54 protein-coding genes and 1 tRNA gene (2 of these 55 cut by a window edge) are annotated in these 57,671 nt (G+C 54.4%); 27 read left to right on the forward strand and 28 right to left on the reverse strand.

Annotation, left to right across the window (positions count from 1 at the left end; all coding sequences use genetic code 11):
- Positions 1 to 49 (forward strand) — tRNA-Ala (locus OU421_RS04465); it begins 23 nt to the left of the window's first position.
- Between the two features lie 173 nt (positions 50 to 222).
- Positions 223 to 1,032, forward strand: coding sequence for a bile acid:sodium symporter family protein (locus OU421_RS04470; RefSeq protein ID WP_268187407.1), 810 nt, complete (start codon positions 223 to 225; stop codon positions 1,030 to 1,032).
- An 82-nt stretch (positions 1,033 to 1,114) separates the two neighbouring features.
- On the opposite strand, the gene OU421_RS04475 is transcribed toward OU421_RS04470, so the two are convergent.
- Together OU421_RS04475 and OU421_RS04480 are read right to left on the reverse strand one after the other, a co-directional pair.
- Positions 1,115 to 2,584 carry an MFS transporter gene (locus OU421_RS04475; protein ID WP_268187408.1) on the reverse strand — a complete coding sequence of 490 codons (1,470 nt, stop codon included), beginning with the start codon at positions 2,582 to 2,584 and terminating at the stop codon, positions 1,115 to 1,117.
- Positions 2,585 to 2,992: 408 nt separating this feature from the next.
- Entirely contained in the window at positions 2,993 to 3,445 is a 453-nt protein-coding gene (locus tag OU421_RS04480) for a hypothetical protein (RefSeq protein ID WP_268187409.1), read from the reverse strand.
- Between the two features lie 132 nt (positions 3,446 to 3,577).
- On the opposite strand from OU421_RS04480, the gene OU421_RS04485 reads away from it, so the two are divergent.
- On the forward strand, positions 3,578 to 3,961 hold the full coding sequence (locus OU421_RS04485) for a hypothetical protein (protein ID WP_268187410.1): 384 nt from the start codon (positions 3,578 to 3,580) through the stop codon (positions 3,959 to 3,961).
- 117 nt (positions 3,962 to 4,078) lie between these two features.
- On the opposite strand, the gene thiL is transcribed toward OU421_RS04485, so the two are convergent.
- The 3 genes from thiL to OU421_RS04500 are packed head-to-tail and all read right to left on the reverse strand — an operon-like array spanning position 4,079 to position 7,720.
- Positions 4,079 to 4,942, reverse strand: coding sequence for a thiamine-phosphate kinase (gene thiL / locus OU421_RS04490; RefSeq protein WP_268187411.1), 864 nt, complete (start codon positions 4,940 to 4,942; stop codon positions 4,079 to 4,081).
- Positions 4,935 to 6,866: a DUF460 domain-containing protein gene (locus OU421_RS04495; RefSeq protein ID WP_268187412.1), complete on the reverse strand. Its 1,932-nt coding sequence runs from the start codon at positions 6,864 to 6,866 to the stop codon at positions 4,935 to 4,937. Before OU421_RS04495 ends, thiL begins: the two co-directional genes overlap by 8 nt.
- Positions 6,863 to 7,720, reverse strand: coding sequence for an RIO1 family regulatory kinase/ATPase domain-containing protein (locus OU421_RS04500; protein ID WP_268187413.1), 858 nt, complete (start codon positions 7,718 to 7,720; stop codon positions 6,863 to 6,865). Before OU421_RS04500 ends, OU421_RS04495 begins: the two co-directional genes overlap by 4 nt.
- A 20-nt stretch (positions 7,721 to 7,740) precedes the next feature.
- Here OU421_RS04500 and OU421_RS04505 point away from each other — a divergent pair, with 20 nt between their 5' ends.
- From OU421_RS04505 to OU421_RS04515, 3 genes are read left to right on the forward strand one after another with little or no spacing between them, the layout of a single operon-like run.
- Positions 7,741 to 8,676 carry an ATP-binding protein gene (locus tag OU421_RS04505; RefSeq protein WP_268187414.1) on the forward strand — a complete coding sequence of 312 codons (936 nt, stop codon included), beginning with the start codon at positions 7,741 to 7,743 and terminating at the stop codon, positions 8,674 to 8,676.
- Complete coding sequence (locus OU421_RS04510) at positions 8,673 to 10,403, forward strand: potassium channel family protein (protein ID WP_268187415.1); 1,731 nt, start codon at positions 8,673 to 8,675, stop codon at positions 10,401 to 10,403. The genes OU421_RS04505 and OU421_RS04510 overlap by 4 nt, the downstream gene beginning before the upstream one ends.
- Before the next feature lie 2 nt (positions 10,404 to 10,405).
- A complete protein-coding gene (locus OU421_RS04515) occupies positions 10,406 to 11,158 on the forward strand; it encodes an NAD+ synthase (RefSeq protein WP_268187416.1) in 753 nt (250 codons plus the stop codon).
- 26 nt (positions 11,159 to 11,184) lie between these two features.
- Here the strand turns inward: OU421_RS04515 and OU421_RS04520 are convergent, their stop codons facing one another.
- Positions 11,185 to 11,877, reverse strand: coding sequence for a glucose-6-phosphate isomerase family protein (locus OU421_RS04520; protein ID WP_268187417.1), 693 nt, complete (start codon positions 11,875 to 11,877; stop codon positions 11,185 to 11,187).
- Complete coding sequence (locus tag OU421_RS04525) at positions 11,877 to 13,172, reverse strand: COG1361 S-layer family protein (RefSeq protein ID WP_268187418.1); 1,296 nt, start codon at positions 13,170 to 13,172, stop codon at positions 11,877 to 11,879. The genes OU421_RS04520 and OU421_RS04525 overlap by 1 nt, the downstream gene beginning before the upstream one ends.
- 64 nt (positions 13,173 to 13,236) lie before the next feature.
- Between OU421_RS04525 and OU421_RS04530 the strand changes: the two genes are divergently transcribed.
- The 3 genes from OU421_RS04530 to OU421_RS04540 are packed head-to-tail and all read left to right on the forward strand — an operon-like array spanning position 13,237 to position 16,401.
- Entirely contained in the window at positions 13,237 to 14,028 is a 792-nt protein-coding gene (locus tag OU421_RS04530) for a TrmB family transcriptional regulator (RefSeq protein ID WP_268187419.1), read from the forward strand.
- A 59-nt stretch (positions 14,029 to 14,087) separates the two neighbouring features.
- Positions 14,088 to 15,041: a hypothetical protein gene (locus OU421_RS04535; RefSeq protein WP_268187420.1), complete on the forward strand. Its 954-nt coding sequence runs from the start codon at positions 14,088 to 14,090 to the stop codon at positions 15,039 to 15,041.
- Positions 15,042 to 15,072: 31 nt separating this feature from the next.
- Complete coding sequence (locus OU421_RS04540) at positions 15,073 to 16,401, forward strand: FAD-dependent oxidoreductase (RefSeq protein WP_268187421.1); 1,329 nt, start codon at positions 15,073 to 15,075, stop codon at positions 16,399 to 16,401.
- Between the two features lie 89 nt (positions 16,402 to 16,490).
- On the opposite strand, the gene OU421_RS04545 is transcribed toward OU421_RS04540, so the two are convergent.
- From OU421_RS04545 to OU421_RS04560, 4 genes are all read right to left on the reverse strand, one after another.
- Entirely contained in the window at positions 16,491 to 17,231 is a 741-nt protein-coding gene (locus OU421_RS04545; protein ID WP_268187422.1) for an MIP/aquaporin family protein, read from the reverse strand.
- Position 17,232: 1 nt separating this feature from the next.
- Positions 17,233 to 17,445, reverse strand: a complete 213-nt coding sequence (locus OU421_RS04550) for a DUF2180 family protein (RefSeq protein WP_268187423.1) — start codon at positions 17,443 to 17,445, stop codon at positions 17,233 to 17,235.
- A gap of 59 nt (positions 17,446 to 17,504) precedes the next feature.
- Positions 17,505 to 19,004: a DUF2193 domain-containing protein gene (locus tag OU421_RS04555; RefSeq protein ID WP_268187424.1), complete on the reverse strand. Its 1,500-nt coding sequence runs from the start codon at positions 19,002 to 19,004 to the stop codon at positions 17,505 to 17,507.
- 206 nt (positions 19,005 to 19,210) lie between these two features.
- A complete protein-coding gene (locus OU421_RS04560; RefSeq protein ID WP_268187425.1) occupies positions 19,211 to 19,477 on the reverse strand; it encodes a hypothetical protein in 267 nt (88 codons plus the stop codon).
- Positions 19,478 to 20,330: 853 nt separating this feature from the next.
- On the opposite strand from OU421_RS04560, the gene OU421_RS04565 reads away from it, so the two are divergent.
- On the forward strand, positions 20,331 to 23,522 hold the full coding sequence (locus OU421_RS04565) for a tetratricopeptide repeat protein (RefSeq protein ID WP_268187426.1): 3,192 nt from the start codon (positions 20,331 to 20,333) through the stop codon (positions 23,520 to 23,522).
- A gap of 4 nt (positions 23,523 to 23,526) precedes the next feature.
- Here the strand turns inward: OU421_RS04565 and OU421_RS04570 are convergent, their stop codons facing one another.
- Positions 23,527 to 24,678, reverse strand: a complete 1,152-nt coding sequence (locus tag OU421_RS04570; RefSeq protein ID WP_268187427.1) for a hybrid sensor histidine kinase/response regulator — start codon at positions 24,676 to 24,678, stop codon at positions 23,527 to 23,529.
- A 125-nt stretch (positions 24,679 to 24,803) separates the two neighbouring features.
- Between OU421_RS04570 and OU421_RS04575 the strand changes: the two genes are divergently transcribed.
- Complete coding sequence (locus tag OU421_RS04575; protein ID WP_268187428.1) at positions 24,804 to 25,127, forward strand: DUF4013 domain-containing protein; 324 nt, start codon at positions 24,804 to 24,806, stop codon at positions 25,125 to 25,127.
- 373 nt (positions 25,128 to 25,500) lie between these two features.
- Positions 25,501 to 26,157 carry a DUF4013 domain-containing protein gene (locus OU421_RS04580; RefSeq protein WP_268187429.1) on the forward strand — a complete coding sequence of 219 codons (657 nt, stop codon included), beginning with the start codon at positions 25,501 to 25,503 and terminating at the stop codon, positions 26,155 to 26,157.
- 238 nt (positions 26,158 to 26,395) lie between these two features.
- Here OU421_RS04580 and OU421_RS04585 read toward each other — a convergent pair whose 3' ends face one another.
- The 5 genes from OU421_RS04585 to OU421_RS04605 form a co-directional block, all read right to left on the reverse strand.
- The gene (locus OU421_RS04585) at positions 26,396 to 27,004 is read right to left on the reverse strand and encodes a hypothetical protein (RefSeq protein WP_268187430.1); all 609 of its coding nucleotides are present in this window, start codon (positions 27,002 to 27,004) and stop codon (positions 26,396 to 26,398) included.
- A 94-nt stretch (positions 27,005 to 27,098) separates the two neighbouring features.
- Positions 27,099 to 28,229: an adenosylcobinamide amidohydrolase gene (locus OU421_RS04590; protein WP_268187431.1), complete on the reverse strand. Its 1,131-nt coding sequence runs from the start codon at positions 28,227 to 28,229 to the stop codon at positions 27,099 to 27,101.
- Positions 28,230 to 28,436: 207 nt separating this feature from the next.
- Positions 28,437 to 29,648: a phosphoglycerate kinase gene (locus OU421_RS04595; RefSeq protein WP_268187432.1), complete on the reverse strand. Its 1,212-nt coding sequence runs from the start codon at positions 29,646 to 29,648 to the stop codon at positions 28,437 to 28,439.
- A 122-nt stretch (positions 29,649 to 29,770) separates the two neighbouring features.
- On the reverse strand, positions 29,771 to 30,574 hold the full coding sequence (locus OU421_RS04600) for a 4Fe-4S binding protein (RefSeq protein ID WP_268187433.1): 804 nt from the start codon (positions 30,572 to 30,574) through the stop codon (positions 29,771 to 29,773).
- A 212-nt stretch (positions 30,575 to 30,786) separates the two neighbouring features.
- Positions 30,787 to 30,987 carry a CxxC-x17-CxxC domain-containing protein gene (locus OU421_RS04605; protein WP_268187434.1) on the reverse strand — a complete coding sequence of 67 codons (201 nt, stop codon included), beginning with the start codon at positions 30,985 to 30,987 and terminating at the stop codon, positions 30,787 to 30,789.
- A gap of 418 nt (positions 30,988 to 31,405) precedes the next feature.
- Between OU421_RS04605 and OU421_RS04610 the strand changes: the two genes are divergently transcribed.
- From OU421_RS04610 to OU421_RS04650, 9 genes are all read left to right on the forward strand, one after another.
- On the forward strand, positions 31,406 to 31,945 hold the full coding sequence (locus tag OU421_RS04610; protein ID WP_268187435.1) for a YqhA family protein: 540 nt from the start codon (positions 31,406 to 31,408) through the stop codon (positions 31,943 to 31,945).
- A gap of 235 nt (positions 31,946 to 32,180) precedes the next feature.
- Entirely contained in the window at positions 32,181 to 33,440 is a 1,260-nt protein-coding gene (locus OU421_RS04615) for a 4Fe-4S binding protein (protein WP_268187436.1), read from the forward strand.
- An 87-nt stretch (positions 33,441 to 33,527) separates the two neighbouring features.
- Entirely contained in the window at positions 33,528 to 34,064 is a 537-nt protein-coding gene (locus OU421_RS04620; protein WP_268187437.1) for a hypothetical protein, read from the forward strand.
- 94 nt (positions 34,065 to 34,158) lie between these two features.
- Entirely contained in the window at positions 34,159 to 34,710 is a 552-nt protein-coding gene (locus OU421_RS04625) for a hypothetical protein (protein WP_268187438.1), read from the forward strand.
- Positions 34,711 to 35,166: 456 nt separating this feature from the next.
- Positions 35,167 to 35,829, forward strand: a complete 663-nt coding sequence (locus OU421_RS04630; protein WP_268187439.1) for a hypothetical protein — start codon at positions 35,167 to 35,169, stop codon at positions 35,827 to 35,829.
- A gap of 119 nt (positions 35,830 to 35,948) precedes the next feature.
- Positions 35,949 to 36,635 (forward strand): hypothetical protein, encoded by a 687-nt coding sequence (locus OU421_RS04635; RefSeq protein ID WP_268187440.1) that lies wholly within the window; start codon positions 35,949 to 35,951, stop codon positions 36,633 to 36,635.
- 305 nt (positions 36,636 to 36,940) lie between these two features.
- Positions 36,941 to 38,212 carry an acyl-CoA thioester hydrolase/BAAT C-terminal domain-containing protein gene (locus OU421_RS04640; RefSeq protein ID WP_268187441.1) on the forward strand — a complete coding sequence of 424 codons (1,272 nt, stop codon included), beginning with the start codon at positions 36,941 to 36,943 and terminating at the stop codon, positions 38,210 to 38,212.
- A gap of 202 nt (positions 38,213 to 38,414) precedes the next feature.
- Positions 38,415 to 39,089, forward strand: coding sequence for a flavodoxin family protein (locus OU421_RS04645; protein WP_268187442.1), 675 nt, complete (start codon positions 38,415 to 38,417; stop codon positions 39,087 to 39,089).
- 54 nt (positions 39,090 to 39,143) lie between these two features.
- On the forward strand, positions 39,144 to 40,364 hold the full coding sequence (locus tag OU421_RS04650; protein WP_268187443.1) for a hypothetical protein: 1,221 nt from the start codon (positions 39,144 to 39,146) through the stop codon (positions 40,362 to 40,364).
- Between the two features lie 321 nt (positions 40,365 to 40,685).
- Here the strand turns inward: OU421_RS04650 and eno are convergent, their stop codons facing one another.
- Positions 40,686 to 41,975, reverse strand: a complete 1,290-nt coding sequence (eno, locus tag OU421_RS04655) for a phosphopyruvate hydratase (protein WP_268187444.1) — start codon at positions 41,973 to 41,975, stop codon at positions 40,686 to 40,688.
- Positions 41,976 to 42,363: 388 nt separating this feature from the next.
- Here eno and OU421_RS04660 point away from each other — a divergent pair, with 388 nt between their 5' ends.
- Positions 42,364 to 43,476 (forward strand): 6-bladed beta-propeller, encoded by a 1,113-nt coding sequence (locus OU421_RS04660; protein ID WP_268187445.1) that lies wholly within the window; start codon positions 42,364 to 42,366, stop codon positions 43,474 to 43,476.
- 40 nt (positions 43,477 to 43,516) lie between these two features.
- Here the strand turns inward: OU421_RS04660 and OU421_RS04665 are convergent, their stop codons facing one another.
- Entirely contained in the window at positions 43,517 to 44,755 is a 1,239-nt protein-coding gene (locus OU421_RS04665; protein ID WP_268187446.1) for a tetratricopeptide repeat protein, read from the reverse strand.
- 450 nt (positions 44,756 to 45,205) lie between these two features.
- Between OU421_RS04665 and OU421_RS04670 the strand changes: the two genes are divergently transcribed.
- Positions 45,206 to 45,682 (forward strand): pyridoxamine 5'-phosphate oxidase family protein, encoded by a 477-nt coding sequence (locus tag OU421_RS04670; RefSeq protein ID WP_268187447.1) that lies wholly within the window; start codon positions 45,206 to 45,208, stop codon positions 45,680 to 45,682.
- A gap of 134 nt (positions 45,683 to 45,816) precedes the next feature.
- Here OU421_RS04670 and OU421_RS04675 read toward each other — a convergent pair whose 3' ends face one another.
- Together OU421_RS04675 and msrA are read right to left on the reverse strand one after the other, a co-directional pair.
- Positions 45,817 to 46,335, reverse strand: coding sequence for an SOUL family heme-binding protein (locus tag OU421_RS04675; RefSeq protein WP_268187448.1), 519 nt, complete (start codon positions 46,333 to 46,335; stop codon positions 45,817 to 45,819).
- A 39-nt stretch (positions 46,336 to 46,374) separates the two neighbouring features.
- Positions 46,375 to 47,205 carry a peptide-methionine (S)-S-oxide reductase MsrA gene (gene msrA, locus OU421_RS04680; protein WP_268187449.1) on the reverse strand — a complete coding sequence of 277 codons (831 nt, stop codon included), beginning with the start codon at positions 47,203 to 47,205 and terminating at the stop codon, positions 46,375 to 46,377.
- Between the two features lie 144 nt (positions 47,206 to 47,349).
- On the opposite strand from msrA, the gene OU421_RS04685 reads away from it, so the two are divergent.
- The 3 genes from OU421_RS04685 to OU421_RS04695 all read left to right on the forward strand — a co-directional run bounded on the left by OU421_RS04685 (position 47,350) and on the right by OU421_RS04695 (position 49,744).
- Complete coding sequence (locus OU421_RS04685) at positions 47,350 to 48,018, forward strand: MBL fold metallo-hydrolase (protein ID WP_268187450.1); 669 nt, start codon at positions 47,350 to 47,352, stop codon at positions 48,016 to 48,018.
- Positions 48,019 to 48,094: 76 nt separating this feature from the next.
- The gene (locus OU421_RS04690; RefSeq protein WP_268187451.1) at positions 48,095 to 48,367 is read left to right on the forward strand and encodes an ACT domain-containing protein; all 273 of its coding nucleotides are present in this window, start codon (positions 48,095 to 48,097) and stop codon (positions 48,365 to 48,367) included.
- 12 nt (positions 48,368 to 48,379) lie between these two features.
- Positions 48,380 to 49,744 carry a PFL family protein gene (locus OU421_RS04695; protein WP_268187452.1) on the forward strand — a complete coding sequence of 455 codons (1,365 nt, stop codon included), beginning with the start codon at positions 48,380 to 48,382 and terminating at the stop codon, positions 49,742 to 49,744.
- Positions 49,745 to 49,792: 48 nt separating this feature from the next.
- Here the strand turns inward: OU421_RS04695 and OU421_RS04700 are convergent, their stop codons facing one another.
- The 5 genes from OU421_RS04700 to OU421_RS04720 all read right to left on the reverse strand — a co-directional run bounded on the left by OU421_RS04700 (position 49,793) and on the right by OU421_RS04720 (position 55,736).
- Positions 49,793 to 51,049 (reverse strand): uroporphyrinogen decarboxylase family protein, encoded by a 1,257-nt coding sequence (locus tag OU421_RS04700; protein WP_268187453.1) that lies wholly within the window; start codon positions 51,047 to 51,049, stop codon positions 49,793 to 49,795.
- Position 51,050: 1 nt separating this feature from the next.
- Positions 51,051 to 51,689, reverse strand: coding sequence for a cobalamin B12-binding domain-containing protein (locus tag OU421_RS04705; protein ID WP_268187454.1), 639 nt, complete (start codon positions 51,687 to 51,689; stop codon positions 51,051 to 51,053).
- Between the two features lie 211 nt (positions 51,690 to 51,900).
- A complete protein-coding gene (locus OU421_RS04710; protein ID WP_268187455.1) occupies positions 51,901 to 53,718 on the reverse strand; it encodes an ASKHA domain-containing protein in 1,818 nt (605 codons plus the stop codon).
- 1 nt (position 53,719) lies between these two features.
- Positions 53,720 to 54,592 (reverse strand): tetrahydromethanopterin S-methyltransferase subunit H family protein, encoded by an 873-nt coding sequence (locus OU421_RS04715; protein WP_268187456.1) that lies wholly within the window; start codon positions 54,590 to 54,592, stop codon positions 53,720 to 53,722.
- Between the two features lie 418 nt (positions 54,593 to 55,010).
- Entirely contained in the window at positions 55,011 to 55,736 is a 726-nt protein-coding gene (locus OU421_RS04720; protein WP_268187457.1) for a tetratricopeptide repeat protein, read from the reverse strand.
- Between the two features lie 136 nt (positions 55,737 to 55,872).
- Here OU421_RS04720 and OU421_RS04725 point away from each other — a divergent pair, with 136 nt between their 5' ends.
- A complete protein-coding gene (locus OU421_RS04725) occupies positions 55,873 to 56,169 on the forward strand; it encodes a DUF7557 family protein (RefSeq protein ID WP_268187458.1) in 297 nt (98 codons plus the stop codon).
- A gap of 17 nt (positions 56,170 to 56,186) precedes the next feature.
- On the opposite strand, the gene OU421_RS04730 is transcribed toward OU421_RS04725, so the two are convergent.
- On the reverse strand, positions 56,187 to 57,017 hold the full coding sequence (locus OU421_RS04730) for a nitroreductase family protein (RefSeq protein WP_268187459.1): 831 nt from the start codon (positions 57,015 to 57,017) through the stop codon (positions 56,187 to 56,189).
- A gap of 280 nt (positions 57,018 to 57,297) precedes the next feature.
- Positions 57,298 to 57,671, reverse strand: partial view of a beta-ribofuranosylaminobenzene 5'-phosphate synthase gene (locus tag OU421_RS04735; RefSeq protein ID WP_268187460.1) — the final stretch only. Its footprint extends 1,162 nt past the window's final position; only the last 374 of its 1,536 coding nucleotides appear in the window; its start codon lies off the right edge, out of view — the gene reads right to left on this strand; its stop codon occupies positions 57,298 to 57,300.

The following is a 57,671-nucleotide window of genomic DNA, read 5'->3' on the forward strand; positions in this document are numbered from 1 at the left end:
CGCTACGTTCGCAACGTAGAGGCCGCGGGTTCAAATCCCGCCAGGTCCATCGCTTTTCTTTCACGGATTGCAGAAGAGATTTTTATCAGGCAAATACAGATCATAATCTGAAATGATGATCTGCTGTCAGGGAACCAGGACTTCTGAGAGGGGGGGCCAGCCCTGAATCCGCCCTTTCTCGATATCGGGTATCTTGCGGTCTTCGTCTTTGTGGTGGCGGGCATGGCCTCGGTTGGTCTCAGCCTTACCCCAAAGGAGATTCTGCTGCCGTTTCAGAACCGGCGGCTGCTTGCGGCATCACTTCTCGCCAATTTTATCCTGGTCCCGCTCTTTGCATACCTCCTCCTTCTGTTCTTCCCACTGGGAAAAGGGATGGCGACCGGCCTCATCATCGTGAGTTTTGCCGCAGGGGCACCGTCCCTTCCGAAGATTGCCGAGCTGACCCGGGGTAATGTCGCATATGCTGTGGGTCTTATGGCGCTTCTTATGGTCGCAACCGTCGTCTGGCTCCCGCTTGTGATCCCCTTTGCCCTGCCGGGGATAGCCGTCAATCCGGCTGCAACCGCATACACCCTGATCATTTTCATGCTCATCCCCCTCGTCGCCTGCCTCGGCATCCGGATGCGGCATGAAGCGTTCGCAAAGAAGGTGTACCCGGTGATGGACGCCATCACAAATCTATCAATTGTGGCCATCTTTGTTATCTTCGGCATTGCCTTTCTCTCCCGGCTGGGAGACTTCTTCAACGCGTTCACCGGCACCGGTGCGGTGGTGATGGCGGTCATCTTCGTCATCGGTGCATGGGGCATCGGATACCTGACAGGCGGCCCGGTGCGTGAGGAACGGACCGTTCTTGGCTATGGGACGGGTTTTCGGAATGTATCTGCGGCTCTACTGGTCGTCACTGCCAATTTCACCGAGCCTACCATCATCCTCATGGTCCTCGCGATCACGATCTTCGGTGTTGTTATCTGCGGCATCATGGTGGGGGTGCAGTACTGCCGCTGTCTTCAGGCAGATTCACCGGTCTGAGGAGAGAGGGGAACGATATTCCGAACAGGAGAAGGAGGAAAACCTAGAGCAGGGGCAGGTATTTCCTGAAAAATTAAAATGTCTACACCATCATCCCGGCCTCTTCATTCTCACATTCCACCACATTTTCCGGGTCGGGGGTGAAGAATGAGAGAATGATGACGATGAATGCCACAACCGCCCCCACAAAGAACGCAATGTCAAACGCACTGGCCAGAGCGCCTTCCAGAAGCTGCGGCTGGCTGGCAAGCGCCCCTTCGGTCAGTCCTTCGAGATTGGTAATGCTGATAAGGGACTGTATGAGGGCCAGTTCAAAGATAACAATGCCCACGGTGGCCCCGGCATTGCGCTCTGTGGTGGCGAGACTGGAGACCATACCCTGTTTCTCCCGCGGGGCAAGGCACATAATTTCGCTCGTGTTGGGGGAGTAGTAAAAGCCGAGGCCGAACCCCAGCAGGGCAAGAGTGAGGACAATAACCACCGTTGAGGTTGCCACTCCAAAGGTAGAGAGCAGGAGGAAAGATACCAGATAAATGGCCGACGCGCCAACACAGAGTTTACGGGGGCCAAACCGGTGGTAGAGGGCACCGGATGCAGTCCCGCCAAGCATCAGGGTAACAGAGGGCACCGTCAGGAAGATACCGGCGACCATCGTTGACATCCCCTGCACGTACTCGAGGAAGAAGGGGAGCAGGAAATTTGATCCACAGTAGGCAAACATCATCAGGAGAGCACCGAGGTTGGCGAAGAGGAAGTCACGCCTCCGGTAGAGCTGCAGATCAAGCAGGGGATCGGGTGCACAACGCTCCCGCCGAATGAAGAGGAACACACCCACGATAAAAATGACGCCTGCCGTGATAATCGGCGGGGAGGTGAACCCAAGGGCCACACCAAGGTTCAGGGCATAGATGAGGGATGCGAGCGTGATAAAGAGAAACAGCGCCCCCTGCCAGTCAAACTTTACTGTCGTCTCACGGGCAGGCAGGGAGGGGATGACCGCCGCACCGAGGAGACAGGCGAGGATGCCCACCGGAACGTTGATTAAAAAGATCCAGTGCCAGGAGAGCATTTCCGTGAGAATCCCGCCCAGAAACGGTCCTGCGGCAACACCGAGAGACGACATCGTCACGACAAACCCGATGGCCTTTGCACGCGAACCAGCCGGCAGAAAGACCGAAACCATGGCCATGCTGATAGCGCCTAACATCGCACCGCCCACTGCCTGGAGGGCACGGGAACCGACCAGCGTGAGAAATGACGGGGAGAGAGCACAGAACAGTGAACCTGCCGCAAAGACCAGAAAACCAGACAGAAAAATCCGGCGAAACCCGATCCGGTCTGAAAGTTTCCCGAAGATCATCAGACAGCTGGTGAGTACCAGCAGGTACATGGTCGAAACCCAGGATACGAGTCCCGTTGAAACATCAAATGAGGTGGAGATAGTCGGCAGGGCGATATTGACGATAGAACTGTCCAGTGCGCTCATAAACGCAGCGATGGATATTGCAAAAAGCAGTAATTTCTGGTTTGTTACCTCTGTAGGAATTTCCATGGGGGGGCTCCGATTTTCGTATCAAACGGTTGTTTCCGGGGATATTTGAGAGTTGTTTTTTGGAAGTGATAAATCCCAGCCACCCGGATACCTGTATCATCAGGTCCGGATTTCGTAGGTTACACCGATTCCGGAAAAAGGAGATTACTGCAAAGGTTATTTAGATGGAACAGCCTGAACGAGTGTTCTGATAAAAAGCCAAAAACAATACAGGACAAACATCTCCAAAATACACATACAACTCATACCAGACATATTCAAAGAATCGTATCTCTTTAATCTGATGCGGATCTCCGCACCACAATCATTGACCCTGCAACCAACCTTCCCGGCGCTGGAGCCTAAAAAATGGGAAAAAATACCAGAACGGGACGTTCAGCCGTAATATCACGCTGACCAGTACCACATTCATATAAGATGCTGAGGGCAGCGGTATACTCCCCAGATAATTCCCACCATCGCGAGGACGGCCGCCATGATGGAGAGACCATGTACCATATTTGAATAGAAGGGGACCCGCACCAACCAGGAAAATCCGCCCATTACATGAGTTATCGAGACGACAGCCAAAAGGGCAACGGTAAAGGGATAGACACAGGTGCCGCACAGTGTCCGCAGGGCCAGGTACGAGAGGAGATAATAGGACACAGCAATGCCCACCACCACCAGTGGTACGAAGCCGTACACCGCAGCTGTCCGTGCGATCGGCGAAAACTCATACCTGAGAATTTCGTCCAGACCATGCGCAAACACAAACGTCAGAGTATAGTCAGCTATCACCGAAAGGGCCGGGAACATGGCAAGGACCCGGATATTATCGTATATGCAGTTCCTGTCAGACCGAACACAATACATCTTCAATCCATCACCCGAATGATGCCGTATTACTGACTGCTGCGGATCGTTGAACAATGGTTCATGCCTATTTGATCTGCAGAGTCACGCTGCATATACCTCCATCACCATATTTAAACAATCGTACCAAAAAAATACGTGAATGCCCTCAAAAAACAGTATATCCCTCAATTATTGCAGTTTATTTTGAAAAAACATACTCCCCGGTCTTATGAATTCTATGAAATACCATATTTTTACCAAATTTTTTGTATCAGAAGGAATTTGAACGGAGATGAGGAAAAAAAGCCGGACACGGGAAAAACGTCGGGAGAACTTCTCGCCCACATGCTGGTGAAGGCAAAACAGGGCCTGCATTATAATGTAAGCGTCCTTGACTGGGAGGAATACCACACTGTACAGAAATGTGAGACAGAAAACGAATATGACATCTGGTTCTTCCCCGTCATGGATGAAACAGGAAAGAGATACGGTGCCACAAACATTTTCACTGACACCAGCATCCGGATGAGACCCTCCTAATGTTTCAGGAACAGGTCATACTGATCCCACGAATTGAAGCAGCATTATCTGTACAACGGAACCAGAGTGAATTTATGAAAACAGTAAGATCCTAATATTCGTTTTTCTTACCTCACCTCACTCCCAGTAATGCGCATACCCCGCCTTCGCAAGCGGCTCGCCGTCCAGATACACCCCTTCCCCTTCTGCAACCCGCCCGATGCAGGTGGCATCCACCCCTGCAACCGGGAACACATCCTCCGGACAGGTGAAGAGCAATCCAAAATCGCCGCCGCCGAAGAGGGCGTAACGAGCCGCATCCTCAGCCGGAACGCCACCAGGCCGGGGAATCGCCGCCTCATCCACATCCATCCGCACCCCGGATGCCTCCGCGAGGTCATGCAGGGATATGGAAAGGCCATCAGAGACATCCATCATCGCCGTCGCTCCGGCACGCCCGAGGGCCTGCCCCTCAAAGACACCCGGCCGGGGCGTAATGAGGGCCTTCCAGTACTCGGGATACCCGTCCAGCCCGGCCTGTGCCCGGCCGGGAATGCCGGTGATGGCAACGACATCTCCGGGCTGTGCCCCTCGCCGCCGCACCAGACCGTCACGGGAGACCCGCCCGAGACCGCTTGAGACAAGCGTGCACTCGGAATGGGCGTCCATGTCGCCGCCCATCAATCGGCATCCGTATGCACGGCAGCACGCATCCGCACCACGGGTGATCTCCTCCACCCGCTCTGCACGGTCCACACCCACTGCTAAGAGAAGGGCAATGGGGGCCGCCCCCATCGACGCCACATCCGAGAGCGTGACCGCGGCAGCCATCCAGCCGCACTCATAATCCGTTATCCCTTTCGGGAAATCGGTCGTCTCATGGAGCATATCGGTTGACATCACGAGATAATTCTCGCCATCTTCGATGACCGCACAGTCATCGTCTGTCGCATCCGACCCGATGATCGCCCGAATCGCTTTAACGAGCGCCCGGTCATCCATCCCGCTTCACCTCACGTTCCCTCTCCGTCCGGTACTCCCGGAAAATTGACTCAATCATCTCTGACTTCTTCCCCTGTTCATAGCGGGCGATCTCTTTCTGCCACGCCTCCTCTGCTGCCGCAAACCGGGAGGCGTCCGCACTCCCCACCGGGCCGCGGACCTCAAGACCAATCGCCTTTGGGTGAAGTAAAACAATACCTCGCTCAAGGCAGGCGTCTTTCAGCCGCTCGTCACCATCGCCGACAAGGGCACGAATCCGCATCTCCGCCAGCGTATCAAGCACCGTCGTTCCCCATCCTGCGGTCGTCTTCACCGTGATGATGTCACCTTCCGCAATCCCGAAATCGGCATCCACCTGACGAATCGCATCACGGGAGAGAGACTCTGTTGCCTTTACCAGCAGACGGTCATCACCCGTCTGGCTCGTTGCCAGCCTGCGAAGGCGGTCCACCTGTTTTCTCAGTTTCTTTGTTCTGCGTTCCTCACGCCGGAGCTTCTTCTTCTGGTTCGCAATGATCGTATCAAGCTTTGCGACCTCGGCATCCTTCCGGAGAGACCGGCTTTCTTTGCCCCGTTCCCTCTCCATAAGAGCATTCAGGCGGGCAATCTCCAGATCCTTTGCTTCCCCCTCCGCCTGCAGGTCTGCGACATGCCCCCGCAGGGACTTCACCATGCCGTCAAGCTGAAGGAGCCGGTCGTCCCGCGGACCGGGGGCAGGAACTTCCTCCCCCTCTTCCTCCTCAACAGGGGACGGTACCTTTTTTCCGAGGATCTGCTCTAATGAGAGGCCCCGGACAACACCCGCCCGCACCTCATCCATGTCATGGCCTGCGGGCACCCGTTTTGTGACATTCCGGAACTTCGGCTGATAGGCACGGAACGCATCCATTGCGGCCGAGAGAGAATCGCGTTCATGATCATTTCCGTAGGGAATATCACCGCAGAGGGCTTTTTTCTCCTCCACCGTCCGGTCTGCCTTCGGGGTGTAGGCCACCGCTGAGAAGGCACGCCGGATCCGCTCCACCGAAGCCGGCATTGGGTGAACATCGGTCGCCACCACGAGCGGCCGGCCCGCAGTATAGAGCGCCTCAATCACATCCGGCATTGCCATCGTCCGTGAGCTCTTCACGAGCACCGGTTCGCCATCCAGCGTGACCGCCGCAATACCCACCGTCGTCCCCGGATCTATCCCCACAAAGAGATAGCGTTGCCCGCCGCCCCGTGTCCGGTAACGGATACGGTCAAGCCGGCGGCCCGCCACCTTCACCTGTACATCGGCGGAGCGGACATTTCTGACCGGCACGTCCTCACGCGGGGAGGACACAACAAAATGCACCCGCCCGAGACCACCGAACGCCTTCACCTCCTCGGTGATATACGAAAGGCCCTGTTCCCGCAGGGTCTCCTCGACCTCGCGGGCTGTCTGCCGCACCGCACCATGCACCTTGCGGGCATACCGGTTCTGGCTCCACCCTCCTTTCCCGAGTGAGCGGCCACGGGAGACAGTGACATCAGTCGTATTCTCGAAGGCCACCACTTCCGCACCGCCACCGAGTTCAGCGACAACAGCAGACGCCCGTGCCTCGGCAAACGGGTCAAACCGGTTGAATTTCAGATTGTAGCGGGCAGCCACCCGCGGCAGGGACTCCTGTTTCTCCCCTCCGGTGGACTGCACGAGCATCGTCCGGGGCGGCAGAGACTGTAAAAACGAAAAAAGGGCTTTCTGGTCGCGGGCAATCTCCTGCACCGAGTCGACTGCAAGAATATCGGGCTCCTCGCGTGCAATCAGGCGAAGCAGACGGAATACAGAGACCTCGGTGGTCTCGCGCTCCTCGCCATCATCACGGATGACAAGGGCAAAGCGGGGTCGCTCACCCCGCGATCGAACCGAACCATGAATGATATCGATCCCAAATACCTTCACCCGACCACCTGCGCAAGCGTCTCCTCCACCGACGCATCGACCCGGTATTTCCGGGAAAAGTATGTACACAGATTGGTGATGTCACGCAGCAGGGTCTCCTCTGCGGTCGGGTGTGTGGGGTCAATCCACTGCGGCCAGTCAATCAGCCAGACATCCTTCCCGTCCACCATAATATTGAATTCAGAGAGATCGCCGTGTATATAGCCAAGGTGGTAGGCTTTCGCCACATTCTCCACCACTGATGCAAATACATCATCCGGATTCTCCAGGGTCGCCTGGACAATGGGCACCCCGTGGATGAACGTCATCACCACCAGATTGCGGTTGATGTCCACCGGCACCGGCACCGATACATCTGCGTGCAGGGCGGTGAGGGCGTCATACTCCTGCCGGGCCGAGTACGTGGAGGCAAAGATCCACGGGAAATGTTTGTACTGCGGCATATAGGTCCGCGATCGCCGAACCGTCTGGAACGACTGCTGACCAATCCGATGGAACTTCAGGGCAACGACACCCATCCCCATCGCCTCGTATACCGCCGCCTCTTTTCCGACGCCAAGGAGGCATCCGAGGGAGGATACCGAGCCTTTGCGCACCGCACCGTGCAGGGCAAGGGCATCAAACCCGGTGAAGACCATCTGGTATCCCTTGTAGGGTACGGAACTGCTCTTCACCATATCCCGCTCCATCAGGTGCCCGAGGCGATAGTGCAGTTCAGACTCGGAGAGCTTTGTCTGGTGGCGTAGCACATCCTCCGGTACCCAGCGGTAGCGTTTCATCAGGCGTTCCAGGGAGAGCAGGATCTTTATCTCAAAGCGGTGAAGGTCACGCACATCATCTGCACAGAGTGGCATTATTGTAGTATGGGTTTAACATGAGAGATGATATATCTTTGATTGACGTCCACATGAATTGCTCAAAATGCCGCCGGGAGGCGGTCATCTACCAACGGTATTCAGGAATGCATCTCTGCGCCGAACATTTCACAGAGAGCGTGGAGTCCCGGGTAAAACGGGAGATCAGGAGACACCGGTGGATAGAACACGGCGATACGATAGGTGTGGCCCTCTCCGGGGGGAAGGATTCCACCTCCCTCCTGCATTTTCTCATCAAAACCTTCGGTCATCGTCCGGATATAGAGATCCATGCAATCACCATCGACGAGGGGATCGCAGGATACCGTGACCTCACAGAGACGGAAGAAATTATCCGCCGCTACGATGTCCCGTGGCATACGGCATCCTTTGCAGAGGAATATGGCATCACCCTGGACGGCATCGTGGCGGGCCAGGGAGATGACCGGCGCTCATGCTCCTTCTGCGGGGTGTTGCGCCGCCGGGTGGTAAACCGCATCGCGAGGGAAGCCGGATGCACGAAACTAGCATTCGGGTTCAACCTCGATGATGAAGCACAGTCGGTGATGATGAACGTCCTCCGGGGCGACGCCGAACGCCTCACGATGCCGCAACGGGAAAATCCGGGAATGATCCCCCGGATCCGACCCTTCGCTGTCATCCCGGAACGTGAAGTCGCCCTCTACGCCCACCTGCATGTCGGCCCGCTTGCAGACCATGGCTGCCCCTATGCCCATAACGCCCTCCGGGGGGATGTGCGACGGCTCCTGAACGAATATACCTGGCTGCACCCGTCCACCAAATTTGCGGTCCGGACCCTGGGAGAAGAACTGCAGGGTCTGGGCGCAGGACCCGCTGTGACGCCTGAAATGTGCCCGCGATGCGGCGAACCGGCATTCGGCACCTGCCGGACCTGTGCGGTTCTTGATGAAGTTGCAGGAGGTAAAAGCCGATGAAACCCCCTGAGAGGCTGCGGCATATCATGCAGGGGGCAGTCCCGCAAAAGCGCCTGCGCATCTACGTGAGTGCCCTTGTCGCTCAGATAATCATCTATGCACTTCTCATCTACCTCCTGATCCCATTATTCGAAGGCTACACACTCACCCCGTTGGAGTCCCTCTACTTCGTGGTCATGACCATCTCAACCGTAGGGTATGGGCTTACCTTCCCGATTGAAAGTGACTTTACGCATCTGCTTGTCATCATCATCATCGTGTGCGGCGTGACCACGGTTCTTTTTATCATCCCGGCCCTTCTCGGCCCATATCTGGAACGTGCCTTCCGGGCAGGCCCGCCACGGCGGACAACAATACGGCCGGACGGTCACACCATTGTGGTCGGCTTCAACGAGGTGACACGGTCCCTTATCCACATGCTCTCTATAGCGGAAAATGACATCATTCTCGTTGAAGAAAATGAAGAACGGGCAAAAGCGGCACTCCGGATGAAAAGGGACATCCCACAGGTCATCTGGGGCGAATATAATGAAGATGAGACCTGGAAGAATGCCTGGATTGCCAAGGCGGACTATGTCATCATCGATGAAGAGGAGCACACCGCAGCAAAGATCATTTTAGGCATCACGTCCATGACCGATGCGAAAATAATCACCATCGTCGAAGACATCACCAAGGACCGCTTCCTCCGGTATGCCGGGTCAGAGTACATTCTCTCTCCAAAGAACGTGACCGGAAAGAGTCTCGCCCGCTATGCCATTCCCGGTCCGTTCTTTGAGACCATCTATGACGAAAACCCATACTGCACTCTCCAGTCTGCAGAAACCGAAGAATCCGGAGATGATGGTGATAAACGCAAGATATTCATGCTCCCGGTTCTTGAGGCATTCCGGTTTGTCGGCCATACCGTCGGCGATATAAACCAGAATGACGAACACCCGATTGAGATTGTTTCGTACTGGAAGGGGCATGACTTTGTGATGTACCCTGACGAGAGCGAAGTCATCGATAAGTCGATGATCCTCTTTGTGCACGGAGTTGAAGGAGATGTTCATGCCACTCTCGACGAGAGCATCGCCCCAGGAAAAGGCGACGCCTATGCAGTCATTGTCGGATTCGGCCATATAGGACGGACAGTGTATAGAGAACTGGAGGAGATCGGTATCCATGCGACTGTCATCGAGTCGCGGGGAGGTGATATCCCCGGCATCCATGGTAGTGGAGAGTCGGAAGCAGACCTTATCGCAGCAGGCATCACCCACGCCTCGGTCTGCATCATCGCGACGTCTGACGATGATGTCAATATATTCAGCACCCTGATGGCACGGACCCTCAACCAGAAGATGCGGGTACTCTCGGTTGCAACCGAACCGGAATCAGTCGAGAAACTCTACCGGGCAGGGGCTGATTATGTCGTCGATCTACCCACTCACGGGGCCATTCTTGCAGCAAACATCGTTCTTGCAGATCTCATCCATCTCATCCTTGACCTCCCCGGTGAAGAGGGGCGTGAGATTGCAGCCAAGCATATTATGAATAAAGTGCCCCTTACGGTAGATGGGATAGAGACACAGTCCGGTGTGAAGGTCATCGGATTCCGCGGCCGCCATAAATATGTGATACACCCGGAAAAGAGCCAGATACTCATGGAAGGGGATGAGGTCATCGTCATAGGCAGCCGGAATGAACTTAAAACCTTCATCCGTATAACATCATCAGGAGAATGAAAATGAATACAACGTGTGAAATTGGCTGTGAATGTGAACGCATAGAACAGATGATACGTCACACCCTCTGGTCATCCGGGGCAAAGGGGTTTGTCGTGGGCATCAGCGGCGGAGTAGACTCTGCTCTTGCAGCAGCCCTTTGCGCCCGTGCGGTGGGCGGAGAACGGGTGATGGGGATTGCACTCCCGTCCCCCGTCACCCCGGAAGAAGACCTCAAAGACGGAGCGGATCTCTGTGCCGCCTTTGATATCCCCTTCCTGACGATACCCATCGAACCGATGCTCAGCGCATTTGCAGGTATGGAGCATTTTGAGAAGACACCATACCTGAGCGGGAACCTGATGGCCCGCATCCGCATGACTACACTCTATTATCATGCAAACCGTCTGCACTACCTCGTCTGCGGGACGTCCAACCGTTCCGAGTACATGCTGGGCTACTGCACCAAACATGGGGACAATGCAGCCGATATCCAGCCGATTCTGCACTGTTACAAGACACGGGTCTTTGCTCTCGCAGAAGAGGTGGGTGTGCCAGCGGCAATCATTGAAAAACCACCTTCAGCAGGCCTCTGGCCGGGCCAGAGTGACGAGGCAGAGATTGGGTTCGCCTACAAAGAGATCGACAGCGCCCTTGCCTCCCTTGAGGCACATGACTGGACGGCATCAAACGCACAGGAAGAGCTCATCCTTGGGAAGGTGCAGGCCTCCATGCACAAACGCATGGACCCGCCAAACCTCCTGAAGAATCCCTGAACACGTATTTTCAGCAATATTACCGGTCAGAATGCACGAAAGAGATGAGCGTACTCCGCCGGATTATTCAGAAACCCAAGGGAGTCTCCGCCGATGAGCTCATAGATCTCCCGGCCGTGGACGATACCTTCCTCCGGAAACTCCGGAGCATCACGGATGGTGAGATCCCCTGCATCGCCATACTGTGGGTTCTTCATCCAGCCGTCGGTGCAGTGATAGTATGCCGCCCCCTGCTGTTCTTCATACGCCGCATATTCGCTCGCAAACGCTTCTGAAACCAGATTGACCATGCAGAGTTCGGTGTCTGCCGGATTAATGGTCACATGACCATATCCCGGCGGGACGAGGACGACATCACCCGGTCCCGCCCGCACGACAACAACATATGAGGAGTCTCGGGTCTGGAGCAGATATTCTGCCTGTCCTGCAAGCACCTGGTAGAGTTCCGGATAGCCGGTGCCGTCCGGTGCTGCCGGATGATAATGTCCCTTGGTCTTTGTAAATTCCCCGCAGAGAGTCCGCGGAGGGATGACGGTATAATCAAACCGTATCTGGTTGGCCGCGAGCCATGCCCGGTCCTCTGCCGTTCGGGCAAGGTTCCGGTACATAAAATAGAGGGGGCCGGATGCGTTGCATCCTGCCACGGCAAGGACCGGTTGCATCTGGCCTATAGTTCGTATCTGTGGGTCAGGGAGGTCGATGTCCCGGTACAGTTCCATTACTGTTGTTTCTGTTTTCTCTGTTGATATAGGTAGTACCCTGCACCAAGGATGATGAAGAGCAGCACGGTGAGCACAATCGGGTTTGTCAGCATTGTCCCGAGGCCACTTCTCTGCTGAACGGTCACTTCAGCCTTCATCGGGTCTGAGATGACACTGTTCTTGAGAGAGTCCTTGTACCGGATCTCGGTGTCAAGTCCGTATTCCTTGATAGTGGCATCGTCAGAGACACTGACATGATAGTAGGCAGTGGCCGTCTCGCCGGGTGCCAGGTCACCAAGGTATGCAGTGTCGTCATTGCTCGTGAAAGGGTCAACAGCACTGATACGGGATGTGGCATCGTATGCCGTGGCACCGCCGGAGTTCTTGTAAACCACTTCAATCGTGCCTGTTTCTGAAGGGAACATCACATATGCCTCAGAGACAACCTCGAAGGTGATCTTCTCTCCCACCGGGATACCGATGGTCACCGGCTTTGAGGTGGTCTTATCTCCCTCACTGCTCTCATAGGAGACTGCGATATCCATCGGGTAGGATGAGCCGGAGGCATCCGTTGATGCAGCCACCTTGAAATTTGCCGTTACGGTCTCACCGGGTGCAAACTCACCGATGAAATAACTGCCGTCAGTCGGGCTGACCGGGCTTCCGGAGACAGATGAAAGGACAAGTGTTGCCTGTTTTCCAGTGTCCTGTCCGCTGTTTTCGACGGTGATCGCCAGGTAACCCTCGGTTCCGGCATTCAGTTCCTCCACATCTGTTGAGAGGACGGTGATCTGCACATCCGGTTTGATGACAATCTCAAGGGAAAGCGTCTCGGTTTTCGTCCGGTATTCATACGTCAGCGCATCATTGCTGAACTCGGTTGCGTGGTAGAGATAGGTGTATTCCAGCGTAACCGGAAGGATGTATGTCCCTGCGGGTGCACCGTCATTTATTCTGACCTCGAAGGGTGCCTGCACGCGTGCTCCGCCAGCAATGTCACCAACAAGTTGCGCATCGGTCTTCACGGAAACCGGCGCATCTCCCGCTTCAAGCGTAACAACCACATTCTTGGCGGTGTTAGGGCGATCTTCGCGGGCTACATTCTCCGGATTCTGTGAGGAGAAATCAATGGTGCCGATGTTCTCCACCTTCACCGGTATGGTTACCATGGTGTCAGGATAGAACTCGTTGCTCCCCTCGATGCTGATACGCAGATCCGGTGGTCCGGAGATCACTTTCTCTGCTGCCATCACGGGTGCACAGAGGCACACGAGGAGGGCGATTCCCAGTATTGCAGTGCGTGAAAAATTCATAATATCACTGTTGTTGTATTTGTAACAACATTTATCTACACTCTCATTATATATTCCTATGCCAATGGCCAAGAATACATCAAACACCACAATGATACAGGAACACCTGAAATCCCTCGGCCTGACAAAATATGAGAGCCTTGTCTATATCGCCCTCCTCCAGGTCGATGGCGCAACAGCAACCGAGATCCATGAGATTTCCGGCGTCCCCCGGGCATCAGTCTATCCTGTTCTCGATAAACTCAGCAAAAAACAGCTGGTCAACATTACCACTACCTCACCGAAACGCTTTGCAGCAACTCCCCCTGAAGAAGCCATCGATAGTCTCATTGCGCGCATCACCCAGGACTCTGCCACCGTGAAGCAGGAACTCTCTGCAATCTATGAAGAGCGGACCAGCATGAACCACGCCGAACGGCAGGAAACCATCTGGAGCATTCACGGCGCGGAAAATATCGGGAGCCGGGCTATTGAGATTATCCGGACCGCAGAGTCTGAGGTCGCCATCATCAGCGGGAGAACCACCCTGACAAAACCCGTGCAGGAGGCAATCAAAGCCCTTGGCCCGGATATAAAGGTGGAGATTGCAACCGTAGGTGGCAGACGACGTGACGATATCCCCCCGAATGCAGAAGAACTTATTATCGAAACGATTCACCAGCCGGAAAACATCGGGGCCGGGAAGCATCTGCCCTGTGTCATTATCATCGACCAGCAGCGGGTGATCGCATTTTCCGGCGGGGAGGCCGATACCCCCAGCGCACTCTACTCCGAGTCACCCGGATTTGTGAGCCTGTTTACGGGATACTGGGCATTTGTCAAAGGACAAATCCCAATCTCCGGAGAAAAACAGTAGACAGATTCCGGCAACTGACCGGAAAGTTTGTTGTATCCGAAATCCAACATTCTCCTTTAATGATTCCCCGAAGGGCCTGTGATGTTGTTCGATGGATATTTTCGGCCGCATCCTATGAAGTGGATGATGGCGATGGAGCAATAGACCTCTCTGCATTCCGCGATGACGAATGTGTCGTCATCCTTTGTTCTGAAGACACTGCACAAATAGAAGAATTTGACCGCCTTAAATACCGTGTCAGCCTTGAAAACGGGCCTGTACTCTGTAAAAAACTGCTGATCTCATTTACACCACCGGTGCAGGTGCAGTCCTGCACTGTCTGGAATGAACGGGAACTCTCTGAAGTGGTCGCCACGACCATCGGCTCGTACATCCGGGGGGATACCGTCAGTCTTCCCCTCACACCGTCTGCAGAAGCCGCGGCTCCGCATCTAGCCGGACGTCCGTATGCCGAACCGGAACCCGAACCGGAGCCCGGCCTTGAGATTCCGCACCTGCCGGTGATGATCACCGGTTCACGGGCACAGGCCATCTGCGGAGTCAAGGGGACCACCACCCTGCGGTTCATCCCCTACTGGGCATATCAGGCAGAGAGCCACGGAGAGAAGATATACAAGACCCATATCATCAGTTTTGAACGCGAAGAGAACGGCGTTGTAAGTGCGGTAAATGGCCTGAAGGGTGACTTCACCGCCGAAATCACCGAGATGAAGGCTGTTCCCGGCGATGCTGACATACTGCCGCCCAAACTTTCGAAAAACGACATAAAAGAGAAAATTCTTTCCACTCTTGTCGAAGAGCTCTCCCAGACAGTGCGTATTAGTCAGTGTGAGGGAGACACCATCTTCTACGAAGACCGGGATTTCTCACCAAACCCGGAAAATATTACCATTTCTGCAGAGATCATTTACGTACCGGTATGGCAGGTCCGCGGCAACCGGATTGCAGAGGTGAACGCATTCACGGGCGATATCCTCGAGATGCCCATGGACGATGGCGTAGAGGTTCTCTAAAAAACCGGGGAAAAAGAGGAGAGAGACCGAAATGATCACTGTCATCGGTGGCGGCCCTGCGGGACGGATTGCAGCGATGCGTCTTGCCGCACATGGAAAGGAGGTCACCCTTTTTGACAGCCGTCCGGAGGGGCTGGGCGGACAGTGTCTGCATGAGGGATGCATGGTAATATGTGCCCAGAATGATGCGGCACGGGCCTGTGACGAGGTGAAAAATCTCCACCGGATGGGGATCACGGCTTCTGCACCCAGTGTCGACTATGCCCGCCTGCAGGAGAAAATGGCAGATATCCAGGAGACCATTGCGGGTGTGATTGACACCGAGACAACGGAGGCAGGCGTTACTGTCGTTCCGGAACACGCCTGTTTGGAAGGGAAACGGGTGTTTGCAGGCGGCAGGGAATATCTGTCAGAAGCAGTCCTTATTGCAACCGGATCAGCGCCCCGCATCCCTGATATCCCGGGAACCGGACTCACAGGAGTATACACCGCACATTCCCTTCCCTGTCTCAGAAAAACACCCCGGAAAATGGTGATTATCGGCGGGGGAGTTATCGCAGCCGAGTACGCCTACATATTTTGTGCCATCGGAGCAGACGTTGAGATTGTGGCAAGGAGCACGCTTCTCCGTCCCTTCCCCGGCACCCTTGTCAAAGGTGTCCGGCGGGATCTCAGAGGTGTCCGGATTCGTGAGGAGACAGAGACTGTCGCAATAGAAGGCACCGACAGTGTGACCGGAGTGAAAATCCGGTGCAACGGGGATGAAGATATAATTCCCTGTGACACTGTGCTCATCGCAGCAGGCCTTGCCCCCCGGACAGAGGGGATCTCCGGCATCTCCTGTGGACCAAACGGTGAAATCCGGATTAATGACCGAATGGAAACAAATGTTCCCGGCGTCTATGCGGCAGGTGATGTGACGGGACCCCCGTACCTCACCCCGGTGGCCCGGCGGGAAGGACGGCGGGCCGCGGATGCCATCCTCGGTCTGCCCCTGAAGCCTGCACCGGCCTGTATCCCGCAGACCGTCAGACTGCGCCATGAACATTCGTTTGCCCTTCACCCGGATGCAAAAGGAAACGGCATCATGATCCCGTCACCGGCAGGACCTGGCTCCTTCTGGCTCGTCCCGGATCGCAATACCGGCAGATCACTTCTTATGACCGAAAAAGAGACCGGCAGGATGACCGGATTCTATGAGGCGGCACCGCAGTCATCGTCCGGCGCAGGTTACCTTGCATACCTGATCAATGAGGGAATACCTGTCGATGCGATGGAGCCGTTTATGGAAGTGCATCCATCAGCAGAAGGGATTACCTGGCTGATGAGATACTCTGCAGAACAACGGGAACACCAGTAATACTCCCCATTTTTCTCTGAAAATAGCATAATACGGTTCCATCCGAAGAGAGCCTGAACCCTACGCCCCGAGGTTTTAAAAATAATAATTTAGTCCTCTTTTACGATCCAGTCGTAGAAGAAGACAGCAATGAGTGCCCCCAGAATGGGGCCGATGATATAGATGGGGAACGCCGCCAGCACATCCGGTCCTCCAAGGAGAAGATCACCCACCATTGGCCCAAAACTACGGGCCGGATTCAGGGAAGAGCCGGTCAAACCACCAATGGTGGTGATGATACCACCCACCGTAAGACCGATGATCAGCCCGGCAAAACCAGGCGGTGCCTTCTCGTCCACCGCAACACCCATGATGATCAGCATCAGGACAAAAGTGCCGATGGTCTCTGCAAGGACCGCCATCCCGAACGTTACCCCTGCCGCCGGTGCGGTTGCCCCGAGCCCGCCAATCGTGACCGCATCCAGTCCTGCCGAGAGGTAGAAGAGGATACTCCCGATAACGGCACCCACCATCTGGGCAATGATATATGCCACCGTGTCGGTTGCCGGGAACCGCTTTGAGGCAAAAAGGGCTATTGTTACCGCCGGGTTGATATGAGCTCCCGACACCCGGCCAAGGGCGTAGATCACCACAGCGATCACAATCGCAAAGGCCAGACCGATTGCAAGCCAGTCCGCAAGACCGCCCAGCGAACCGATTGTCAGGGACTGCAAGGGACCCGACTCCCGTGCAGCAATCATCAGAAGCAGGGCTGCAGCACCAGGTCCAAAGTAGACCAGGAGCATCGTGCCCACGAGTTCAGCAACGGAACGCCTCATCAGAGATGCCATATCACGAATCTCCTTTCATTGCAACAGAGCATTCCGGACAGAGGATACGCGGGAGGCGCTGTTTGACCTTTTTTGCCGGGAACGGATATCCACCCTCCCAGACATCATTCTCCTCACGGATTGCATGATCCATGCAGAGACCCATCCCGCAGACGATACAGACGGCAACAGCGTCGGAATCTCTGCCCTCTCTTGCACATATGTAACACTTCATTCATACCACCTCTCCGGCCCCATCCGGTTCCGGGAACAGGATGTAAGGGGAAGAAACCCTCACACCGCCTCTCGGTACTCGCAGTACTGGTGCCGGAAGTCAACGAGCGAGGCCGAGGCACAGTTCTTGCATGCACGAACCGGTGCTGCCGGTGTCGCCTTGTCGAGGGCGATGACATTGGTCATCATCGTTGCCGTGACCGGTTCTGACGTGAGCAGACACGGGTAATCAGCAAGGCTCATCATCGCGGCAAACCGCACTGTGATGGCACAGGCCGGATAGACATACCGCTGTGGATTGTTGATCACATCATGAGACATGAGCGGCCCGAGGTCAATCGGGAGGCCGCTGATATTCGGCTTTAAGTCAGCGTCAGTTCCTGCCTTCATCTTCCGTGCCCGGTCTATGATACCCCAGCCACGGTAGACCATGTCCATGAAGTCACAGTTGTGCAGCTCTGCTGCTGCCCCGCGTGTCGGGTAGAGCTGTACATAGTTGTGGAACCGGCGGGTCAGGAACTCAACGACTGAGGGTCCGCTAAATCCGTCCATTTCAAGCAGGCACTCCGCTGCGGCGGCACCGCTCCCGGTGGCAAGCGCGAGGACCTGACCAGGACTCTTGAACTTCGGGATGGCGGCACGCAGGGAATTATCCATTACCTGCGTTACCGCCTCGATAATGCCCATCACCATATCATCCTTGCACATGTTGAACGTGGACTGGGCGATATGGTGAGCAATGTCACCCACACAGTAGGCAGGAATTGTAACGATGTTTGCATAGTGCACACCGTCCTCCACTGCTGCTTTCACCACAGGCTCCATCTTTTTGCGGTATTCCGCCATGTATTTCCGCGGGTCAAATGAGTCCATGCCAAGGCTGTCCATCAGTTTGGCCTGTGCCTCGACCGGATTTTCATAAATGCCCTTTAACTGGGCAATCTCCTTCTCAACTGCTGCAGCAAGGGTGTCACCGCCTTCTACAGACTGTGCAAAGACCTCTCCCACACCATATGAGGTGTTCATACCCCAGGACTTGGCCGCAAGAAGGGTCTTTTTGTGGTCTTCCGGGATGTCTGTTTTCTTGAGGATCTGGTTCACCACATTACTGGTGGAACCGGGGATCATCGCAAAGTCGACCACACAGGTAGGGCCATAGAACCCGGCATACCGGCGGGCGGACTCAAGACCAACCATTGCGTTCATGTCGCCAATCTTTGCAATGAACGTCTCCACACTCTTGTGGAATTTTTCGTCCTGATCACAGAGGACCTCAAGGATCACCGGTGTCTGGTAGTGCTCGACAAACGGGTCGTCCTCAGGCCTCACATAGTTTGTGAGAGCGGTCAGCGAATCATAGTGGGCATTCACCGACTGTACGTGGAGATCAATGACGGCCTTCGACTGCCCGTCCCCAACAGTCATCTTGTTTACAGCATCGACATACGGTTTCCCGTCTGTCACATGGAATTCTGTCCCTCTTTTCTCTTTCAGGACATTGACGTCGGCCCACTGGGCCCCCATGGCCTCGTCAACCATTTTCTTGTAGATATTCTCCATTTCTTCACCCCTTTGAGGATGTGCGTCAATGCCCCACGATACCATATAAACCTATCTCAGAAACGGACGCGCACCAGGCAGAATATATATTAAATAAACCTCGTTTCAAAATTGCACACAGGAATAGGTTTAAATCACAATTACAAAGCCATTCAGAAGATAATTCACGAATTTATGCACAAAAGAGCAGTTATCCACAGAAAAATTTATAATAAGCAATCCATCCGGGATGTTATCCACTGATGAACCAGTGCTTTCAGGCGCCCCACATCCTGCGGAACCGATGCCTCATTTTTTATATACATTTCCAGTTCATCTAGCATTGGATGGATCACGGAATCAAGCATCTCCTGTGGGCTAAATCCAGACTTATCACGTGCAGAGAGTCGTATTAGCTCCTCCATATGTTCCATTTCTCCCGTCAAAATGAGGACATCTTCAAGTGACATCCCCGTATTTTCACCGGAAACCATGGCGGGTACCCCCAAAAAATGAGAAATTCGGGTAATTTTCTTCAGAAAGCGACATACAAGACAGTATTCTTTTTCCTATATCAAATTCTTTTTTTGCCAAACCCTTTTGCATATCAGCTTTGCCTTGCACACGAACGAAATGTTAAATACGTTTGAAATGTAACAAAGAAGATGGCAGAGTCATGTCCAAATGACGCAGGGAAGAGGTATGATCCAGTCTCACCGTGAGTCGATGATCCATCCAAACACATATAAGGACAACATTCAGTAATTTCCGTTCTGTCGCCAAACCCCCCCCAACATGGTGGCAGGACAATTGGAACGTTGTTCACCTCTTCAACAACACCCCCCAAATGAAACAGAGGAGAATAGACCCGGGGACGGACAAAGGTCTGAAGGGAACCCGGGCATGAATCTCTGCCACCAAATAGGACAAGCAGGTGAATGATTCACTGCTCTATTGACAGCATTACTGACACCCTTCAGACCCATACCTCTTTCTAAAACGAGCATGAAACAATTGTTTCAGCCACTGTCCTGTACGAAGGAACCACCGCTTCATAGCAAACAGCGATGATACCGTCAAGTTTGTACATTTAGATGAGAAAGCAAAATGTGGCTCTCATCATTCACCGTTTAGAGAAATACAGTCCGTCCATATACTTTTGGAAGGTACATTTACATAAGTCATGGGGAACGGATATTCTTTTTTCATCGGCAAAACACCCTCCGGGTGGCAGGGTCCGACAGCACGGGTGACAAAGCAAGGTACCTCGTGCCCGTTTCATGGAAGAGAAACACATTTTACTTCACAGTAGGATACAGTACTATCTTACAGCGGGTGAGTCTGTTCATGGCGCTTTTTGACAATATATTCGGACAGGGATCTCAGAATCCCTGGATTGAAAAAGGGAAAAATCATTTCACCCAGGGCAGGTATGAAGAGGCCGCCCGGGATTTGGGGAAGGCACTTGAGATCTCTGACGATGCAGTAATCCATCATATGCGAGGCGAGGCGTTCTCCTACCTTGGAGAGCCGGTACAGGCCGCACATGAATTCCGGGCCTGCGTCGAGAAGAACCCGAAGGACATCGCCGCATGGGAGGCATTTGGCGAGACACTGATGCGTACCGGCAGTTATACCGAGGCACTGAAATGCTATGATATTGTCACCGTAAACCGGCCGGATGCACTGAACGGGTGGCTGAGAAAGACCGACTGCCTCGAACGGCTTGCCCGCTACACCGATGCGGCAGCGGCCGCAGAAACGGCTCTTGCGCTCGACCCGGACGACCGTATCCTCCGCGAACGGGCAGCCCGCCTGCATCTGCGGGCCGGAAATACGGCCGATGCACTCACCTATCTTAATCAGGTACTGAAATTTTGTCCGGACAACGCCGACCTGCTCACGCTCACCGGTGACGCCCTGGAACGGGCGGGAAGGCGCAAAGAGGCAACAGATATCTATATGCGGGCCCTCAAGACGGACACCAATACAGTAGCCGTTGCAATGCGGCTTGCAGGGCTCTATGAATCCCTCGGGCGCTTCGGAGAGGCGGCAGATGCCTACCGGCAGGCCGCGATGGCCATGCCGGAAAACCCGATGCCCGGCTACTACCGTGGTGCCTCCCTCTTCTGGAACGGAGAATTCCGTGAATGCGCACAGTCACTTGAAATTGTCGTCAAAAAGAATCCGGATGATCTGCAGGCCTGGTATCTGATGGGCGCTGCCCTCGAGCACACCGGCGAATACCGGCGGGCGGCAGACTGTTTTGATGCAATGCTGCGTATCGACCAGACAAACAGCCTTGCCTGGTATCACCGGGGCATATGCCTGCTGGGGCTGAGCCAGTACGAAGAGGCCTACACCAGTCTTGCAAAGGTCACCGACAGCGGCGGCGATGGGGCGGTTTCATGGATTAGCACAGAAGCGGAACTCAGCCTGTTTTCCAGTGACAAAAAGAACCCCGGCGCCCGGTCGATGGACATTGACGTCCGGATGAATGCTCTCGCGTCCCTGCAGGCAGATGCACTTATGCACATCGGAAGAGAACGGGAAGCGCTTACCCTTTATTCACGCCTGATTGATGCAGATCGCAGTGATCTCACCGCATGGCGCCGGAAAGGTGAGGCACTCATGACCATCGGTGACTATGAGCGGGCAGGAGAGGTACTCTCCCATGTGACTGCCGCCGAGCCGGAGGACTGGACATCTGTCGCCCTCCTGGGCGATGCCTGTCTGCACACCGGCAAAACTGAACAGGCGGCCACCTATTATGCTGCAGCCATCAAGGGAGGGATAACTGACCGGAATGCACGCCGGAAACTGGGTATCATCTACCAGACCTCCGGTGAACACGCAAAGGCCCTTGCCGTCTTTGATTCGATCCTCGAAGACCACCCCAACGATCCCGGCATTCTTGCACTGAAGGGGAATTCCCTCCTCGAAATGGGCCAGTATGAGGCGGCTCTCGGGGCGCTTGAGCCGGTGGACGCAAAGAGCGGTACAGATCTCGTGATCAAACGACAGATCGCAGGAGCACTGGAATACCTGGGCAGATACCGTGAGGCACTGCAGGTCATCGAGGAGGCACGGGCCATTGCACCCACGGACATGAGCCTTCTTGCCCAGAAGGCATCCCTCCTGGAGAAGGCAGGCGAACTGGAGGATGCGGCAGAGGTCTATATCCAGGTGGTTGAGGCGGAACCGGGACGGGCAGGAGCATCCCTGCGTCTCGGTGAATCCCTTGCATCCCTCGGAAAATATGACGAGGCAATCTTCTTCTTCCAGCGGTCGCTTGAACGCAACCAGGAAAATACGGATGCCTGGATTGCCCTCGGGCAGACCTATCTGCGCAAAGGGGACATGGAAGATGCACGAAAATGCCTCATATCCGCTGCAAAGACCCGGCCGCAAGACCCGGCAGTGCACTACGAATCCGGAAGAGTCGCACTTGCGCTCGGAAATACGTTGGAGGCACTGGAGTCCTTTGATACTGTACTCCGCCTGAAACCGGATCATGCTCCGGCCCTCCGGGAACGTGCAGCAGCCCTCCTTGCGACCGGCCGGGGAGAGGAAGCGGTTGACGGATTTACCGCGTATCTCGAACTGGTGCCCGGCGACAATACCGCCCGCACACTTCGTGCCCATGCCTATGAGAAGGCAGGCCGCTACACAGACGCCGCAACAGAATATCACGAGGTGCTCTCCCTGAATCCGCATGATACCGACAGCTGGCTCTCCCTTGCCGCCTGTCTGCTCTTCACCGGGGAGTATGAACAGGTAGCGGACGTGACGGAAAAAATCACCGCGATTGATCCCGCAAACTGCCAGGCGTGGGAGTATCGGGCATCTGCCCTGGAACGGCTTGGGCGATATGAAGAGGCCGCCCGTTCCTACCGCACAGCCTCGTCATCCGGAGGCAGGAGTGCCATCGTGCAGATGCACCTCGGGACGACAATGATGTATGCCGGTGACTATGCCGGGGCGGCCGGCATCTTTGCAGAGGCATCAGAAGAAGACCCGGACCGGCCTGAACTGCAGTATCTCCTCAGCGAGGCCGCCCGTGCGGCAGGAGACATGAAGTGCGCTCTTTCGGCGGCAGAAACATTCAGAGATGCAGAACCGAATCTGGCCCACGCCCACTTTACGGCAGGCGTCCTCTACGAACGCACCGGCAGGATTCCTGAGGCAATCACTGCTATTCAGTCGGCGATTGAGGTTGACAAAAAGAATGTTGCATACTGGTCAGCACTCGGGTCTGTTCTTATGGCCGCCGGGAAATTCCAGGAGGCAGGAAAGGTATTTGACCAGCTCACTACACTTGAGGGAGAGACAGCTGCCACATGGTATGGAAAAGGACGGGCACTTGCCGAGACGGGCCGGCATGAGCAGGCGATCACCTGCTTTAAAGAAGCACTGCAGGCAAACCCGACAGACGATGCAGCACGCTCCCGCCTTGGTGCGGCATACATGGCCATCGGGCGTTATGCAGAGGCCGCAGAATGTCTGAATGCACTCTCATCCCAAAGAGAGGAAAACTAAATTTTTATTCAAGGAAATCACAATCAGGGCCCGCAGACGGGGAATATCCGGGAAAAACCACGCTGTACACTCCCGGCATCCCGTCGCTACCACAGGCAACAGCACAGCAGAGGGAGAGCACGCAGCCGCCGTCTTCATTTGCGGTCTGCATCAATGCCTCCCCCTGCCACATACCGCTTCCGGACAGGGTGGACATAATCCGATCCCAGGATGCAGGGTCCGTGAAGAGAAGTCTGACATCCACTCCTGAAAGGGAGGAACATGCCTGGTGGAAGAGTTCCTGTGCCCGGTAGTTCGTCCGGGTAATCACCCCGTTTCTATCGGTAAACATAATGGGCAGAGGGAGGTTTCGGATGGCCGCGAGCATGGTGTGTACATCGGTTTCAATTTCCACCGGCCCGGATAGGGCATGAAAAATACCCCAGCCCGATACCGGTATGCTGCCAGCCATACGACAGCTGATATTCCCCCGCACAGGAATTCGTCTGCCATCTTTTGTAAGAAATACTGTCTCAAACCCATCCTGGCCTGCACCATGCAGAAGATCGGAAAACATTTTCATATACGCATCCAGCGCATCAGGTGCAATGACATCAAAGACCGTCATTGAGGCAGACTCCTGTTTACTGTACCCAAGCGTTTCCCGCCAGGCACGATTCACCAGAATAAAACTCCCGTCCGTGCGTACACTATACATCAGGTCATGAGCATTCTCGACAATATCGTTAAACCGACCCTCACTCTCTGCAAGGGCCTGTTCAGCGTCCCGTTTCCCGGCGACATTTTTTATGAGGTGTATTAGTTCAACGAAGGTCCCTTTGATGTCCCCCCCCTTCTGCAGGTACCCGTCTGCCCCGCTGTTGAGTGCATCGATTGCCACCTCCTCACGTGAATACGCGGTCATGATGATGAAGGGAATATCACCGAATCGTGACCGGACTTCCCGGAGAAAGGCGATGCCGTCCATATCAGGCATCATATAATCAGATACGACGACATCGTATGGGGTGACATCCATCTTCGCGAGAGCACAGGCAGGAGAGGTAGCGGTGTCTGCGACAATCTCCTTGTCCCGCTCAAGAAAGAGACGAGCTACGGCAAGCACTTCAGGCTCTTCATCCACAACGAGAATCCGATACACAGGTACTGTCTCCATGCCGTTTCAGGTATTTTCTCTCCTACTGTGTGCAAAGAATAAATAACTGTCCCTCAATGCAGGCAAAAGTCCTGTAAAACATCCGGATGGCATTCTAAAGCATACCGATACCGTTTCTGGCAGGTATGGCCATCGGTATCCTGATCACCCTCATTGTCGCCATCATCTGCGGATTGTTCTCCAACATCGGCATTGTCCGGTTTGCCCGGACAGAGAAGGTCGGGGAGGCTTTTGCATTCGGTGAAATCAAGAAGAAGATCGAAGAGATTGGCTGGGCAAACTACATCATCGCACTCATTGTCCTTGTCATTGTGATGGTTGTCATCGTATTCGCCCTCGCAATCATCCCCATCATCGGGTGGATTCTCATGTTCGCGGCGTTCCCGTTCCTGAATATCCTGTCAGCACGCTTCATCAGCAACCTGTATGACAGTGCAGAAACAGCCTGAAACACAACAAATCCATTTTTTTCCTGAGGCCCATTTTCCCTGAGGGAGAGAATGTCCATGATACAGGCCCCTTCATCCCAACCCGGGAGAATGGCAGACAAACAGGGTTTAACACACAAAAACGTCTGCGCATCAAAATTGCAGCCCATAAATTAGCTTGAAACAAAAAATAATCCCATAAAGCGCGAAAAAGATAAATTAGATTACATTAACATACCTGCAATCCAGAGGAAACCGTAGATGAACAGCGCGAGAAATATCAGAGTAAATGACCTCTGATTTTACAATTGAGGTGATATGTAAGGGTTTTTCTGCAATAACATTATATATTTTAAGATAGAGTGCTATTTACCCCTAAAACGAGGTAATTATTATGGGAATTGGAGATAATCTTGGCGAATCCTTTGAGTATGCAAAGGAAGCACTGGTTGGAAAATGGGTCAAATGGATCCTTTTGATCATCATCAGCATCATTCCGATTGTGGACTTTATCTTGTATGGCTACACCATCCGGGTGATGCGGGGTATCAAACCGGCACCGGAACTGGAAGACTATGTACAGCTCTTCGTTGACGGACTGTTGTATATTATCATCTCGATTGTATGGATGATTCCTGCGATCATTATCGGCGTGATTCTCATCGGCGGTTCAGTCGGGGTTGCAATGATGTCTGACCCTGCGGCAGCAGGTGCGGCAATTGCAGGCATGGGCATCGGCCTCCTCGTCACATTCATCGTCGCTATCCTCTGCGGACTGTTTGCCACCATCGGTATCGTCCGGTTTGCACGCATGGAGAAGTTCGGCGAAGCATTTGCATTCGGTGCAATCAAAGACAAGATCGGCGAGATCGGCTGGGGCAACTACATCATTTCACTCATTGTAGTCGGCATTGTAGTCGGAATCATCTATTTCATTCTCGCAATCATCCCCATCATCGGATGGCTGCTCATGTTCATTGCGCTACCGTTCCTTGCCATCTTCTCGGCCCGGTTTATCTGCAACCTGTACGACAGTGCAGGCACAGCCTGAAATACTCACCTTTTTTTTATTTCTGCCGGAGACGACACAGAAATAAGCTCATCCGTATGGAGAGGAGACAATCCCCCACCGGTGTACAGTCGAGTACAGATAACCAGCAATTCCTTCCGACCCCAATCACCCGGATTTGTCACGGCTTATGCATCGCAACATACCGGCACACAGAACACCAGCCGGTTATCCGGTAGCGGCGCACAATTCAACAGAAAAAAGAGAGGAGACTGCCAGTTCACCGGTCAGCATAGATGTACATATCTGCGTTCACCAGATTCCCATACAAATCGATTCGCACCGGCCCTTCATAGAACAGGGTAAGATCTTTTTTGAGGTCAGCACTATACTTCCTCCGGTATCCATCCTCCAGAAGCACTTCGCCCGTGGTGCAGTCAGTCACCCTCACCTCCATGAAACAGGCAACAGTCGTGTCATCATGCTCATTGATGTAATAGGTGATCACCAGAGGGCCATCCTCAACATCTACCTCAAAAGAGCGGGCATTCCATGCAAAATCAATACTCTGGTTCATTATCAGCTTTTTTTCGACGGCTTCAGCAGGCAGCGGATGAATTGTGGCATGCAGCTCAGCGCCAGAATAATTCGGATCATCCGGCCGGAATGCCTCCACTTCATAGGCTGTTGAACCGCTTGTACCAACTTCTGTCACTGTGTCCTCCGGACCACTCATCCCTCCAAAAAATGATGAGATGCTTTTGACGATGGTCGCCGTAAACGGTTCCCCATCCTCAGAACCGAGCCCCCCGGTCACCATACCGGCAAAGCAGAACCCAACAATCAGGAGGACCACAAGGCCTATCATTGTCATTATCTTCAGTTTCATGTCCTCTTCAAAACCCCCCGGTTAATCATACGGGAGAGGGTTTTCAAAATCAGAACAAATGACTTTTCATTTGCATTTTAGGTGGGCAGATGATCTAATGAATAAAGGATTGGTGTTTTTCGATGCATATCGACACGAACCGGACCCACTCTTCAGGAATTGTATGACCATCGTTACCGGCTTTATCGAAACCGGCGGGCCCGTCCGTCCCGGTAGCGGCAGTCATCCCCGTCATCATCGAACGGGCCACATGCATTCCGGCTTCGGGAGGGAGAAGTCCCCACGCCACCTCATCAGCGATGTGCAGAACGGAGGCAGTGGCCGCGACGAGGACAGGGTCTGTCGCCCGTTTCCGGAGGGAGGACAGGAACGCCTCACGGTTGTGTTCACCGGGAAGACCGGACGCCGCTTCCCAGAAGTCCTCTTCTCCTATGCCAAATCGTTCGAGCCGGACGAGCATATTCTGCTGGCTCTCCGACCCAAGCCCCGTCTGTCTTCCCAGTGCGTCGCGGGTCGCCTCCCGGACGCACCGGCCGATGAGTTCCCCCAGTTTTGCATGTTTGCCGGCATTGGTGACAAAGAGCGGACTGGTGCCGTCGCTCACTACCGTGATCATGTCCGTTCCGGAACCTGTCGCAATGCCTTCGGAATACTGCGACGGGGCCATCAGCTCCTGCAGGGCCGAGGCCTTCGCTTCTGCTGCGGTCATCACCACGCGGGTCATGGTCTCCGGGGGAAGGCATGCACTGATGAAGAGCATGGTGTTTATGGTTCCCCCCAGATCGCCGAATTCACCGTTCTCCTCATAAAAGGATGCAGGGTCACCGGCCCGGCCGCCATTCACCTCAATACCGCCGGTGATAACCGCCGTCACGGCAAGGTCGCGAAAGGTATGGGTGGCAACGGCGGCATTGCCCATATCCGCTTTGGTGAGCATGCCTGTTGCCAGATCCGGATCAAAGCCGAGACGGGAGGCCGTGAGCCGCAGATACGCCTCGATACCTCCTCCTTCCAGATCGTCCGAACGGCAGGAACCCTCTGACAACTGGTGGTTGAAGACCATTCGGAGACCCTTCCGGCAGCCGCCGTTCAGCCACGAGGTGGAGAGCACCGTACGACCCGGCGGCAGAACGGCCACGATACACGTCCCGTTACGGTACACCGTCTCCCCCCCTGCCATCTCACAAAGCACCTCCGTCGTCCCGTTTCCTGCGTTGTCTGTCATGATGCACCAGATGATTCTCCTCAGATACTCTGGAGGGAGGACAGATAAATCCGGTCGCCTCGCTCTTCACCGGCAACCATTCTCTCCGGGGGCTGCAGAACCAGGAAAAGTATAAACGGAGTGATAATAGGGAACCAGCCCAATTGGGAATAAATACGGACGTGCCCTCGTGGCCCGTGGCACGAAACGGTCAGAGGACGCCGGCCCTTACCAGAAACGGGCCTTTGACTCTCCCAGGGCTTCGATTGCAGGAAGGGTCTTGCCGGTCAGAAACTCGATACAGGCACCGCCGCCGGTGGAGATATGGGAGAATTTCTGATCAATCCCCATCGATTCAATGACCGCCGCCGTGTGTCCCCCACCCACGACCGAGAATTCCGCAGCGGATGCGGCCCGGAGGATCTCATTTGTGCCGGTCGCAAAGAGGGGATCTTCAAAGACACCGGCAGGGCCGTTCAGGACCACCGTGCCGGATTCACGAATGATGTCTGTTAAGGGACCGATGGATGAGAGACCGCAGTCGAGAACCGGCAGGTCAGGGATAGCTGTTACCGGACACTCATCACGGGAATCACCGTTCCGGATGGCGACCGTCTCCGGCAGGATGACACGGTCGCCGTATTTCGCGAGAATATCTTTTGCCTTCTCCACCTCTGAGAGGTATCCCAGGGTTGAAAGGAGGTCTTCTGACGGTGCTCCGATACGGATTCCCTGTGCCTTGAAAAAGACGTTTGCCACCACACCAACTGCGATAACCCGGTCTGCGATGCCGCCGGAGAGGACATTTGCCGCAACATCAAGGGAATCGTCCACCTTGGTTCCGCCGAGAATAAAGGTCACCGGACGGGGTCCACCGGAGAAGACACGGGAGAGGGTCGCGATCTCCTTTTCCATGAGAAGCCCTGCCACTGCAGGCATTGCCCGCGGGAGACCAACTATGGTCGGCTGCGACCGGTGAGCGGTGCCGAATGCGTCGTTTACGTAGATATCTGCCATTGTAGCAAGATTACGCACCAGATGGGTCCCGAGGGCATCCTCACCGGACATCTTCAGGTTCTCTTCAGCACTGAACCGGACATTCTCGAGCATCAGGACATCGCCCGGCTCCATCTCTTCAACCGCCCCACGGGCACAGCGTCCGAAGATGTCGTCGATGTAGGTGACCGGGCGCCCGATGAGACGCTCCAGCCGTGCGGCGTGGGCCTCCAGTGTAGTGAAGTCCTTCTTCCCCGGCCGGGACTGGTGGGTGAGGACCACGCATTTCGCATCGGAGAGCGCCTGCACCGTCGGTGCATGTTCGCGGAACCTCTTGTCGTCGAGGATAATATTGGATGCGGGATCAATGGGGGAGTTAAAATCGACACGCAGAAGTACGGTTTTTCCGGCAGTTTCCGTTTCAGTGAGCGTTGCGAATTTCATATTGTATTACACCTGGAAGCACAGGAGAGGACGGAACAGACGACTCTCTCTATGGAGTATCATTTAGACCGGATTTGTCATATTGGTTTTGTACCGGGGTGAACCGCAGATTCCCGGAAATATCACTTCACCCCGTAGCGCCGGACATGCTCCCATGCCTGACGGTATTGTTCTGTACCGGCCTTCTCCCGGTATATCCCGGTGTCCTCCCGGTGGTAGTGTATCCGGTCATCACCCACCGGGCAGACCTTGATACAGACACCGCAGGGCGCCCGGTAATCCCGTGCAAGGCGTTGACTGTATTTGGCACAGGTTGCCTTTTCGGTGAGACCCTCCGGGTAATCCTCCTCATTCAGCGCCTGCACGGGGCACTCGTTCACACACTGCATGCACCGGGTGCAGAGCATCTCCTCTATCAGGGGGTCGGGGGGCAGCGGCGCTGCCGTGAGAACCGACCCGAACCGGACACGCGGCCCGTACTGCGGAGTGAGGAGCATATTATTGATACCAAAGTTCCCGAGTCCCGCAAAATATGCCGCATGCCGATGGGAAAAAAAGGCAACCGGATTGTCCTCAAGGACGCTCACATGCCCGTACCCGTCACGGGGCACGGAGACAGACGGATACCCGTGCCGGTTCAGGAATTCTGCCAGCCGGTAGGTATACTGGTCAAGGAGGGCATTTACCGTCCGGTACTCCTCGTGGTACCAGATCGAGGGAGTGGTTTCGAGGGCGGGGAGATGGACAGGGAGACCGATTACCAGCACAGATACGCATTCCGGCCATATCGACCGGGGATAGAATGCCTCCGGCATGTCGGGATTAACAGAGGAGTCTTCCCACCGGGAGACATCAGCGAAGCCAACCAGAGGGATCTCCATCTCCCGGCACCGTGCCCGCACCTTCTGTTCCAAATCAGTATTCATGGGAACCAGTATGCTCTTTTTTCCACGGAGGAGAGAAAAGGGTATTCATTTTCCGGTTCGGAAGATGACGAAAGGCGGCAGGGACAGATGTTGTACACTCTCGGTCAGGAGAGGAGATGCCACCAGGCGGAAAGCCGGGGAAGAGCAGTGGGGCGAGAGCGAAAGCTCCGGTTAAAATGATGAGAAAAATTAAGGGTACTGATTCTCGGGAATCAGTATCTGGGTTTTCTGTGCTTTGGGAAGCAATCGTTGCAGTATACAGGTCTACCCTCAGTAGGCTTGAACGGAACTTCACATTCCTTTCCGCAGTCTGCGCAGGTTGCCTTATGCATTTCGCGGGGACCGCCGAATGATCGTCCCTGTCCACCGCTGTATCCGCGGCTACCGCCCCGGAAGTTGTTTCTGTCGTTCATGAGATAAACTCAGTGGAATAAATGGTGTATGAGATAATAGAAGTATGCATTGCATCTCTTTTGTGATGTTGCAGGAACCCTGGTTTGAAAGAAAAAATGACCCGTTTTGTGCAAAATAGTCTCCAAAAAACCGATTTTAACCAGAACACTTATTTTTGGAGCCCATGCCTGCACATTCCGTGTGCAGAAGGGAGGTGTCGCTGTATTCCTTTATTAGAGCAGGGGCATTGCAATACCGTCCGGGCGGCATGCCGCCATCTGCCGGCACTGTGTCGTTTCACGCACGGGCGAGAGGATTTAGTACCATACCGATCAAGTACATGCGAGAATCCGGGGGATGAGGGGCTGCCCGGCACCATCTCTGCACGGCGAGAGTGTCTCCTCCCCTTGATGACCACGACATATGAGGCTGAAATAAATGAGTAGTGCTGACAGACCAATACAGACCGGCGGAAAGGAAATGCACCCGGTTGAAAAGAAATTTGAAAAAGGCCTCTGGAGCATCCGGTATATCGTACTCCTGGGTGTCATCTTCGGGGCACTTTCCGCAATTGTCCTCTTTGTGGCAGGATCCCTTGAGATATACAACACACTTAGTGATTTTTTCTTCGCAACGAACGCCCATGTCGGCCACGAAGAGATTCTCATTGCAATCATCGGTGCGATTGACTTCTACCTCATTGCCCTTGTGCTGCTGATCTTCACCTTCGGGATCTATGAACTCTTCATCTCTAAAATCGATATCGCCCATGAAGAAGGGGAATTCGGGAATATCCTTGAAGTTGAGAACCTTGATGATTTGAAAAACAAGATTGTGAAGGTCATTATTATGGTCCTGATTGTGAGTTTCTTCCAGCGGATCCTCTCAATGGAGTTTACAACCGCGTACGACATGCTCGCAATGGCAATCTCCATCTGCGTTATCTGCGTGGGCGTCTACTTTTTGGGACGTCATTAATTATTTAGTTCCATTTTTCCCTCCCTGTTCCCCCCATCTTTTTCTGATGGTATCTGCGATGCTCCGGGAGGGGCATTTTCCTCCATGAGAGGCAGCGACATATGAAAAACCGGTAGAATATGCATCCTGACACATCGCACAAATGACCGGCGACATCTGTGCAACCAGTGTCATTCTACACATTTTTATTCCGCCACCCGCATATCCGGATAATAGAATTCCCCCGGAACGTCCCATGAATCTATCACCTCTCAGAAGAATCCTCCCGGCAGGGATTGCAGGCTCCGCAGTGATAGCCACACCCGCCTGTGCGGCCGTCTGTCCGAAGGGCATTGGTAACTGTCCGTATCCCGGCAGGTGCATGCTGTTTTCTGATGCAGACGGCGACAGGCTCTGTGACTTCAACCTGACGGATTCAGGCACAACAGCACCGGACGTCACCGTATCCGCAGGCGACGGTGGGTCGTCCGTTGCCGGGACGATCCCGGACGCCGCGTCATCGGTCCCGGCCGATCCCGGCCTTGCAGGGAGTACAGACTTCCTGTTTATGAGCCCCCTCCTTCTCTGGGCAGTGCTCTTTCTTGTCATCAACACAGGCCTTCTCTGGTTCATACACTCCGGAAGAACAGGCCTCCCGAGGGAGCTGAATATTGGGACCATCGCCCTTTCATCCCTGTTTTCCCTCGCGATATCCGGTATCGCCGTCTTTCTCATGACATGCGATCTCTCACTCGGTTCAACAGGAGCGGTTGTGTATATGCTCGCCGGAACGGTCCTTGCCACCGTTGTCTGGTCTCGTGGTCTCATGACCAAAAAAACGGCCCTCGCCCTCCTTGGTTTGACAACGGCATTTGGATTTGTCTTTGCCGCACCCATCATGCCGGTATACTTCTACGGCCTTGCGGCGGCTCTCACAGACATCCGGACGATCGCACCGGGGATGGCAGCCATCGTGATCCTCATCCTGCTGACATTTGTCACCGGCAGAACGTTCTGTGGCCACATCTGCCCGGTGGGGACGATACAGGAACTTGCGTCACGCCTTCCGGGGAAGAAATACCTGATACAGAACCGGACCGCCCCACAGGCCATCCGGCTGGTGGTGCTTGCAGGCGTCATCACAGGCATCTTCTATTCCGTGAACCTGCCGGCATACACGGGAGTCGAGGCGTTCTTCTCCTTCGCCCTCACCACCGGGTTCCTCGTCTTTGCAGCGATACTCATCGCGTCAGTGTTTGTCTACCGCCCCTTCTGCCGGTTCCTCTGTCCCTTCGGTGCGGTTTTTGCGGCAGGTACAGCGGTGGGAAAGACCTGCATCGCCCGCACCGACGCCTGCATCGGGTGCAGAAAATGCGAAAAGGTCTGTCCCACCGGGGAAGCGGGTCCACATGAGAGAAAGCCGGAGTGTTATCTCTGCGGACGCTGCATTGATGTCTGCCCGGTTGAAGGGGCCCTTGCCTTCACGGATCCCGTCTCGCGGGATATACGTAAATAATCCCGGAAACCAGCAGGATTCCGCCCAAAAAGAGGGGCACACCCCTCCCCCAAAAGGACTATGCACCGGAAAGGTGATACCTTTCACATGGACCCGTACTATCTGATCCTCTTTTTCGGCTTCGGTCTCATCTTCGGCATCACGGGGACCGTCATCGTATATGCCGCACGGTTTCTTCCCGTTGACCGGTGGATGGCGGGGCTGGGAGTATTCTCTCTCGGGTGTGCGGCGAAATTCTATTACCAATTCCAGATGCCTCCCACACCGGGTGTTCCGGTACCGCTTTTCACCACAGTAACCGGATTTCTTATCCATCCGCTCTTTTTTGCGGCAGGCATCCTCATAATCTCAGGCCTGAGCAGATATCTTCCCTGCCTGAGAAAGGAGACCGTATTTTCCGCTCTGTTCTTCACCGCAGGCATCGCCGCTGTGCTGGGTGGAGCAGGATTCTATACAGCCCTCTACCCGGGAACGGTCGGCACCGGAGCCCCGGATTTCGCCATCATACCGGAACTTTTGGCCGGGCTTTTCGATACCTGCCTCGCTGCCGTTCTCTTTATCGGTGCATGTGAAGGGTATCTCCTCCTGCAGAAAAGAAGCGGACGGCAAGCGGCAGAGAGATGAAGAGGGACACATCCCATATTCATCTGTCCGTCATACATTTCAGGACACATCCGGTTCGAAAGACTGAAGGGATTCCCTTCAGAAGAACTGTTGTATGATCAATTCTGCATCCCCTGCGTTCATCCTCATCTTTCTGGTCTTCCAGCCGGGTGTGACGACCGCAATTATTGGTGCCATCTGCTATGCCGCTCTCTCCCGCATCCCCACAGCAGGATGGGTGAAGACCGGCATCTGTCTGGCATGCGCCTTTGCAGGAGCAGTTCTCTTTGCTGCGATGGGGAACGTCTCCGGGACAGGGCCCCTGTATCTGTTTGCCGTACTGTTTTTCATCTTCTCAGGCCCGCTGATCTGTCTCTCGCCCCTTTTCATCCTTGCCGAACGAAACGATTTTGCTCCCTATGCAGGATATCCGGCGATCATGGCCGCCCTCTTCTGTGCAGCCGCCACCACCGGCCTCATCCAGATACTCAATATCAATGCATTCATCGCCGCCGGTGCATCGGTCCTCGCTCCGGGCATGCTGTACCTCATCTCCTTTACCATCATGGCCGGCATCCAGGTAGTTCTCAGTGCGGAATTCTTTATGATCGCCGTTGCGGTGCAGCGGAGGCGGCAGGAGATACGTGAAGAGACACCGACGGAGTGAAAATACGGGAGTACAACTCGTTTGGTCGGAATGGCCTCGGATCACAATTTAAACATATTTAATGCACCTTTCTGACAAATACGGCCCGAAACCCGTCAGTCCCTTTGTGTACAACCCGAAATGCACATGGTATCGCAGGCACTCCTGCGGCACCAAACGAAAAGAGAAACCACATTGAAAACAAAGCACAATAACCCATTTGTTTTGCAATTGGCAGAAAATTTGGCCAAAATATTCAATTCACCATCAAAACGGTAAAATGCATTTACAGCCATCCGGACATGCAGAATATTCCATGCAGACAGGTGCTGCAGGGCCGGGCTGATGGAGCAATCATTAAGACAGGCAGTCATTCCCCTCCTACAAAAAAGGATCAAAACGATTCAGACCAATCTGAGATCGTGGACATCCCTAGCCTGGCTTTTGTATTGGGGGATTGTTCCGCTGATACTGTTCATGATCTGGTCGCTCGCTGCGGAGATCAAATACGGATACTTCATTCTGGACACCACCGCACCCCGCTGGACGAATATTTTCCTGAGTTCATATACGCACTCAGACTGGAGCCATCTCTGCAACAATATCGGATTATATCTTCTTGCCCTGACACTGATCTTCACCTGCTGTGCAAACCCGAAACTGCTGCACTATTCCTCTCTCATCGTGCTCATTGTCGTTCCGCTCTTCACGTCGGCGGTAACGATGCACCTCTCTGCAACCCTCAGTCAGGGGTTATATTCCCAGGGATTCTCTGCGGTCGCCTATGCCTATACCGCCATCGGCCTGTACACATTCTTCTCCATCATCATGCCTGCCATGCCACCATTGCCCTTTGAGCGTGAATCGATGCATCCGTATCCAAAGAGGCATATTGCGGCATTATTTTTGATCATGGCCACCGTCATCCTCGTACTGGCCCATGGATTGTCAGCCGGAGAAATCATCACCGCCAATGGGAATTTTGTGAACGGCCCGGCCCATGTCATAGGGTTCTTTGCCGGAATAATCACGGTATCACTGGTAGATCTCAGAATTAAAACAAATACGGTGAGGATAAATTATCTCTTCATCCTTTTTGGAACGAGTATGATAGTCCCATACCTTCTGATGCTGCAGTAGCCGGTGTACCGGATGAAGAGGAAAATAGTCCGGCTCCGCCAGCCACCGGATAAAAGGATCGGCAGAAGGGGTGATGCGTACCGTCAATAATAAGTACCCATGCAATCATACCCTTCGTTATGATTCGAAAAGCATCTGTAATCCTTCTTTCAGCTGCGCTCCTTGTTTCAATGGTGGCTACTGTTGCAGGAGAAAGCACTGTTGGAGGAGACATTGGATATTACAATGTGAATGCGGGCATAAGCGGAGCATCCGTTTACTTCGATAATGACTACAAGGGCGAGACTGGAGGCACGGACGGCTCACTCCTTGTCGATGTGTATGTGACCGGCACTCCCTACTCCACCTATAAGGTAGAGAAACAGGGATATGATACCTACTCCGGTAAGATAACCCAGTACCCCTCGGCAGGCGAGATCATCCAGCTCTCCGCAACCCTCGAGCCACAGATGATCGGCGGTGACAAGGGGTACTACAAGGTCGTCACCAATAATGTCGCCGGCGCATCCGTCTACCTGGGCAGCGACTATAAAGGTCTCACCGAAGATGACGGCACGCTGACGGTCGAAGTCTATACGACCGGCACCCCGTACACCACCTACAAGGTGGAGAAGGCCGGATACACTACCTACGACGGCAAGATCACCGAGTATCCGGCAGAAGGCCAGATCGTCGAGCTCGATGCAACACTGGATATGGTTCCGGTGACTGCTCCTACCACCGCACCAACACAGAGCCCCTTCCCTGTTGCAGGAGTCTTTGGGCTGGCGGCACTCGGCGCATTTCTGCTCTCACGCAGAGCATAAACTCCTCTTTTTTTGCCGGTACTAGCTGAAGCGAATTGCCAATTCCAAACAGGTCGTACGGGTGTTCATTCTTTCACCGGATTCTCCGGGGAGAAGAGGTGTATGAAGCACTGCTCACCGAACCCATCAGCAGAATCTGTACCGTGATGCAGACACCCCCGAAGATTACCTCCTCACCGGGATACCGTATCCGGTTTCCTGAATTCCGGCATCGGGATTCATCTTACCTTTTTGCACCCCATCCTTTTATCACCTATTCCCCCTAGGAGAGAACAGGGAATCATATCACAGAGGACAGACCATCCATGAAACGGAAGATACCAAAAAAACCAGGCCCACGCATTGAGATTGCGTCCCGGAACATGATGATTGACCAAAAACCGGAGATCTGGGTGCGGGGGTTTGTTCCGCACAACCACGTGGTCATTACCACAGAGACCATTGATGAAACAGGTGTCCATTGGCGGGGGAAAACACCGTATGTCATGAACACGCAGGGATGCCTGGAGATCGCTGCTGCAGAATCTGAGGGAGAGGAGGTTGAGGAGACGGACCCCTGGGAGATCTTTGATGCAATGCGTCCGGCAGACACCCCGGATGGACCGGTGCCTCTCTTCGCCTGGCGAACAGCAGAACCGATTCACATTGAGATCCACGTCAATGCCCAGAACGGTGATTCTGCCCAAAGCAGCCTGCACCTCTGTCTCTTTGATGAAGCGACGACGATACGCGAAGACGTCCGTGAAGGCCCACTGCAGGGCACCCTCTTCTGCCCGAAAGGAGACGGGCCCCACCCGGTTGTGATCTGCCTCGGGGGCTCAGACGGCTGGTTCACCGAAGCCCGCCCGGCACTCCTCGCCTCTCACGGCATCGCCGCCTTCTCGGTCGCCTACTTCGGGGGCGACCCCCTCCCCGAAACGCTCTCTGAAGTGCCGCTCGAATTCTTTGACCGGGCGGTCGACTGGCTCAACGCCTACCCTGCAGTGGACACCAGCCGGCTGGGCATCTACGGCTACTCGAAAGGAGGGGAACTGGCCCTCCTCCTTGCCTCACGGGACCCGCGGATACGGGCGGTGGCCGCATATTCCCCGTCATCGGTCGTCTGGCAGGACCCGAACGGAGGGGCGCCGAAGAGCTCCTGGAGCGAGGGTGGAATCCCACTCCCCTTCCTGCCAATGTACGTCTCGGGGATGAAGATCCTGAAGATCATGACCGGCCGGCCGGTGGCATTCCGGGAGTGCTATGCACAGGGGATGGAAAGACACCCCGAACAGACAGAAAAAGCACGCATTCCGGTTGAAAATATAGCAGGACCGGTCTTCCTCGTCTCCGGGACCGAAGACGGCGTCTGGCCGTCATCGGAAATGGCAGACACCATCGAAACCACCCTGAAGGATGCGGGGAAAGACGTGACCCACCTGAAGTATCCCGGGGCAGGGCACCTCACCACCCTCCCCGGACTCCCGGCACCTGAGGTTATGGACACACTAATCTTCGGGGGGTCATCACAGAACTCCTCCCGTGCACTGGAAGATGCCTGGCAGAAGATGGTGACATTCTTTCAGGCAACCCTCTGAACCTTTTATCATCCCCATGACTTCCATGCCCGGCATGGGGAAATTCACCTTAATCACCCCATACTTATATCCAAGGCCGAAATACGTTATTCCCAATAATATAGCCTAAAATACCATTTTTTAAGAGAAACAGGACCGTTCCGGAAACGGGGGAAACAGTCATTGCCGTGCAGCGCCATCTGCTGGCATAGTGGTGAAGACAATGAAACTGCTGGCATTCAACGGGAGCCCACGGAAAGGGTGGAATACGGCAACGCTCTTAGAACATGCCTGTGAGGGGGCAGAGTCTGTCGGGGCGGACGCCCGGCTTATCCATCTTGCCGATCTCAACTACTCCGGATGTACAAGCTGTTTTGCCTGTAAACGGCTGGGAGGAAACAGTTATGGGCGGTGCAGCATCGATGACGACCTGACACCGCTTCTTGCGGAGGTGGAGGAGGCGGATGCCGTCATTCTTGGTTCTCCGATCTATTTAGGGACGGAAACCGGCCTGATGCGGAACTTCATGGAACGTCTGATCTTCCCCTATCTCACCTACAGCAGGGGGGCGAACCTCTTCCCAAAGGATATCAAATCCGGGTTTGTTTATACGATGAACATGAAGGAGGAGCAGCTCGCGGACACCGGCATGCAGAGCAGAGTCGAGCTGAACGAATGCTATATGCGGGCGGTATTTGGCCACGCAGAGTCGCTTCTTTCCTGTGACACCTACCAGTTCAGTGACTACTCCCTGTACGAGAGCGACATCTTTGATGCTGCAGCGAAGAAACAGCGGTATGATGAGGTCTTCCCGCAGGATTGTGAGGCGGCGTTTCAGATGGGTGTGCGGCTGGCGCAGGAGAGAATAAAGAGGGAGCCCCCCATGCCTGTCCTCTGAAGGGGCCGCATTGCAGGCATCCGGGATCGTCTTGGGATCGGGAGAGTGGCGGATATGGGGGGCATCATGAGAGTGCGGAAGATATTGAAACCTGAACGGTCATCAGTGGGTTGGGGTGATGATTCAGAGCGGTTCCCGTTTGCCCGTGTAGCCTTCATTTTTGGCATAATCCTCATTATCGGCTCTCTATTTCCATCCGCCGCTGCCCATGTCCCGCTTACCTCTGCCGGGAATGATCACATCGAAGGCGCCTTCCCTGTCACCGACCCGACAAAGTCATGGGTGGTCTATGGCGACCTTGCGGGCGCAGGAGATGTCCGGTATTACCGGATGGAGATGGCAGCAGGGGATGAACTGCGCCTGAGCCTCTTTACCCCGGACGGAGGGGCGGCGTTTGTACCGGGCCTTGTGGTAATGGGGCCGGGGCTTTCTTCCGCAGGGACAGCTCCCCTCTTTGTGGAGATGCACCATCATGACGATGAACACCGTGATGAGGAAGAAATCCACCATATGGATGAGATACACCACACTGCTGATGAGACAGGGTCCGGCTCCGGCGGTGAACCGAAGGAATACGGGGCGGTTGTTATCAAAGGGACGGTTCCCGCCGGTGCGATGTTTGAGCCATTCACCCCGTCCGCCCTCTATTCCACGGCCGCATATTCACACCGGGTGACAGAACCCGGCACCTGGTATGTGGCGGTGTATGCACCGGAGACGTCCGCTGCGGGCGGGAACTTCGGTCTTGCCATCGGCTACCGGGAGGAGTTCACCCTCTGGGAGTGGCTGCTGGTACCCTTCTCGGTTGCCGGTATCCACCGCTGGGAGGGGCAGTCATGGGCACTCATTCTCGGCCCGCTGGTGGTGACCGTGATTGCAGGATTCGGGCTGATTTACTGGTGGAGACGGCGCGGGGGGAAGGCAGGCCCGGTCATCAACGGCCCCTATGGGTGGCTGGCCGTCACCGCAGGGCTCCTCTATCTGGGAACAGCGATGATGCTTCTCGTCCAGACACTGCTGGCACTGGCAAAGACCGGCCCGGCCGCGACAGTTATTCTCCCGGCGGTCTACATCACCGTCGCCATTCTGCCGGGATGGTTTGCCCTGCATAGCGGCCTGCAGAGCACCGGGTGGGGGACAAAAACAGGTGGGATCCTGATGATTGCGGTCGGCATTGTGGGGCTGTTCCTGTGGGCGGGCCTGCTTGCCGGGCCCGCCTGTGCATTTGCAGCGGGTGTAGGTGCGATTGTTTTGGGAGAAAAGAGACTTGAATAACGGGTTCTGCCGGATGACTGAACGAGGATTGCGATGGGATGGGTGAACTGCCGACCCTCTGTTATTAGCACCTCCACTTCCTCCGGGCCGGGGGATGGACCAGCTGTACAGGCAGAAAACCATCTCTTCATATAAAAGCAGAGATTCCGGTCACCAATAATGCAGGGACCACAATCTCCAGCTCACCTGCGAACCGAAATAGCAGCAGGCACCGGGAGAAGCATTACCTCTGTCAATGCCTCCTGCATACGGGTGATTCAAACTATCCGGTTACGGACAGTATTTTTTCGATTGCCCGCTCATCGACTCAAAGCCGGAACCCTATCGCACAAATCCGGCCCGGCCGGCATACCGTGCACGCTCGCCTGCCGATTCCTCAATCCGAATGAGCTGGTTGTACTTCTCCACCCGCTCGCCACGTGCCGGTGCGCCAGTCTTGAGATGGCCGGTCTTTAGTGCAACGGTGAAGTCTGCAATGAATGAATCGACCGTCTCGCCACTGCGGTGGGAGACCATTGCTCCCCAGCCGTTTGCCTGTGCCAGCCGGACGGCCGCGATGGTCTCCGTCACCGTGCCGATCTGGTTTGGTTTTATGAGGACCGCGTTTGCGACGTTCTCTTTAATTCCCCGCTCGATACGGGCAACGGTGGTGACAAAGAGGTCGTCACCGATAAGCTCCACGCGGTCGCCGATGGCCTGTCTCAGGAGAGACCAGCCTTCCCAGTCGTCTTCCTCAAGGCCGTCCTCGATGGATACAATGGGGTATGCCGAGACAAGCTCCTCGTAGCGCTTCACCATGCCTGCGGAATCCAGTGTGATGTTCTCGGTCTTGAGTTCGTACATGCCATCCTTGTAGAAGGCGCTGGATGCCGGGTCAAGGCAGATGCCGACCTGTTCTCCGGGGACATATCCGGCCCGCTCAATTGCCTCCACGATGAGGTCAAGTGGTTCGGTGTTCGAGGAGACAACCGGTGCGAATCCGCCCTCGTCACCGACAGCGGTGGAGAATCCCTTCTCTTTCAAAAGAGCCTTGAGGGCCTGATAGATCTCAGCTCCCCAGCGGACCGCTTCTGCGAAGGTGGGTGCGCCGTACGGCGCAATCATGTATTCCTGGAAGTCCGGGCCCTGCCAGTTGGCATGGACACCGCCGTTGAGGATGTTCATGGCGGGCACCGGGAGGACTGCCTCGTTTGCGTCTCCAAGGTATTCCCAGAGGGGAAGCCCTTCAGCTGCGGCAGCGGCCCGGGCGACGGCCATCGAGACGGCGAGGGTTGCGTTGGCGCCGAGGTTCTGCTTGTTTGGAGTCCCGTCAAGCTGGCAGAGGGCATCGTCCACTCCCTGCTGGTCTCGGGCGTCGAATCCCTGCAGGCGGTCTGCGATGCTGGTGTTAATCAGATTGACGGGTTTTTGCACCCCCTTCCCGCCGTATCTGCCGGCATCTCCGTCCCGGAGTTCGACGGCCTCATGGACTCCGGTGGATGCACCGGATGGCGAAGCGGCCCGTGCGATTATGCCGCAGGCGAGGGTGACTTCTGCTTCTACGGTCGGGTTGCCGCGTGAGTCAAGGATCTCGCGGGCGTGGACTGTGGTGATGGTTGTATCGGTTGTCATAAGTACCTCATAGTATAGCATTCATCTGAGATAGTAGGATCTGGATGCTGACGGCGGGGTGGGTGTTCTCGATATCTGATACACCCCCGTTCGGTGTTATATCGGATGGTTTCATTTCGTTGGCCCGTTCACAGGTTTTCCGGCCGCCCTCCGGCATCTCAACAGCTCGGATACTGCTGCTTACTATCTCTTACGGACACGTTCCGGGTGCAGACGCTTTTTCAACCGGGTCATCCAACGCCCGCATATTATCCAGAGATAAATTATATTTCCTCACCCCACAAAATTGATTCATATCACAAATCCGGATGAATCCGGCAGGAATGGTCAGGATCAAACCGGCTGGCCTGCATCGGGTGCAGGGATTTGCTAATCGGGGGGGACAAATTTGACATCTGCGAAACGAACGTTTTTGACGGCACTCGCGATCATCGTATTGCTGGCTTTCAGCGGGGTGGCAACAGCACAGGCCGCCGGGGGAACAGAGGAATCAGGGTGGTCAAGCACCAGCGGGTTTGACACGCCATTCGGGGTTGCCGTTGATACTTCCGGCAATGTCTACGTTGCCGACACCAACAATCACCAGATACAGAAGTTCACATCCAACGGCACGTTTGTTACGAAGTGGCAGGCAATTGGTTCAGGCATCGGGGAATTCCAGTCGTTACCATATGACGTTGCCGTTGGCCGTTCCGGCACCGTCTATGTTGTCGACTCAAATTTTCACCGCATCACGACGTTCACGTCTGACGGCATGTTTCTTGGACAGTGGGGATCGAAGGGTTCGGGCAACGGGCAGTTTGATGCGCCATCCGCTGTTGCCGTAGATAATTCCGGCACCGTCTATGTTGCTGACACCGGCAATCACCGCATTCAGACGTTCACATCCAACGGCACGTATATCACAGAGTGGGGGTCAGAGTGGTTCGGCGACGGAAAACTTGATTCCCCATCCGGTGTTGCCGTCGATGGTTCCGGCAATGTCTACGTTGCTGACACCGGCAATGGCCAGATCAAAACGTTCGCATCCGACGGCACGTTTGTCACAAAGTGGGAGGCAATTGGTTCAGGCATCGGGGAATTATATTCGTGTACCCATGGCGTTGCGGTTGACGATTCCGGTCATGTCTACGTGACAGACATCTATAACGGCGGCCGCGTCCTGGTGTTCACCTCCGATGGCACCTTTCTCGCACAGTGGGGATCGGGTGGTTCAGGCATCGGGGAATTTACCACGCCACTGGGAATTGCCGTTGACCGTTCCGGCACCATCTACGTTGCCGACACCAATAATAACCGCATCCAGGCATTCAAAAGGTCAGATGTACTCCCGGCGTCTTCCGGTACCGTCACGCAGTCCGATACCGTTCCTCCTTCCACATCGTCCCCGGCTCCGGCCCTCTTCGCCATTCCGGGAATCATGATGGCGGCAATTTTCTATGGCCGTTGTGCCGCAGGTCAGACAAAAAAGACATCAGGAAAGGGGAGAGGCGGCAGATGAAACGCATACCCCCAATCCCGATGAAAAACCCTCCCGTGACCTAGAGATCTTTCCAGACCTGATGCGCCTGTATCGCCTCATCCATCCGGTTAAGCCCCGAAAGTGCTATCCCCTTGTTGTACCACGCAGAAGCATACTCCGGGTTAATCGCAATCGCCCGGTTATAGTCCGCAAGTGCATCCTCATAGCGTTTCAGCCGCATCATGGTGTTTCCTTTATTATACCACGCAGAGGCATCCTCCGGGTCTATTTCAACCGCACGGTCATAGGCTTCGGCCGCTTCCTCATACCGGTGAAGACCTGACAGAGCAATACCCATATTATACCAGCACGCCGGATCACGGGAGTTTATCGCAATCGCCTCTTCGAGCACCTCAATCTCCTCCTCATACAACTGCAGGTGCCCCAACGCAACCGCTTTCGAGCAGAAGACAGACACGGGATCACGGGCACATGCTGCGGACCGGTCAAAACACATAAGCCCCTCATCATACCGGTGCAGTTTGTTCAGCAAATGTGCTTTGTAATACCACGCAGAGGCGAATTCAGGGTCAATTTCAATGGCCCGGTCATAACATGCAAGCGCCTCCTCTTCCCGGTGCAGTCCGGAGAGTACAATCCCTTTGATATACCATACATCTGCCATACCCGAGTCAAGGGCAATTGCCCGTTCACAGGCTGCAAGAGCCTCTTCGTAGCGGCCAAGTCTGAGGAGGGAAGTACCCATTTTACTCCATACTCCTGCCCACGAGGGGTTGTGTTCGAGGAACCTCTCATACGCTAAAACGGCTTCCTCATACCGGTGCATTTTATCCAGAATAACTGCCTTATTGTGCCAGGCATCGCTGTCGTCGGGATCCCGTTCAAGGGCCCAATCATAACACGCTAACGCCTCATCACAGCATTCCAATTTATACAGGGCATTCCCCTTTTTGAACCACACTCTGGGATAGTCCGGATCAGAGGCGATCACCATATCATAGGCCGCAACCGCTTCTTCATAGTGTTCCAGATTAAAGAGGGCAAATCCCAGGTTAAACCGGCAGGGGATGTCATCCGGATCATATTCGAGGGCCCGGCAATATGCATCCACAGATTCTTCATACCGGTGCAGGGCATCGAGAACGCACCCTTTCTGGTACCAGGCAGAGGCGTTCTCCGAATCAAGCTCCAGTGCACAGGTGAATGCCGTGAGGGCCTCTTCATGGAGGTGCTCTTTACTCAGTGCATCACCTTCATTAACCCATTCATCGGCTGATTTATTCCCGAATGAGTCCATCCCTACCCTCTCTTCGCATCAAAATAATCTGACTCCTGTAACGGTTAAAGTATCTTTTATCTCAGACAACATACCCCTTGCCTGGTTCTGGACTATCCAAACAGTTGATACATAAATCCAGGTATAATAATCGGGTAAAAATGAAGATATCCAGCTGTCATTGCCAACATATCTGCAATAATGGTAAATAACAAGGAGCCCGGTGAAATACCATGGTCTCGTTTAAGTTTAGAGAGATCAGGATCAACTCGGACTGTGTGGCGACCGCAGACACCGGCCAGGAATTGGATGATAAAATGGCCCAATATTTCCATACGTCCCACCAGGTTGAGAATCCTGACACGGGAATGTGGATGAAAATTCACAGAGCAGAAAGACGTACCTCTTTTTTGTATCCGCCGTTATCCTTATCACCATTACAACCAATAGCAGGTTCCTGAGGCTATGGATATGGACCTGCTGAAAATACCCCGTATGACCAAAACAGAATATGATGCCCTGATTGAGCGACAGTACATCTCCCGTATTGCGTTTACCGGGAACGAACACCCCTATATTGCACCGTTCATGTACGTCTTTGACAAAAAATACCTGTACTTCCTTTCCACGAAATACGGCAGGAAGATGGAATATTTTGCCGCAAACCCGCAGGTATCAGTTGAAATTGAAGAGTACCAGCCTGACCTCTCATCCTTTACCTTTGTAAGTATGCAGGGGAAGATCGAAGAGGTCGAGGATCCGGCCGTAAAAAAGGACGTGCGGGAACAGTTCGTGGCCATGATGGAACGGCAGCGGCTCTCCCCACGAGTACTCTCCGCACTGGGATACAGCCCCGACGACCCCCCGGAAATTATCATCACCGGGGAGCGCTCTGCCGTCTGGAAACTGGTTAGTGTGAAGGATATTGTAGCCCTGAAAAACGGCTAAATCCCTCATTTCGTATTAGTAATCGTCTTTATTCCCGAACGTTTCAGGAAACTCACCATCAGGGTTTAGGTGTTTTAGGGAGCGTCACGATGAAAGATTGAAACGATGGTTTTCCATGTCGGGCCGCCTGTGTCTCACCGTCTGATCTCCATCACCACCTCGTTTCGTCGCATGAAACCGGGCGTCCATGGGGGGTTGTACCGCATCAGAAACGGTTCACCCACCGTTTCAATCCCGACATTCCGGAGTCCTTCCCGCAACCGCCCCTCTGCTGCCGCCACCTCGTTGTGCCTGGCATATCCCCGGAAGCGGATAACAGCAACCTCACGACCGGGCAGTGTTGATATCCGTACCCGGCTGTCCAGCGGCTCCGGGATCTCGTCTCTGGTCAACCCCTGCGGCATCACAAATGACATCAACGTCGCACCGGAAACAACCGGTGCCGTCATCGCAATCTGTTGGGATGTGATCACAGGGGAGGTCATAGATATGCTGTTTTGTGTAGAATTTTTTCCCGTAATATAGGCAAAGAGCAGGCTGAAACCGGCGTTATCTCCCGAACTCTCAACCGTCGCAAGCACCAGAGCTGGATACTTTCGAAACTCAATCTCACCTGCCTCACCTGTGATCTCATAGTGAATCGTATCAGTCATGGTCTTTTATCTCCTATATTGGGGAATTATCTCCTCATCTCAGGGATGTTTCGTCAAAAAAATCCCGTGGTCCTGCTGACGCCCTTTTTGTAGCAGCCATTCCATCTTCTCCCGGTCAAACCCGAAGACGAATTCATCCCCGATCCGGATGACAGGAGATCCAATATAGCCGGTCTTCTCGACTAACAGATCCCTCGCCCCCTCATCGGCACTGATATCGATCTCTTCGAATGCAATATTCTTTTCCCGAAGGTATTCTTTGATCTCCCGGCAGGTATGGCACCGCGGTGTCGAGTACAGAATGACGGTCTCCTTTGCCTGCCACGTTTTCCGGATAAACGCCTCACGTCCGGAATATTTCTTATATCTCCCATATTCCCGTGGTTTTTTCGTTGCATAGTTCTGGTGGTATTCTTCGGCCGGGTAAAATGTTGTGTACGGCAGGATCAGCGTTGCAACGGGTTTCGCAAATTTCCCGGAGTCGTCCAGAGCCTTCTTTGACGCCTCTGCCATTCTCTCCTGTTCGTCATCGTGAAAGAAAACGGCAGTCCGGTACTGGGAACCAATGTCTGCGAACTGCCCCGCATCATCGGTCGGATCAATCTGCCTCCAGAACACATCCAGAAGTGTTTCATAGGAGACCGTTTCAGGGTCGTAGGTGACCTGCACTGCTTCGAGATGCCCCGTTCTTCCGGACGAAACCTGCTCATACGTCGGGTTTTTTGTGGTTCCGCCGGCATACCCGGCCACGGCCGAACGTACACCCTCAACCTCCCCCAACGGCAGCTGCATACACCAGAAACAGCCGCCTGCAAATGTCGCCTTTTTCATGTGCTTTTCTTCCATATCCGTTTCCGCCTCTTCTGTCATTTCGGGGGATGCAGGGGAGCTGCATCGCCCGTCAGATCTTCTGTAAGGGGGAACCTCCCGTATTAATTCATTGTATCATCCGGGCCCCGTGCAACCAGTATGTATATCATAGATGCAGACTGTTTTCACCACAGGAGACAACCAATGGCACCAATCGAAATCCACCCGGTCAGGCTCGGCATCGCAAATGCCTACCTCGTCAGGCAGGATGGGACCATCCTCGTTGATACGGGAGAACCGGGAAGCGAGGAGGCCATCCTCGACGCGGCGGAGAGCCTGGGGATTGCACCGGGTGATATCCGGCTGATCCTTCTTACCCACGGACACGGGGACCATGCCGGTTCAGCCTGTGCCCTCCGGAAAATGACCGGAGCGAAGGTGGCCATCCACCGTGATGACGCCGGGAAACTCAGGAACGGCCACCAGGGACCGCTGCGGGCGACATGCATCACCGGCAGAGTCCTCGGACTATTATTCAATACGGAGAAGAAGGCACGTTACCCGCCGCTGGAGCCGGACATTCTCATCACCGATACCCTTGACCTTCGTGACTATGGGATTGACGGCACGGTGATCCCCACACCGGGACACACCCCCGGTTCCGTCTCGGTGATCCTCGATAACGGCGAGGCGATTGTGGGAGACCTTATTTTCCCGTCCGTCCCCTCCGAAAAACCCTGCATGCCCTTCTGGGCGGACACTCCGCATGAGGTGAAGAAAAGCATCGGGACCATCCGGGCACGGCGGCTGCAAAAGGTCTATACCGGTCACGGGGGGCCGTTTACGGGCGAAGAGATCGAGAAGATGAGATAAAGAGACGGTTCCGGATGCCCTTTGCAACGGTATTAATCCCAAAAATGCCAATACTTCTCTACAGATGAACGAGCCCATGAAAAAAACCATCATTACTGTCGTAGGAAAAGATACCATCGGCATAATCGCAAAGGTCAGTACATATCTCGCGGACAACCAGATCAACGTGGAGGATATTTCCCAGACCATCATACAGGGCTATTTTAACATGATGATGATCGTTGATACCAGCAGATCGTCCATTCCATTCGGTGAGATGGCCCGTGACTTAGAAGCAATCGGCGAAGAGATAGGTCTGAAAATACGATGCCAGCATGAAGATATTTTCACCAGAATGCACCGGATCTAAGAGGAATTTTCGATGATCAATATCTTTGAGGTCTATGAGACAAACAAGATGATCGAGCAGGAGAAGCTTGATGTCCGAACAATAACGATGGGCATCAGCCTCTTAGACTGCTGCGATGCAGATCTTGATACCCTCAACCAAAATATATACCATAAAATCACCCGTCTCGCACAGGACCTCGTCTCCGTCGGCGGGGACATCGAACGCGAATACGGCATCCCGATTGTCAACAAACGCATCTCTGTCACCCCCGTGTCCCTTGTCGGGGCACAGGCATGCACCTGCCCGGAGGACTATGTCGCAGTCGCCAAAACCCTTGACAAAGCGGCCAAAGCGACCGGGGTGAACTTCCTCGGAGGCTACTCGGCACTCGTCTCCAAGGGCATGACACCAGCGGATGAAAACCTCATCCGTTCCATTCCCATGGCCCTCTCTTCCACCGAACGGGTATGCAGTTCGGTCAATATCGGCTCCACCAGGACCGGCATCAACATGGACGCGGTGAAACTGATGGGCGAGATCGTGAAGGAGACGGCGGAAGCGACCAGAGAGGACAGCTCGCTTGGTTGTGCCAAACTGGTGGTCTTCTGCAACGCCCCGGATGACAACCCGTTCATGGCCGGAGCCTTTCATGGCGTCACCGAAGCGGATGCGGTCATCAACGTGGGCGTCAGCGGGCCGGGTGTCGTAAAGCACGCCCTTGAGAGTGTCCGGGGCGAGAACTTCGAGGTGCTCTGCGAGACGGTCAAGAAGACCGCATTCAAGGTGACCCGTGTCGGCCAACTGGTCGCACAGGAGGCATCAGAACGGCTGGGAGTGCCATTTGGCATTCTCGACCTCTCGCTTGCGCCGACGCCTTCCGTGGGTGACAGTGTGGCAGAGATCCTGGAGGAGATGGGTCTGGAATCCGTGGGTGCACCGGGAACAACAGCGGCACTCGCCCTCTTAAACGATCAGGTGAAAAAAGGCGGTGTGATGGCGAGTTCCTTTGTCGGCGGACTCTCCGGCGCATTCCTACCGGTCAGCGAGGACCAGGGGATGATCGATGCGGTGAACCGTGGGGCGCTCACCATCGAGAAACTCGAGGCGATGACCTGCGTCTGCTCGGTCGGCCTCGACATGATCGCAATCCCCGGCACGACACCCGCTGCGACCATCGCGGGCATCATCGCGGATGAAGCAGCTATTGGCATGATCAACCAGAAGACGACCGCTGTCCGGCTTATCCCCGTCATAGGGAAAGACGTCGGCGACACGGTGGAGTTCGGCGGGCTTCTCGGGTATGCACCGATTCAGCCGGTGAACACCTTCAGCTGCGAGGCATTCGTCAACCGCGGCGGCAGGATTCCTGCGCCGATTCACAGTTTTAAGAACTGAATCACTCAAAAAAGAGAGTATTGGAATAGGGAACGATTGAGATGAACCTCAATATGTCCCGTATTTTTTTACCGCGTCAAGAACCGCACGCACATTCTCCGGTTTTGCATCCCCGGATATGCCGCCGTCCACACCGGGGTAGATCATGAGTCCGCCTTCCTTGCAGTCATCAAGCAGATTCTTCATGAAATCATCCACCTTCTGCGGTGTCCCACCGATGAGGAGTGAATTGGGCGGGCCGCTCGAAAGGATCACATGGTCACCCAGCACATCCCGCACCTTCCGCGGGTCAGTCTTGTCAAATACCCCGACGAGCTTTCCTTTCGGAAGGTCCAGCAGGGTCTTGAGGTGGGCGTCATGCCTGCCTTCGAAGAAGACATACGGCGTCTGTCCCATCTCAATAACCGCTTCGAATACCTGTCTGAGATACGGCCAGTAGAACTCGTCGTAGAGTTTCGGGTTCAGATATTCGTTGAGATGCAGCGGGAAGAAACACTCCACCACATTCGTCCCGAGTGCCTGCTGCACCTCCGGCGGGATGGTGCCGGTAAGCTTCGCCGATTCTATCAGAAGCGGCACAAGGGCTTCTGCGGCCTGTTTCACCTCATCGGGATGACGGTAACAGTCAAGGACGACATTGTTTATGTTCCGCAGGAAATCACCGATGACGTCGAGCGGGGAATACGCAAATGCCATCGGAAACGTCGGGATACCGCATGCGGCGAACTCTGACACGAGTTCTCCCATCGCGGCGCCCGAGGTCGCGAGCGCTGACCCGTAGCGTGCGAGGGCAGCTATTGCCTCAGGCGACCCCGGCTCACTGAGCGCCCCGCAGATCCGCGGCAGGGCAACACGGTTCAGAAATTCTGATGGATCTTCGGAAAACTCTCCATACTCCTCAACCTTCATGATCTCCTTACCGATGAACTGCGGGTGGGAGTCGTCTGCGAGCTCCCGTCCCGGCCATTTGGTATAGACATCTTTGAGAATATCGTGATACGGCCCCTCCAGGAATCGTGCGCCCGGGACAAGCTCAGGTGCGGAATGCAGGAGGGAGAGACTCATAAAGGTCGCTTCAAGACCGGTCAGAACCAGAAGCGAATCAAAATCAAAGTCCCGGACTACTTTCAGCGCCGCTTCTTTATTCTTTGCAGGGTCAAAGATCGCCTCGGTCGCGGTATATCCTGAATAATGGGTGTGAAACAGGCTCATCATCGCCGTAACAGGGACACGGTCCGGTTCCTTTCCCTGAATCACCGCCTCAAGACGGTCCAGTTTCTCGCGATAGAGTGCAGCAGCATCCATGTCACTCCACTCCCGCAAGTGCTCTGATCGTCGTGACACCCGCTGTTGCATTATCGGACCATGCGTCCGCACCGGTGTACTTCATCGTCTCTTCGTCTGTCCGTCCGCCGCCGACGATTACTTTCACCTGGTCACGCAGGCCCGCCGCCGTGATTGCGTCGATGGTATCCTTCATCGATTCTATGGCTTCGGTAAGGAGTCCGCTCAGGCCGACGACGAGAGGTTTGTGCTCTTTGATTGCTGCGACAAACTCTTCGGGCGGGACGTCTATTCCCAGGTCGATGACAGTGAAGCCATCTGCCTCAAGAAGGGCTGTTTCAATATTTTTGCCGATATCATGCACATCCCCGCCAACCGTCCCGATGACAATCGTTCCCTTGTCCTCCATGGCACCCGTCCCGAAAAGGGGCCGTAAGACCTCCATGATCTGATTGAGGATTTCACCGACCATCATCAGGTCAGAGACAAAGAACCGCCCTTCCTCAAATCTCTCACCCACGATGTCAGTCGCCTTCCTCACGTCTTCCAAAACAATGGCCGGGTCCTCGTTTGCGGCAACCCGCTGTTTCAGGAGTTCGATGCACGTTGTCTCGTCGAGGTCGACGAGCGCGTTGATGAAATTGTCTCTCTCATCTGTCATACTCTTCCTCCTTCTCACTCTTGAGTGAGACAGTGGGGTATCTGATCAAGGTTACAGATATAGCTTTACCCCGTCACAAAGCATAATTCATGCAAAAAAATAATCAGAGACACATATAGGAATTATTACAGCATTTAACAGCATACCGGAGACTTTGAGAGGAGTGTCCCTCATGAAAACGGTAAAAAATGTGCGTATCCCGCACCGGATTTCACGTACGGGATATCGGGATGGATGCCAGATACTCCCTGTTAAAGGACGGTTCAACAGAGAGTTCGATATACTCGATCTTTGCCAGGAGCTGCCGGAGTTTTTCCCTCTCGGATATGGATTTCAGGGCCATTTTCGCCCCACCGACGGCTGTTTCTCCAGCAAACAGAATGTTCTTCCGGTCGATGTCGGGGATAATTGAGAGCGTTATCGCATTCTCGATATCGACGTGAGTGCCAAATGACCCTGCCAGATATATGGTGTCGATCTGCGACGGGTCGATGCCATACGTTTCCGACAGAATCGTCCATCCCGTTTTCAGTGACCCCTTTGCAAGGAGAAACTCATTGATATCCTTCTCTGTTATGGTAATATCACTGCGCGTAGCGCTCTCGTCTTTCCATGCGATAACAAACTTCGGGACACCATCGACAATGATTCTCGGGTGGTTGAGGTCCCTGAACTTCCCGGTCTTTGTGATAACACCTGCTAAAAAGAGTTCTGCGACAAGATCGATGACACCACTTCCACAGATCCCTTTCGGCAACGCATCCCCTATGACGGTATACCTGAGGATCTCTCCCTCAATATCCACACTCTCGATTGCACCGGGAACTGCTTTCATCCCGGAGGTGATGTGTGCTCCTTCAAAGGAGGGGCCTGAAGGGGCAGAGCATGCCAGAATCTTATCTCTGTTTCCAAGGAGGATCTCAGAATTTGTCCCGATATCGATTGTCAGGCTGACACCGTTCTTCTGCCCGATCTTTGTAATAATCAGGTTTGCAACCGCATCAGACCCGATATAGCCTTCGATAAGAGGGATCGCCGTTACCATCCCTTCGCAATTCATCAAGATTCCGAGGTCTTTTGCCGGGAAACTCACCATTGCCCCGACTACCGGAACGAACGGAGCCACACCGATGTATTTGGGAGAGACGCCCAAAAACAGGTGGTGCATCACAGAATTACCGACAAAGGTCATCTCATAGATAGTATCCGGTGAAATACCGCTCTCGTTGCAGGCCATCTCAATAAGGGAATTTATCGTGTTGATTACCAATTCCTGCAGTTTCAAAAGATTTTCCGGAGATTTTGATGCATACGTTATCCGTGACACAACATCTTCGCCATACATGATCTGCGGATTTTCCGTATGTGTGCGGGCAAGGGTCTCCCCGGTGACCAGACTCACGAGATGGCAGATGACCTTGGACGACCCGATGTCAACTGCTATGCCGAATGTGTCTTTGGTTGTGTCTCCGGGTTCGACTGCAATTATCTGGTTTTTCCATCGAACAACCGTTACCTCCCAGTCTGCGTTCCGAAGGGTCGCGGGAAGGTCAGCAAGAATCCCGAGGGACATCCCCGCGTCTTCTCCCAGTGCGTCCTCCAGACGTTCCCGGTCCGGTCTCGTATCCGCAAAGGTGGGCCTCGTGAGAGAGAGGTGAACCTTCGTCACCACCGGTTCGAGGGGGACCTCTTCGTCCAGCCCGATTCCTGATATGACCCGCTTCCCTGTCCTGCTCCCCGGTGGGATGTAGACCGTGCACCTGCCGGAGAGGACTTTTGTCTGGCACCCGAGCCGGTAGCCCTCGGCAATTTCGTCCTCTTTCAGATGTTCCCGCTCTTTTTCGGTCGGCTCACTGAGGGACCCGACGATTTTTATTATCTGTACCTTACACTTCCCGCAGACTCCCGCTCCGCCGCACTCTCCGCGAAGACTGATATTTGCACTCTGCGCAAGTTCGAGGAGTGTGTGGGAAGAGTCTGCAACGGTCTTTCCCTCCGGTTCGAAGGTTACGGAAACATGGTCTTCCATATCAGACTTCTATCGTTTCTTTCATCCTTGCCGCGTACCGGTACGATGTATTGACGGTGAATACCGCAGGGAAGACCGATTCGCATCCTTCAACCGGCCCGTACAGGACAAAATCCGCTCCCGCAAAGACCGGCATGAGGCTTGCTGTCAGGTCCGCTGCTTTTACCGCCTCTTTTCCGAGCATGGTCTTCAGCCCTCTCCACGTAGATATCGCATTGTGCGCCGCCGTTCCACACGGAAGGCCGGTGCGGCTCTTTATTTCAAGAGTCGCTTTATTTGAGGGAGTGAGGCACGGGACGTCCATTACAAAGGTGTCCACCAGAATCTTTGTGACACCCGCGTCCTCCATTTGGGGTGCAAGAATTTCAACCAGTTCATCGCGTGCGCTGCTTCTCATGATGTCTTTTGTATAGGTGAGAAGAATGCCCGCTTCGATGCCGTTTCTCTTCAGGGCGGCAAATTCGTCCTCTTTGGTCTCCACTGAAACCGAGTTGTAGATGACCCTTTCTTCCAGCCCCGTCTCTTTGGCATAGTCGATGGCGGCAATTTTTACGGCAGGACTTGCGGAATCGATGAGAAACGGCCGGTCGGTTATGCCCGCTACAAAATCGACATACCGGATGACCGCCTCAGGCGATGAAGAGATGATATCGATTAACGCCGGATTTCCTGTTATTTCTCCGAGTTCTGCCTGCCTGTGTATCAGCGTCTCGGCGGCATCTGTGTCAAATATCCCTTTCTTTTCATCGGTTACGATCCTGTGCCGCGAATAGAACATACTCCCGACAAGGACGGTCGGAACTTCCCCTGGCTGGCCACCTACTTTGACGCCGGCAATTTCAAACGTCTTTTGATCGGTCCTGAATCTGTACATGTCGAACACTCACATTTTCGATCCCGTTTTCTACCTCAACACTCTGTTTTCTCAAAAAAAGACCGGATCATCTATCTTTCTGTGATAGTTCCCTATCATGTCATAAATATTTAATGCAGGTGACAACGCTGCAGAACCGATATGTTAGAAAAATCATGAATTCGCAAAAAATAGCATACATATTGTAATGTTAGCAGCAATTCAGTAATAATTAAGAAACGGATACACCCCAAAAAACACCGGTATTTCATGTATGTCTGTCCATCACACCGTTACGGTTTTCGGATGGCGTTGTGCACCCATGCACGTCAAAAGAAAAAATATATGATTGATCATTCCGCCCAAAAAACGGCAGGTGACCGCTGTCAATTGGCCTGTCTGTAGTATGTGCAGAATACTGCACGGACATACATTTCCTTCAACAGGTATCGCACGGGCGCATCCTGCTCAGTGCAACCCCTTTGCTATACCATGCATGGGCGTGTTCGGGGTCGATTGCAAGCGCCCGGTTGTATGCCTGAAGTGCCTCTTTGTACTGCTCCATCCCCATCAGGATATTCCCTTTGGTATTCCATGCATCGGCATCATCGGGGTCGAGGGCAAGGGCAAGGTCACAGGCATTCAATGCCTCCTCGAAGCGTTCCAGACAGTTGAGGGCAATTCCCAGATTGACCCACGACGAGATTACATCCGGGTCACATTCGAGTGAGCGGGTGTATGACAGGACCGCCTCTTCGAACTCTCCCATTCCGTCAAGGGCACATCCCCGGTGATACCAGACGGGAGCAAGCGTCTCATCAAGAGCAAGTGTCAGATCAAGGGCTGCAACTGCTTCCTCATACTGTTCCAGACTTAGGAGGGCAATACCAAGAGAATGCCATGCGGAGATGTCATCCGGATCACATTCGAGTGAGCGGCTGAATGCCTGAGCTGCCTCAGGATATTCACCACGTTCATTGTGGGTACAGCCTTTCTGGTACCACGCGGCAGCATTCTCCGGGTCGCATTCTATCGCCTGATCGTATGCCGCAACTGCTTCCTCATAGTGTCCCTGTTCTTTACGCGCATTTCCTTCGGCAATAAAGTCATCTGCACTGGTTATTTCTGATTGTTCCATGATACTCCCACACATGTACGCTATCATTACTTCACTTCCTGCAATTCATACTCTTTTCCCTTCGCACCTGACAAATTCCCACATAAAATCCGCGGGATAGCAACCGGATCGTTACCGCTTTCCAACCCTGCACGTTTTTGATGAGCCACATCCAATGTCATCCATGCACCGCTCACCCGATCCAAGGAGCGAACCAAACGCCCGTCCCGGTGCCGAACCCGCATCCGTCACCATCGACATCACCCCCCACACCCGTGAACGGCTCGATGCCCTGAAAGAGAGCCCGGACGAGTCCTATGATGCGGTCATCTCCCGCCTGTGTGACCGGGCAGCGAACGATACCTCACTAAGGGGTGAAACCTTACAGGAGATTGAGCAGTCGCTCGCGGAACTGCGCAGGGGAATCTCCCGCACCCATGAAGAGATTGTGCAGGAGCTCGCTTTCAAAAAAGAGAAGTGAGATATTCGTTTTCGGCCCTACCGCCACGTCACCTCCACCGGGTCTCTCCGGGGGAGACCATAGGTTTTGTATTTCGGGTGGCCGAACATCATCGCAAAGGCACACGTCCGTCCCACGGGAATTCCGAGTTCCTCCCGGAGCGGCTGATAGGTCAGGGCAGCCATGGATACAAATCCCGCCCAGCAGGTGCCGATACCAAACGCCTGTGCGGCGATCTCGAAATGGGTGAGGGCGATGATGCCGTCAACGGAGGCAATCGGCGTGTTCTCCGGTACATGGGCCACCAGCAGGTGAGGGGCATCACGGCAGATGACATCATCACCGCTCTCCCACGCCTGAATGAGAACCGGAGCATACACGTTCAGGGGATGGGCAATATCAATAAGGGTCTTGAGCCATTCAACCGTCAGCTCTGCAACTCTTCGGACATCTTTTGGGTTGTGGATTACCGTCCACTGCACGGGCTGCCCGTTACTGCCTGACGGGGCATAGCGGGCGATGTCGAGCACCGCAAGGATTTCCTCTTTTGCTACCGGTTCCGCAGTGAAACACCGCACAGACCGGCGTTTCTTCAGGTAATATTCCATATCCACAGCAGAGACGGCCCCGGCACCCCCCGGAATTTCCTCCTTCTCGTCCGGCCGGACATTCAGCAGGAGTGCATGCGTCGGGCAGGTGACTTCGCAGTGGCCGCAGGCAATGCACATGTCGGCATTCACTTCCCGGACAATGGGAAGGGTATTCTCATCTGCCGCAGGGTCAATGATTGACATCGGGCAGACGAACGAGCATATTCCGCACCGGGTGCAGAGGTCTTCATCCACGAGTATGGTTGCCGTTTTATTCACCGTCCTTTTGCTATTGGTTTGGTTCCGTTCAGATTCCGGTATGGTCCCCCCGGGTTCCATTCTGTCCCTTTATGCTGTTCAGTTTGTTATTCTTTCCCCGTGAAAGAAGGAGGGCAGCACCCTGCCTCCTGCCCTCCATACAGCACCGCACTCACAGGCGACGGAAAATACATTACCTATTCAAAAAAGAAGGGAGAGATTTTCTCTGGAAAATCCTGATTCCTGCCAAAGAGAAGGCTTCATAACACCAATGCGGACGGTCACCCCGAAACTCCTGGATTCAGGGTGCAGCCCGCATTTCCGCCCCGTGATTGCAGGCCCGGGTGAGGACGACCGACCCTCCGGTCTCTCCCATCACCTCTTCTGCCGTCCGGAGGGTGTCCTGCATCCCGGTATCACCAATGGCATACACCGTCGGGCCGAATGAACTCAGCCCGACTCCCGCAGCACCGGTATCCCTGAGAGCGGTGATCAGGTCGTGGACCAGGGGAGGCTGAAGACCGAGTTCGACCTTTTTCAACCCGAGACTCTGCACTGCATTCACTGCTGTGCCAAAGAGATCGAGGTCTTTTTCGATAATTCCGGGGAGCATCTGCATCATAACCGTGTGGCAGAGCGCCTGCACTTCGCCGACAGGGACCGGGCAGTACTGCC

The sequence above is a fragment of the Methanogenium organophilum genome (genome assembly GCF_026684035.1).
GTDB classification, from domain to species: Archaea; Halobacteriota; Methanomicrobia; order Methanomicrobiales; family Methanomicrobiaceae; genus Methanogenium; species Methanogenium organophilum.

What these genes read in the sequence shown, in the direction of transcription:
- OU421_RS04470 (WP_268187407.1), top strand. Translation starts at nt 223, where the DNA reads ATGGCCTCGGTTGGTCTCAGCCTTACCCCAAAGGAGATTCTGCTGCCG.
- OU421_RS04475 (WP_268187408.1), bottom strand. Translation starts at nt 2,584, where the DNA reads ATGGAAATTCCTACAGAGGTAACAAACCAGAAATTACTGCTTTTTGCA.
- thiL (WP_268187411.1), bottom strand. Translation starts at nt 4,942, where the DNA reads ATGGATGACCGGGCGCTCGTTAAAGCGATTCGGGCGATCATCGGGTCG.
- OU421_RS04500 (WP_268187413.1), bottom strand. Translation starts at nt 7,720, where the DNA reads ATGCCACTCTGTGCAGATGATGTGCGTGACCTTCACCGCTTTGAGATA.
- OU421_RS04505 (WP_268187414.1), top strand. Translation starts at nt 7,741, where the DNA reads ATGAGAGATGATATATCTTTGATTGACGTCCACATGAATTGCTCAAAA.
- OU421_RS04510 (WP_268187415.1), top strand. Translation starts at nt 8,673, where the DNA reads ATGAAACCCCCTGAGAGGCTGCGGCATATCATGCAGGGGGCAGTCCCG.
- OU421_RS04515 (WP_268187416.1), top strand. Translation starts at nt 10,406, where the DNA reads ATGAATACAACGTGTGAAATTGGCTGTGAATGTGAACGCATAGAACAG.
- OU421_RS04520 (WP_268187417.1), bottom strand. Translation starts at nt 11,877, where the DNA reads ATGGAACTGTACCGGGACATCGACCTCCCTGACCCACAGATACGAACT.
- OU421_RS04525 (WP_268187418.1), bottom strand. Translation starts at nt 13,172, where the DNA reads ATGAATTTTTCACGCACTGCAATACTGGGAATCGCCCTCCTCGTGTGC.
- OU421_RS04530 (WP_268187419.1), top strand. Translation starts at nt 13,237, where the DNA reads ATGGCCAAGAATACATCAAACACCACAATGATACAGGAACACCTGAAA.
- OU421_RS04535 (WP_268187420.1), top strand. Translation starts at nt 14,088, where the DNA reads ATGATTCCCCGAAGGGCCTGTGATGTTGTTCGATGGATATTTTCGGCC.
- OU421_RS04540 (WP_268187421.1), top strand. Translation starts at nt 15,073, where the DNA reads ATGATCACTGTCATCGGTGGCGGCCCTGCGGGACGGATTGCAGCGATG.
- OU421_RS04545 (WP_268187422.1), bottom strand. Translation starts at nt 17,231, where the DNA reads ATGGCATCTCTGATGAGGCGTTCCGTTGCTGAACTCGTGGGCACGATG.
- OU421_RS04550 (WP_268187423.1), bottom strand. Translation starts at nt 17,445, where the DNA reads ATGAAGTGTTACATATGTGCAAGAGAGGGCAGAGATTCCGACGCTGTT.
- OU421_RS04555 (WP_268187424.1), bottom strand. Translation starts at nt 19,004, where the DNA reads ATGGAGAATATCTACAAGAAAATGGTTGACGAGGCCATGGGGGCCCAG.
- OU421_RS04560 (WP_268187425.1), bottom strand. Translation starts at nt 19,477, where the DNA reads ATGGTTTCCGGTGAAAATACGGGGATGTCACTTGAAGATGTCCTCATT.
- OU421_RS04565 (WP_268187426.1), top strand. Translation starts at nt 20,331, where the DNA reads ATGGCGCTTTTTGACAATATATTCGGACAGGGATCTCAGAATCCCTGG.
- OU421_RS04570 (WP_268187427.1), bottom strand. Translation starts at nt 24,678, where the DNA reads ATGGAGACAGTACCTGTGTATCGGATTCTCGTTGTGGATGAAGAGCCT.
- OU421_RS04575 (WP_268187428.1), top strand. Translation starts at nt 24,804, where the DNA reads ATGGCCATCGGTATCCTGATCACCCTCATTGTCGCCATCATCTGCGGA.
- OU421_RS04580 (WP_268187429.1), top strand. Translation starts at nt 25,501, where the DNA reads ATGGGAATTGGAGATAATCTTGGCGAATCCTTTGAGTATGCAAAGGAA.
- OU421_RS04585 (WP_268187430.1), bottom strand. Translation starts at nt 27,004, where the DNA reads ATGAAACTGAAGATAATGACAATGATAGGCCTTGTGGTCCTCCTGATT.
- OU421_RS04590 (WP_268187431.1), bottom strand. Translation starts at nt 28,229, where the DNA reads ATGACAGACAACGCAGGAAACGGGACGACGGAGGTGCTTTGTGAGATG.
- OU421_RS04595 (WP_268187432.1), bottom strand. Translation starts at nt 29,648, where the DNA reads ATGAAATTCGCAACGCTCACTGAAACGGAAACTGCCGGAAAAACCGTA.
- OU421_RS04600 (WP_268187433.1), bottom strand. Translation starts at nt 30,574, where the DNA reads ATGAATACTGATTTGGAACAGAAGGTGCGGGCACGGTGCCGGGAGATG.
- OU421_RS04605 (WP_268187434.1), bottom strand. Translation starts at nt 30,987, where the DNA reads ATGAACGACAGAAACAACTTCCGGGGCGGTAGCCGCGGATACAGCGGT.
- OU421_RS04610 (WP_268187435.1), top strand. Translation starts at nt 31,406, where the DNA reads ATGAGTAGTGCTGACAGACCAATACAGACCGGCGGAAAGGAAATGCAC.
- OU421_RS04615 (WP_268187436.1), top strand. Translation starts at nt 32,181, where the DNA reads ATGAATCTATCACCTCTCAGAAGAATCCTCCCGGCAGGGATTGCAGGC.
- OU421_RS04620 (WP_268187437.1), top strand. Translation starts at nt 33,528, where the DNA reads ATGGACCCGTACTATCTGATCCTCTTTTTCGGCTTCGGTCTCATCTTC.
- OU421_RS04625 (WP_268187438.1), top strand. Translation starts at nt 34,159, where the DNA reads ATGATCAATTCTGCATCCCCTGCGTTCATCCTCATCTTTCTGGTCTTC.
- OU421_RS04630 (WP_268187439.1), top strand. Translation starts at nt 35,167, where the DNA reads ATGATCTGGTCGCTCGCTGCGGAGATCAAATACGGATACTTCATTCTG.
- OU421_RS04635 (WP_268187440.1), top strand. Translation starts at nt 35,949, where the DNA reads ATGATTCGAAAAGCATCTGTAATCCTTCTTTCAGCTGCGCTCCTTGTT.
- OU421_RS04640 (WP_268187441.1), top strand. Translation starts at nt 36,941, where the DNA reads ATGAAACGGAAGATACCAAAAAAACCAGGCCCACGCATTGAGATTGCG.
- OU421_RS04645 (WP_268187442.1), top strand. Translation starts at nt 38,415, where the DNA reads ATGAAACTGCTGGCATTCAACGGGAGCCCACGGAAAGGGTGGAATACG.
- OU421_RS04650 (WP_268187443.1), top strand. Translation starts at nt 39,144, where the DNA reads ATGGGGGGCATCATGAGAGTGCGGAAGATATTGAAACCTGAACGGTCA.
- eno (WP_268187444.1), bottom strand. Translation starts at nt 41,975, where the DNA reads ATGACAACCGATACAACCATCACCACAGTCCACGCCCGCGAGATCCTT.
- OU421_RS04665 (WP_268187446.1), bottom strand. Translation starts at nt 44,755, where the DNA reads ATGGACTCATTCGGGAATAAATCAGCCGATGAATGGGTTAATGAAGGT.
- OU421_RS04670 (WP_268187447.1), top strand. Translation starts at nt 45,206, where the DNA reads ATGGACCTGCTGAAAATACCCCGTATGACCAAAACAGAATATGATGCC.
- OU421_RS04675 (WP_268187448.1), bottom strand. Translation starts at nt 46,335, where the DNA reads ATGACTGATACGATTCACTATGAGATCACAGGTGAGGCAGGTGAGATT.
- msrA (WP_268187449.1), bottom strand. Translation starts at nt 47,205, where the DNA reads ATGACAGAAGAGGCGGAAACGGATATGGAAGAAAAGCACATGAAAAAG.
- OU421_RS04685 (WP_268187450.1), top strand. Translation starts at nt 47,350, where the DNA reads ATGGCACCAATCGAAATCCACCCGGTCAGGCTCGGCATCGCAAATGCC.
- OU421_RS04690 (WP_268187451.1), top strand. Translation starts at nt 48,095, where the DNA reads ATGAAAAAAACCATCATTACTGTCGTAGGAAAAGATACCATCGGCATA.
- OU421_RS04695 (WP_268187452.1), top strand. Translation starts at nt 48,380, where the DNA reads ATGATCAATATCTTTGAGGTCTATGAGACAAACAAGATGATCGAGCAG.
- OU421_RS04700 (WP_268187453.1), bottom strand. Translation starts at nt 51,049, where the DNA reads ATGGATGCTGCTGCACTCTATCGCGAGAAACTGGACCGTCTTGAGGCG.
- OU421_RS04705 (WP_268187454.1), bottom strand. Translation starts at nt 51,689, where the DNA reads ATGACAGATGAGAGAGACAATTTCATCAACGCGCTCGTCGACCTCGAC.
- OU421_RS04710 (WP_268187455.1), bottom strand. Translation starts at nt 53,718, where the DNA reads ATGGAAGACCATGTTTCCGTAACCTTCGAACCGGAGGGAAAGACCGTT.
- OU421_RS04715 (WP_268187456.1), bottom strand. Translation starts at nt 54,592, where the DNA reads ATGTACAGATTCAGGACCGATCAAAAGACGTTTGAAATTGCCGGCGTC.
- OU421_RS04720 (WP_268187457.1), bottom strand. Translation starts at nt 55,736, where the DNA reads ATGATAGCGTACATGTGTGGGAGTATCATGGAACAATCAGAAATAACC.
- OU421_RS04725 (WP_268187458.1), top strand. Translation starts at nt 55,873, where the DNA reads ATGCACCGCTCACCCGATCCAAGGAGCGAACCAAACGCCCGTCCCGGT.